The following is a 42,466-nucleotide window of genomic DNA, read 5'->3' as shown; positions in this document are numbered from 1 at the left end:
GGTAGGTAGGGGAACATCCCGGTCAGGTGAGCGCGGGCGTAGCGCAGCCAGCGCCGCTCGGAGGTGAAGCCGAGCAGCGCCGACATCACCGCCAGTGTCACCAGTTCGGCGTCGCTCAGGATGGGCTGGATACCGATCTGGGGGCGTTCGGGGGCGAGGTCCGGGAAAGCGATCAGTTGATCGTCGATCTTCACGTACAGTGCGGTGGCGAGGGTGTTCAGTTCTGTCGTCACACACGGATCTTGGACACCCTCGCTGCATGTTCGCAGCCAGACTCGGAATCCTCAGCCCTTGGAATCAATCATCTAGCCTCCAGCTCCCCGTGGGACCAGCGCTGCTCGGGTCGCCTGCCGTCGCAGGGGACGACCCGCAGCCGGGCGTGGCGGGCCAGCAGGTCGTCCTGGTGCAGGCAGCCCGCCGCCGTGCCGATCCGGCCGGTCGGCGAGAGGTTCCAGCGCTGGTCCCGTCCGCCGTCGCAGTCGTCCATGACCGGCACCCGGCCCGCCGACAGGCAGCGCCCGGTCAGGGCGCTGCGCAGGCTCGCGCCCAGCACGTACCACCCCTGGGCGGGGCTCCCCGCGCAGGCATGCGTCCGTACGGCACCGCGCCCCGGCCCCACCTCCAGGCAGCGAGCGGTGGCCGTGTCGTCGTTGGGGGTGCTGGTGGTGCCCATCCACGAGACGATCGCGCCCGGCGCGGGGACCGGGGCCTCCCGCCGGTACTGCCGGGCGACCCAGTCGCGGTCGCCGGCCGCCAGCGTGGCGGGCGGGGCGGGGCAGACGCCCGGCCTGCAGTACACGTGCCTGGCGTAGGCGGCGAAGACCGCGCTCTTGCGGGCCTGCTCGGCGGCGGTGAGGTTGGGGGGCAGCGCCGAGATGCCGTAGGCGCGGTAGAAGACGACGGCGGGCCGCAGGCCGGGCGTGGCGGCCATGGCCTGCCGGGCGGCCAGCAGCGTGTAGCGCGCGGTCACCGCGTGGTCGCTGTGGTCCACCGGCTCGGTGAGGCTGAACCCGAGCCGGGTGCTGTGGTGGTCGAGCGTGCGGATCGTGTCCGGCCGGAAGCGCTCGATCAGCCGGCGCAGGGTCGCGACCAGCGCCGCCGCGTCGTAGCGGGCGGTGCCGTCGACCGTGGAGATGCGGTCGATGTCGCCGCGGAACAGCTTGAGCAGGCTCTGCCGTCCCTGGCTCGCGCTTCCCCGCCCCCGGGGGTGGCCGTCGGGCAGGCCGAGGAACAGCAGCTGGATCTCACCGCGACCGGCAGGCGGGCGGTCCAGGGTGAAGGCACGGATGGAGCGCCCGCCCACGCGCAGGTCGGAGCGCCGCCAGGCGTCGGCCGCGCCCGCCATGACGGCGTAGGCCGCGCGCACGCCGTCCTCCCTGCTGCGCACGTAGTCGTCCACGCGCCCGTCGTCCCCCGCCGTCAGGTACACCACCCGCAGGCAGGCGCCCGCGTCGTGGTCGCCGGCGATGGCGGGATTGACGAACAGCAGGTCGTCGTCCTGGTGCGCGACCGAGACCAGCGTGGTACGGGAGCACGCCGTGGCGCCGCGCGCCACGGTGCCGCTCGTGACGGGGCCGCTCGTGACAGGGCCGCTCGTGGCGGTGGCCGGTCCGGCGACCGGGCCCGCCAGCAGGCTCCCGCAGCACACCAGCGCGGTCACGGCTCTCTTCACGGCGCGGCCCCTCCCTCGCGCGGCGGCCCCCGCCCGCCGCGCACACTCCCGGTGACCGCCCGATCGTCCCGCCCCTGAGGACGCCGCCCCGCCGACTTTCCGATGTGCGGGGACGTCCTTGCCGGAGGCCCCAGATCGGCATGCCGCGCGCATCAGGGTGTCAAGCCCTCGCCAAGGCCGCGTCATACCTTGCCCGGCCTGCGCGGCGGAACCGGCCGAGGCGGGCACGATGGGCGAGCCGTCGCACCGGGGACAGTCCTCCGGCGGCAGCTCAGCGGCGATGGGAGACCGATGAAGATCGTCTTTCTGATCCAGAACCTGTACGGAATCGGCGGGACCATCCGGTCCACCGTCAACCTCGCCGGAGCGCTGGCCGAACGACACCAGGTCGAGATCGTCAGCCTGCTGCGGACCGCCGGCGACCCGGCGTTCGCCCTCGACCGCCGCGTCGCCGTCCGCGACCTGGTGGACCTGCGCGCCGACTCGCCTGCCTTCGCGGGCGCGGACCCGCGCCACGCGCAGCCGTCGGCCGGCTACACCAAGGGTGAGGCCAAGGGCTACGCGCGCTGCTCGCTGCTGACCGACGAGCGCATGGCGGCCTACCTGGCCGCCTGCGACGCCGACGTGGTCGTCGCGACCCGTCCCGGCCTGATCGCCTACCTGGCCCGCTACGGCACCGACCGCTACCTGAAGGTCGGCCAGGAACACCTGATCCACGACGGGCAGAGCCCCGAAACGCTCGCCGAGCTGCGCGAGCACTGTGCGGCGCTCGACGTGCTGGTGACCATGTCGGAGGGCGACGCGGCCGTCTACCGGGCCAAGATGCCCCTGACGCGGACGAGCGTGGTGTCGATACCCAACGGGGTCCCCGATCCGGGGATCGAGCCGGCCACGCTCGACACCAAGGTGATCGTCGCGGCCGGGCGGCTGACCCCGGTCAAGCGGTACGAGCTGCTGATCGAGTCCTTCGCCAAGGTGGCCGCGCAGCGGCCCGAGTGGAGCCTGCGCCTGTACGGCAAGGGCACGGAGGCCGAGCCGCTCCAGGAGCTGATCGACGATCTCGGGCTCAACGGCCGTGCCCTCCTCATGGGCGCGCGCTCCCCCATCGAGACCGAGTGGGCGAAGGGCTCGATCGCGGCGGTGTCGTCGAAGCTGGAGTCGTTCGGCATGACCATCGTCGAGGCCATGCGGTGCGGGGTTCCGGTCGTCAGCGTCGACTGCCCGTTCGGTCCCGGCGAGATCATCGAGGACGGCGTCGACGGGCTGCTGGTGCGCGAGGCGGCGCCCTCGGCGATGGCCGACGCGCTGCTGCGGCTCATCGACGACGAGCCGTTGCGCCGCGCGATGGGGGCGGCGGCGCTGAGCAGCGCGCGCAGGTTCGATCCCGCCGAGGTGGCCCTGCGCTACGAGCGGCTGTTCGCCGAGCACGTGCGACCGCCACGCGGCGGGCCGCGGACCCAGCCGGGTGGGACGGGCATCCTCACGCGCGCCCGGTCGCTGCCGTCGCGGGGTAGGCGGTGGCTGGCGAGGCTCGGCGCGCCGGCGCTCTCGTCAGGCGGGGCGGGGCGGTCACGCGGGACGGACGAGCCCATCGTCGTCCACTGCCTGGCGCACGCGGACGGCGGCCTGACGATCCGCCTCGCCGACGGCTGCCTGCCGCCCAGGAACGCCGCGAACTGGTCGGTGCGGCTGCGCCGGCGCGGCTCGACGAGCGCGATCACACTGCCGCTGGACGCCGCGGGACAGACCTGTCTCGAGCGCGCCGGCAACCGCCTCGCCGAGGGCCGCTGGGATGCCTACCTCTCCCGGCCCGGCCAGCGGCTGCGGCGCCTCGTCGCGGGCCTGTGCGACACGCGCGTGCTGGTCAACGCCCTGCCCGACCGGCACCGGCCGCTGGAGACGTGGACGCCCTACGCCACCGAGAAGGGCGAGCTGTCGATCGCCGTCCACGTCCGGACGACGCACGCCGAGGTCACGGACCTGCTGTCCGCCCCCACCAGGCTCACCGTCCACGGGCTGCTGGTGAACCTGCCGCAGGGCCCGCTGACCCTGCTCGCCCTGCGCCGCGGTACGGCGCGGGGCCCGGGCGAGGCGGCCCAAGGAGAGCTGGTCCTGCCCGCCCAGAGTTACCTCGACGGCCGGTTCACCTGCTCGGTGCCGTACGAGCGGCTGGTGGCGGCGCGGCGGGAGGAGCAGGAGACGTGGGATCTGTACCTGTGCCCGGCGGAACGGGGCGGTCCCATCCGGCTGGGCCGTTTCTGCGACGACATCGCCGACCGGAGGGCGGTGGACCTCTACCCCCGGCACCTCGTCGGAGACGCGTTCGCCCGTGCCGCCTACACGGCCACCAACGAGCTGTCCGTCCAGATCACCACCGCCACGGCCGGCTGAGCGCGCCCGCGACAAGCAAGGGCGCCCCGGCTCCTGCCGTCGGGCGGATCTGCCATGTCCCTGGCGCGCTGCCGGCCTGCGGGAGGCCGCCTGACACGCGCGAGCCTGGTATCAACTCCTCCCCTCACAAGGGGTTGCATTGTGAGGTAGATCACTTCTACAGTCGGAATACTGTCCGATTCATTACGGTTTACTGATCTCGTGAGGTTTTCTGTCCTGTATGTGTGGCTCGTTGAGCGGCTGCACATCGATCTCTGTCGTCTGACCGGCTCCCTCTGTCGCTGATCGCGCTCTGACGAGCGCTCGATCGCCCGACCCCCTCACCCACCCCCCTTCCGCGTGCCGCCATTTCGGCATGCCGTCTTTCGGAGCCTTCCTCATCGTGAAGAGATTCTCGTTCTCCCTGCAGTTGCTGCTGGGTCTGGTCGTCGGCGTGGCCCTCGGCTTCGCCGCCCGCGTCTGGGACCTGGCCTGGCTGGCCAACACCCTCACCGAAGTCGGAAAGATCTTCGTCCAGCTGCTCAAGCTGGCCGTGCCGCCGCTGGTGTTCACCGCGGTGGTGGTCAGCGTCGCCAACCTGCGCAACGTCAACGGCGCGGCCAGGCTGGCGGGCAAGACGCTGTTCTGGTTCCTCACCACCGCGCTGATCGCCGTCATCGTCGGCATCGGCCTGGGCCTGATCCTCAACCCCGGCCAGGGCGTCACCCTGAGCACCGCCGGCGCCAAGGCCCCCGAGAGCGTCGGCACCTGGGTCGACTTCCTCACCGGCATCATCCCGACGAACATCGTCACGGCGTTCACCGAGCTCAACGTCCTCCAGATCGTCTTCCTGGGGATCGTCCTCGGCGCGGCGGCCATGGCGGTCGGGGAGAAGGCCGAGCCGTTCCTCGCCTTCAGCCGCTCGGTCCTGGAGCTGGTCCAGAAGGCGCTGTGGTGGGTCATCCGCCTGGCGCCCATCGGCACCGCGGGCCTGATCGGCAAGTCGGTCGCCACCTACGGGTGGGACCTGCTCGCGCCGCTGGCCAAGTTCAGCCTCGGCGTCTACGTCGGCTGCTTCATCGTCCTGCTGGCCGTCTACCCGACCCTGCTCGCCGTCGTCGGCAAGGTCAACCCGATCACCTTCTTCCGCAACGCGTGGCCCGCGATCGAGCTGGCCTTCGTCTCCCGTTCCTCGGTCGGCACGCTGCCGCTGACGCAGAAGGTCACGATCGAGCGCCTGGGCGTCGACCGCGACTACGCCTCCTTCGCGGTGCCGTTCGGCGCGACCACCAAGATGGACGGCTGCGCCTCGATCTACCCGGCGCTGGCCGCGATCTTCGTGGCGCAGGTCTTCAACGTCCCGCTGGGCATCGGTGAGTACCTGCTCATCGCGTTCGTCTCCGTGGTCGGCTCGGCCGCGACGGCCGGCCTGACCGGCGCGATCGTCATGCTGACGCTGACGCTGAGCACGCTGGGCCTGCCGCTGGAGGGCGTCGGCCTGCTGCTGGCCATCGACCCGATCCTCGACATGATCCGCACGGCGACCAACGTCGCGGGACAGATCGTGGTGCCGGTCCTGGTGGCGCGCGGCGAGGGCCGCCTCGACGAGGCGGTGCTCAACGCGCCCCCGCAGCCGCTCGAGTCGGCTCCGGCGAGCACGCCGCGCGCCTCCGGCGAGCCCGCCATCGCCTGACCCGCCCTCTCCACACACCCGTCCACAGCGGAAGACGGGGCGCCCCGCACCGGGGCCGCCCCGTCTTCTCATGTTCCAGAAATGTTCCAACAGGGGCCCCGGTCAGGCCAAACTCCCTGAATTCCGGTACATTCATCCGATCCCCACTGTGAAATCCGGAGTACGCGCATGGCCCACCTGCTGGACACCTTGGACGACGAGGTCCCCCTCACCTACGGGCAGTTCATGCTGCGCGGCGTGAGCGGGCTCCAGGGCGTCGACACCCGGGTTCACATGGCCGAACTCGACCGTCAGATCTACCTCTACGCGAGTGCCGAGCACAGCCGCGTCAGGGTGGAGGTCTGGGACGGCCCGCCGCCACCGTGGGAGGGGCACGGCAAGCTCGTGGCCGACGCCCGCTGCGTGGCGGAGACGGGGGTCGTGGCCGTCACGCCGTACATGTTCGCCGGCTCGGGGCGCAGCGTGCTGATCGGCCCGGCCTTCTTCGAGTACGGCCTGCACCTGTACGCCCACAACGCCGAGCGGCTGCTGCGCTTCTGGCCGATCAGGGACGTCTTCGACCCCGCGCTCCACCTGCGTCCCGACGGCCTGGACGGCGACGCCAAGCCGGTGGAGACGGTCGAGGCCAGGTCCTCGCTGCACGACTGGGTCTCGACCAGGGTGCTCGGCTCGGCCGAGGCGCCCCTGCCGCCCGCCCCGCCGAAGGCGGAGGAGGAGTGGCCGCTGGACCACGAGCACGAGGTGAGGCTGGCCGAACTGCTCGGCGACCTGCGGCAGCGGCTGATGACGCGCCCGCCGACCTGGCTGCTCGACACCGACGAGGGCAACCGCAGCCGGTACCTCAACGAGCTGCGCAGTTCGGTGGCGATGGCCAGGCGGCTGAACCCGGACGGCCTGCCGACCATCCAGCTGTCGTTCGGCGAGCTGGTCGAGCGGCCGCATCCCGGCCTGAGCTACCGGCTGTGGCAGTGGCGCCCGATCGCCTCCCCCGCCGCCGACCCGGTCCCGGCCGTTCCGCTCGCCGCCGACCTTCCGTCGCCGGAGCGCGAGGCGACGCCGTACGCCGCCGTCGCCGCGTCGCCCGAGCCACAGCCAGCCCCCTACGCCGCCGGTCCCGCGTCACCTGATCCGCAGATGACCCCTTTCGCCGCCGGTCCCGCGTCACCCGAGCGGCAGGCAACCTCCTACGCCGCCGGTCCCGCGGCGCACGAGCCGGTGGCTCTCGCCGAGCACGGGCAGGCCGCGCCGGGATCCGAGCCCGAGCGGCACCCGGCGCCCGAGACGCTGACCGCCGAGCGAGAGGTGCGGGCGCTGGACGCGCTGCGCAGGCGGCAGCTGGTGACCGGCATCGTGACCGTGCTGCGCGAGGAGAACGGCGTCGTCGAGGTCCGCGACGCGCTCCCCGCCGAGGTCGCCAGGGTCCTGGCCGCCGAGCGGGCCTGGGCCCTGGACTGACGCCTACCCCCGCGCGGTCCTGGCCGCCGAGCGGGCCTGGGCCCTGGACTGACGCCTACCCCGCGCGGTTCTGGCCGCCGAGCGGGCTATCCCTGGGCCGGCGCCTACCCCGCGCGGTCCTGACCGGCGAGCGGGCTGTCCCTGGGCCGGCGCTTACTCCCGCGCGACCCTGGCCGCCGAGCGGCGCCTACTCCCGGGCCTCGCCCTTGGCCCTGATGAGCGCGGCCAGTTCGGCGGTGGCGCGGCGGGCGCGGGCCTTCTCGCTGCCCTGGATGCCCATCGCGCCCACCGTCATGCCGTCCGAGAAGTCGATCTTCGGCCACGGGTCGCCCTCGAGCAGGGTGACGTCGAGCACCTCCGGCCAGGTGTAGCGGTGCGTGCGCAGCGCGTTGACCAGGGTGATGCCCTCCTCGTCCGCCTCGACCCTGACCCGGCCGAGCCGGTGCAGCACCCAGGCGACGGCGCAGCCGAAGGCCACGATCGCGATCTTGTCGGGGAGCTGGAACGGCTCCGCGATGAGGACGGCCATCACGACCGCGCCGACCACGACGAGAGCCGCGAAGCCGTACGCCACGAATCTCGCCCTGACCGGCCGCCAGGTGAGGGGCAGGGGCGGGGGACTGACAGGCTCAGGCATCTCGGCTCTCGCTGGGTGGCAGGGGTTGTGGTGACCAAGGAAAACTACCGCAGCCGGCGCAGCACCAGCGCCGTCTCCAGCGCCGCGACCGTGGACTCGTAGCCCTTGTCCTCGACGCTGTCGGGCAGCCCGCTCCTGGCCAGCGCCTGGTCGAGGGTGTCGCAGGTGAGGACGCCGTTGCCGACGGGCGTCTCCTCGTCGAGCGAGATCCTGGTCAGACCGGCGGTGACCGAGTCGCAGACGTAGTCGAAGTGGGCGGTCTCCCCGCGGATCACCGCGCCGAGCGCCACCACCGCGTCATGCCTCCTGGCCATGGCCTGGACCACGACCGGGATCTCGAGCGATCCGGCGACGCGCACCACCGTGGCGTTCGCGCCGCTGTCCTGGGCCGCCTGGACGGCCCGCGCCACCAGCTGGTCGGTGATCTTCCCGTGCCAGCTGGCCGCCACGATGCCGACGCTCAGCCCTTCCGCGTCGACCGGCGCCGCGGCCGGCCTGCCCTCTCCACTCACAGCTCGTGCCCCAATCGCTCTCGCTTGGCCGTCAGGTACGCCTCGTTGTACGGGTTCGCCGCCACCGGCATCGGCTCGCGGCCCAGCACCTTGATGCCGTAGCCGTCCATGCCGCGCAGCTTGGCCGGATTGTTGGTGAGCAGCCTGACCGACTTGACGCCGAGGTCGGCCAGCATCTGCCCGGCGTTGGAGAACTCTCTCGCGTCGACGGGCAGGCCCAGCTCCAGGTTGGCGTCGACGGTGTCGCTGCCGCTGTCCTGCAGGCTGTAGGCCTTGAGCTTGGCCAGCAGGCCGATGCCCCTGCCCTCGTGCCCGCGCAGGTAGACGACGACGCCGCGGCCCTCCTTGGCGATGGCCGCCATCGCGCGGTCGAGCTGCACGCCGCAGTCGCAGCGCAGCGAGCCGAACACGTCGCCGGTCAGGCACTCGGAGTGGGCGCGCACCAGGACGTTCTCGCCGTCGCCCAGCTCGCCGAGCACCAGGGCGACGTGCTCGCCGCCGTCGAGCGCGCTGGCGTAGCCGTAGGCGCGCCACTCGCCGTGGACGTTGGGCAGCCTGGTCTCGGCGACCCTGGTCACCATGCTCTCGGTGCGCCGGCGGTGGTCCACGAGCTGCTCGATGGAGATGAGCGCGAGGTCGTGCTCGTCGGCGAAGGCGCGCAGCTCGGGGAGCCTGGCCATGGTGCCGTCGTCGTTGACGATCTCGGCCAGCACACCGGCCGCGCTGAGCCCCGCCATGCGGGCCAGGTCGACGGCGGCCTCCGTGTGGCCCCTCCTGACCAGGACGCCGCCCTCGTGGTAGCGCAGCGGGAAGATGTGGCCGGGCCGTACCAGCTCCTGGGGCTCGGTGGCGGAGTCGGCCAGGGTGCGGATGGTCCTGGCCCGGTCGGCCGCCGAGATACCGGTGGTGATCCCGTCGCGGGCGTCGACGCTGATGGTGTAGGCGGTCCGCATCCGCTCCCTGTTCTGGACCACCATGAGCGGCAGGCCGAGCCGGTCGAGCTCCTTGCCCTCCATCGGCACGCAGATGACGCCGCTGGTATGGCGGATGGTGAAGGTCAGCAGCTCGGGCGTGGCCTTGGCGGCGGCGAAGATGATGTCGCCCTCGTTCTCGCGGTTCTCGTCGTCGACCACGACGACGGGCCTGCCCTCGCGGATGTCGTGGATGGCGCGTTCGACCGAGTCGAAGACGATGCTCATGCCGGCACCGCCGTCCGCGCCGTCCTGTACTGCTTCAGCCAGGTGCGGAAGCCGAGCAGGACCAGCACGAGGAAGACGCCGTAGACCACGCCGGAGACCACCAGGCCCGACGTGAACGCCAGCGGCACGCCGACCAGGTCGACCAGCACCCAGATCCACCAGAAGTCGATCAGCGCCCTGCCCTGCGCGAACGTGGCGACCGCCGAGCCGACGAAGATGTAGGCGTCGGGCCACGGCGCCCACGAGATCTCCAAGCCCATCGCGTTGAGCCAGGTGAACAGCAGCGCGACCGCGACCGTGCCGACCACCATCGTGCCGATGAGCGCCGAACGCTCCTTCAGCGTGGCGGGCCTGACGGCCAGACCGCCGTCGTCGCGCCTGACCTTGGTCCACTTGTACCAGCCGTAGACGGCCAGCGCGCCGAACAGCACCTGCTTGAGCGCGTTGCCGGTGATGTGGGCGTTGACCGAGGCGATGAACAGCAGCACCGCGCCGGTCAGCTGCACCGGCCACGTCCACACCGACCTGCGCATGGCCAGCACGACCGTCGCCAGCGCGGCGGCGTTGCCGATCAGGTCGGTCCAGTAGACGGGCGTGCCGAAGACGGTGAAGTCGCCGCTCACTTGGCCACCACCAGCTTCTCCACGTACTTGGCGATCACGTCCACCTCGAGGTTGACCACGTCGCCGACGCCCCTGCCGCCCAGGGTCGTCAGCTCCAGCGTGGTCGGGATGAGGCTGACGCCGAAGCTCTCCTCGTCGACGGTGGTGACGGTCAGGCTGATGCCGTCCACGGCGATCGAGCCCTTCTCGGCCACGTAGCGGTTCAGCTCCGCCGGCAGCGAGAAGCGCACGTCGTCCCACCGCTCGCCCGGCTCGCGCGACAGCAGGACGCCGGTGCCGTCGACGTGGCCCTGCACGATGTGCCCACCCAGCCGCTGATCGGCCCGTACGGCCCGCTCCAGGTTGACCCGCGCGCCGCTCTCGACGCTCTTGAGCGAGCTCCTGATGAGCGTCTCCCGCATCACGTCGACGGTGAACACCTCGTCCTCGACGTCGACGACCGTCAGGCACACGCCGTTGACGGCGATCGAGTCGCCGTGCTTGGCGTCGGAGGTGACGAGCTTGCCGCGCACCGCCAGCCTCGCCGCGTCGCCCAGGGGTTCGACGGCGACGATCTCGCCCAGTTCTTCCACGATTCCGGTGAACATCAGCTCTCCTCGGTCACGGGACGGGCGGTGATCCGCAGGTCCGTCCCGATGGGGGTTACTTCTTCGAAGACCAACCGGTGGGTGTCGGCGATCGTCCGCACCCCCGCCTGTCCGAGCGCGGCGCCGCCCGACCCGAGCAGCGCGGGCGCCAGATAGGCGACGACGCGATCGATCAGCCCTTCCCTCATGAAAGAACCGGCGAGGGTCGCGCCGCCTTCCAGGAACACGCTGACGACCCCCCTGCGGGCCAGCTCGGCCAGCAGGGCGTGCAGGTCCAGCCCGCCGGCCGGCGACCGCGGCAGGCGAACCACGGGGGCGGACAGGTCGGTCTCGGCGTCGTCGGCGACGACGACGAGCGTGGGGGCCTCGTCCGACAGGACCCTGGCGGTCACGGGGGTGCGCCCGCCGGTGTCGACGACCACCCGCAGCGGCTGCCGGTACGGCCCGCCGCCACCCGCCGGCCCCAGCCCCCGGACAGCCGGACGTGACGCCGGATCCACCGGCCCCGACACAACGGCCGGACCGCCCCCGGCCGCAGAACCAGACCCGGCCCCGGGATCAGACCCGGCCGCGAGACCGGGTGCGGCCGACGATGGCGCGGCGGCCGTCGGGGATGCCCCGACCGGGCCGGACGCGGGCGGGCGGGCCGTGAGCCTGGGGTCGTCGGCCAGAACGGTGCCGATCCCCGCGACGATCGCGTCGGACTCGGCGCGCAGCCGGTGGACGTCCGCCCGCGCCTCGGGCGAGGTGATCCACTGGCTGGTGCCGTCCTCGGCCGCCGATCTGCCGTCCAGCGTGGCGGCGAACTTCCACGTCACATGGGGCCGGCCGCGCCGGATGAAGGTCAGCCACTCGGCGTTGCCGCGCTCGGCCTCCTCTGCGAGCAGCCCGATCTCCACCTGCAGCCCGTGGGCGCGCAACTGGGCGGCGCCTCCCGCGGCCGTCGGGTTGGGGTCGGGCACGGCGATCACCACCCTGGCGACGCCCGCCTTCAGCAGCGCTTCGGAGCACGGTCCCGTGCGACCGGTGTGGGCGCAGGGCTCGAGCGTCACGTAGGCGGTGCCGCCCCTGGCGCGCTCGCCCGCCTCGCTCAGCGCCACCACCTCCGCGTGCGGTCCGCCCGCGTAGGCGTGGAAACCCTCTCCCGCGTGCGCTCCCGACGCGTCGACGATGACGCACCCGACCACGGGGTTGGGGCTCGTGGTGCCGCGACCGAGCGCGGCCAGCCGCACGGCCCTGGCCATGTGCAGGGCGTCGGTCTCGTCCACGCGCTTGGTGGGTACGGCAATGCCCGGCCTTGACTGGGCGGGTTCGTCCACCCCCGGACCTCCTACTCGCCAGTAGCTCTCAGCTACGGCGGGCCCCGGGGGATGTCAGGGTGCGACGCACGCACCACAGAGGCGCCCGGCGAACACCGGACACCCGCGCGCTTCCTCCCATCCGGACTTTCACCGTCGGTCCCGGAATTTCACCGAGTCAACCGGCCGATGGCATCGGCCGGGTCGCGGACTGTCACCGCCGGTTCGGACTTTCACCGACCCCGGAGCACGCTAGCTCTGTTCTCCCCCAGTGTGCCATGTCCGAAAAGCCCGGCGCGACCGCCCCCGCCAACAAACCCTAACAAACGCTTGGTCAATTACATCATCGCAGGTCATCCACCACTCCGGGAAAAACTCGTCGGAAGTCGGGGCGTGCCTGGTCGGGTCCAGGGCCAGGGACGAGGCCGGCGGGTGCGGGTGCCATGCGGGTGCGGGCCCAGGCGGGCACGAGTCCAGGCGAGTGCGGGTCCAGGCGAGCACGAGTCCAGGCGGATGCGGGCCCAGGCGGGTGCGGGTCCGGTGAGGGTCGGGTATGGGGGCGCCGTTGGGAGGTCGGCCATCGCCGCACGAGGAGCGTCCCTTCGGAGGACGGGTCCACGTGCCGGGCGGAGGCGCGTGACCCGGCGTGCCGTGCAGGGGGTGGGGAGGTCAGGCCGCCATGAGGCGGCGGGCGCGGCGGGCTGCCGGGGCGTAGCGGACCTGGGCCGGCACGAACCCGAGCCCCGTGTGCAGCGCCCGCAGCGACGCGGTCGCCCACAGGTCCCCCACCGGCGTCGCGGGCAGCCCGTACAGCCGGCGGGCCCACCGCGGCAGCGTCGCGAACGCCAGCAGCGTCAGCGCCGGCAGCATCGGCTTCAGCGGCGTCAGGCGCAACGGCAGCGGCGCGTTGAACGACAGCCGCAGCGGATGCGCCGCCTCGGGCACGAACCGCAGCCCCGGCCGGGCCGCGCGGATGTAGTCCTGCAGTTCGCCCACCGAGCCTGGCACGTCCGCCGGTGACAGGCCGACCACCTCGGCCGCCGCCCGCCATTCCGCCACGAACGCGTCGGCCTCGTCGTCGGTCAGCCGCACCCCCGCCCTGCGGGCCACCGTCAGGTAGGAGTCGACCTCGCCGACGTGCACCCAGCGCAGCGCCTCGGGATCGTCGAGGCGGAAGCGCTCCCCGGTGTCGTAGTCGAGGGCCGTCAGGGTGGCGTGGATCCTCCTGACCCTGGCGCCGGCCCGCTCGACCTCGGCGCGCGTGCCGTACGTCCGGACCCTCACGAACTCGGTCGTGCGCTGGAAACGCGACCACGACTCGGCCGGATCCATGAGCGCGGAGTTCTGCAGCACGCCGCGCATCGCCCTGGGGTGCAGGCCCTGCATGAGCAGGGCGCGGAAGCCGCCCACCAACAGGATGGGCTCCCCCATCACCCGCCATGTCACCGATTGCGGCCCGAACAGCCCGTGATCCTCCATAAGTGTTCAATTACCCGGGAGGCGATGAACCTATGTTCCGCGCGGCGCTAATCCACGGCCCTGATCGGTCACCACGCATCGCGGACGCCACCCGGGTCGTCCCGCCCCGCCGGGACCACCGCACCGATCCGCCGGGACACCGCGGATCATGCGGTCGGCCGGGCATCCACGCGGTGGCGCTGCGAACCCGGCCGCGCAGGGCAGGTCGGGGCGGTCCGCAAACCCGGCCACCCCACGGCAGACCGGGGGCTGCAGACCCGGCCACCCAGGGCAGACGGCGGCAAACCGGGCCGCCCAGGCATGCCGCGCGGCACAGTGGTCCCCACCCGCGGACGCCGCGCAAGCCCGCCGTTTCCGCCACCCGGCAGACCGGATGCCCGCTGCGGGGCAGACCAGGCTGCAAGCCGGGTGGGGTGGGGGCGAGGAGGCGCGTGGCAGCCTGGGTGTCAGTCCGCGTACGGGCTGGCCAGGTCTCTGAGCTTGTCGATCGCCGCGGCCGGGTCGGCGGCGCCGTACACCGCGCTGCCCGCCACGAACACGTCGGCCCCGGCCTCGGCGCACCGCTCGATCGTGTCGGCCGCCACCCCGCCGTCGACCTGGAGCCAGATCTGACCCCCGTGCCTGGCGATCAGCGACCGCGCCCGGCGGATCTTCGGCAGCACCACGTCGAGGAACTTCTGCCCGCCGAACCCGGGCTCCACCGTCATCAGCAGCAGCATGTCGATCTCGCCGAGCAGGTCCTCGTACGGCTCGACGGCCGTCGCCGGGTTGAGCGCGAAGCCCGCTCTGGCTCCCGCGGCGCGGATCTGGCGCAGCGTGCGCACGGGGGCCTTGGCCGCCTCGGCGTGGATGGTCACGCTGCCCGCGCCCGCCTCCGCGTAGCCGGGTGCCCACCGATCAGGGTCGGTGATCATCAGATGGCAGTCGATCGGCGTCGAGGTGGCCTTGAGGAGCGCCTCGACGACCGGCAGGCCGAGGGTGAGGTTCGGCACGAAGTGGTTGTCCATGACGTCGACGTGCAGCCAGTCGGCGTTCGGCACGCGGGCGGCCTCGTCGGCGAGACGGGCGAAGTCAGCGGACAGGATGCTGGGAGAGATCTGAACGGCCATGATGGCCCCGAGTGTAGTGAAGCCCTTCCCGCGGCTCCGCACCCGCCGTCCCCCGAACCGATCCCACCGGCCGCCGTGCCCCGAACCGATCCCACCGGCCGCCGTCCCCCGGACCGATCCCACCGGCCGCCGTCCCCCGGACCGATCCACCGGCCGCCATTCCCCGGACCGATCCCGCCGCCGGCAGGCCGTCAGGTGTCCCGCGCCGGGCCCTGCGGCGATCCGGCGGCCGGCGTGCCGTGCAGCGCGACCAGTTCGGCGCCGAGCCTGGCGAGTTCGGCCCGCACCTCCGGCCCGTCCACGACCTCGACGAGCGCCCCCCATCCCGCCAGCTGCTGGGCGATCATCAGCGGGGTCGGCGCCGCGACCCTGACCCGGGCCCGCCCGTCGTCCTGGGTGGCCTCCACCTCGCAGTGCCGTCCGAAGTGGTCGCGCAGGACGGGCACGAGGCGGGCGTGGATGAGCACGGTGGCCGACAGCGTGGAGCGGTGCCGCTCCACCTCGTCGACCACCCGCTCCCACGCCTGCGTGAGGTCGAAGCCGGCGGGCCGTTCGAACGGCTGGTCCGTCACGACCGCCTCGGCGATCCTGTCGACCCTGAAGGTGCGCTGCCCCTTGTCGGTGCCGGCCAGCAGGTACCACACCTCGTCCTTGTCGACCAGGCCCCACGGGTCGACGAGGCGTTCGGTGCGCTCCTTGGACCGGCCGGCGTAGGACAGGCGGACCTTCAGCCTCTGGACGGTGGCCCGCTGCAGGAGGTCGACCAGTTCGGGCCGCCGCCTGCCGTGCTCGCCCCACCTGGCGGGGTCGATGGCGACGGCGCTGGCGGCGGCTTCGGCCTCGGCCCTGAACGTCTGGGGCAGCGCCCGCACGAGCTTGCGCAGCGCCGACTTGACCTCGGGGGCGATGGCGGCGGCCGGGCCGACCAGCAGGAACAGCGCCTGGGCCTCGGCCGCGGTCAGCCCGCTGAGGTCGGTGCGGGCGCCGCCGAGCAGCGACCAGCCGCCGCCCCTGCCCTGCTGGGGATAGACGGGGATGCCCGCCGCCGACAGCGCCTCGAGGTCGCGTCTGGCGGTGGCCACCGAGACCTCGAGCTCCTCGGCCAGCTCGGCCGCGGTGATCCTGCCCCTCGACTGCATCAGCAGCAGGGCGGCGACCAGACGATCAGCTCGCATGGTTCTCAGTGTCGCAAAACAAAGTGCTCATTTGATGAGCACTTTGACGAGAAGAATGAGACCTGTCACTCACCGGGACCGAACCGAGAACGCGAAGGAGCCACCCATGCTGCGAGGCCTCACCACCACCTGCTTCTGGGCCGACGACCTGGAGGCCGCCAAGCGGTGGTACACCGAGGTGTTCGGCATCGAGCCGTACTTCGAGCGGCCCGGCCGCGACGGCGCCCTCGCCTACGTCGAGTACCGCATCGGCGACTACCAGCACGAGTTCGGCCTGTGCCAGAGCGGCTACGCCCCCGAGGGCGCCGCGACGGAGCCGGGCGGCGCGGTCGTCTACTGGCACGTCGACGACCTCGACGCGGCGGTGGAGCGGCTGGTCTCCATGGGCGCCAAGGAGTACCAGCCGGCGGTGAGCTGGGGGGACGCCGGGTTCCGCACGGCCTCGGTCGTGGACCCGTTCGGCAACGTCCTCGGCCTCATGGTCAACCCGCACTACCTGGAGGTGCTGGCCTCGCTGAAGCAATAGCGGTCAGGACCGCCTGCGCAGCAGGGCCAGGAACATGGCGTCCGTGCCGTGGCGGTGCGGCCAGAACTGCGCGTGCGGGCCCTGCCCGAGGCCGTCGATCCCGGGCAGGAAGGCGCGGGCGTCGAGCTGTTCGGCGTCGTCCCTGCGCTTGAGCGTGTCGGCCACCACCACCTGGGTCTCGGCCAGATGCGGCGAGCAGGTGACGTAGGCGACGACCCCGCCGGGCCGCAGGGAGTCGAGGGCGGTGTCGAGCAGCCGGCGTTGCAGCTCGCCCAGCTCGGCCACGCTCGCGGGGTCACGCCGCCACCTGGCCTCCGGGCGGCGGCGCAGGGCGCCCAGCCCCGTGCACGGCGCGTCGAGCATCACGCGGTCGAAGGAGCCGGGCCGCCAGGCGGGCTCGGCGCCGTCCGCGGTGATCACCGCGGCCTGCCGGGTGGTCTGCCAGACCAGGCGGGCCCGATGGTACTGCACGTCGGCGGCCAGCATCCGGGCCCCGCCCGGGAAGGCGAACGGCACCTGCCCGCTCTTGGCCGCGGCCAGGTCGCCGTGCGTGGCGATCGCGTCGAGCAGGCCGGCCTTGCCGCCGGGGCCGGCGCACATGTCCAGCCACCGCTCGTCGGGCCCGTCGAGCGGCACCCTGGTCAGCGTGAGCGCGACGAGCTGGCTCGCCTCGTCCTGGACGGCGGCGCGGGTCTCGGCCACCGCGAGGATCTGCCCGGGGTCGCCCTCCGGGAGGTAGGCCGCGTACGGCGAGTAGCGGCCGGGTTCGGCGCCGGACTCCTCGAGCTCCTCGACCGAACTGCGCCCCGGCCTGGCCACGAGCGTCACCACCGGCCTTGCGTTGTCGGCGGCCAGCAGGTCGGCCGTCTCGCCGGCGTCGTGGCCGAGCGCGTCGCGGAAGGCGCTGACGACCCAGCGGGGATGGCTGTGGGCGATCGCCAGGTGGCCGACCGGGTCGGTGTCGGCGGACGGCGCGACGATCGTGATCCACTCGTCGAGCGTCCTGGAGGCGATCTTGCGGAGGACGGCGTTGGCGAAGCGGGAGGCGCCGGTGCCGATGCGCAGCCGTACCAGGTCGACGGTGGTGCCGACGGCGGCGTGCGGCGGGACGCGCATCTTGAGCAGCTGGTGGGCGCCCAGGCGCAGGGCGTCGCGCACGGCGGGGTCGGGCTCGCGGTCGCCGCACATCGCGATGATCGCGTCGTAGCTGCCGAGGCCGCGCAGGGTGCCGTAGGCCAGTTCGGTGGCCAGGGCGGCGTCCCTGCCCTTCAGCCGGCGATCGCGCAGCAGGCGCGGCATGAGCAGGTTGGCGTAGGCGTCGCGCTCGTCGACGGCTCTCAGCAGGTCGTAGGCGGCGTTGCGGGCCTCGTCACGGGCCGGTGGCCGCCCGCCGCGCCGTCCCGCACCACCCGGACCGCCCGAAGGCCTCCGGCCGCCCGAAGAACCCCCGCGACGCGGACCACCGCCGCCGGAAGCCGCCCCTCGATCCGCCATCACGCCAGCCGATCCGCCGCCGTGGCGCGCACCCCGCGCGCCCACTCCCCCGCCGTCATGAGCCGCTTGCCCTGCGGCTGCACCTCGCCCAGCTCCACCGGGTGGGTGCCGGTGCCGACGAGCACGGTGTTCTTGCCCACCACGAGCTCGCCTGGGGCCAGCCGGTCGGCCGAGGCGGCGGGCCGTACGGGGCCGATCTTGACCCGCTGGTCACGGAACGTGGTCCACGCTCCGGGGTTGGGCGTGCAGGCGCGCACCAGCCGGTCGACGCGCATCGCGGACGCGTTCCAGTCGATCCGCGCGTCGTCCACGGAGATCTTCGGCGCGATCGACACCCCGTCGAGCGGCTGGGGTCTGGCTTCGAGCGTGCCGTCCTCGACCCCGTCGAGGGTCGCGGCCAGCAGACCCGCACCCGAGACGGCCAGCCTGGCCAGCAGCTCGCCGCTGGTGTCGGTGGCCTTGACCTCCTCGGTGACCACCCCGTAGACGGGGCCCGCGTCGAGCTCCTTCACGATCTGGAAGGTGGCCGCGCCGGTGATCTCGTCGCCGTGCAGGACGGCGTGCTGCACCGGAGCCGCGCCCCGCCATGCGGGAAGCAGCGAGAAGTGCAGGTTGATCCAGCCGTGACGAGGGATGTCGAGCGCGGCCTGCGGCAGCAGCGCGCCGTAGGCGACTACCGGGCAGCAGTCCGGCGCCAGCTCCCGCAGCTGGTCGAGGAACTCAGGATCGCCGGCCTTGGCCGGACGCAGCACCTCGATGCCCTCGGCGGCGGCCAGCTCGGCCACGGGACTGGGGTGCAGCGCGCGCCCGCGGCCCGCGGGGGCGTCCGGGCGGGTGATCACGGCCACCACCTCGTGGCGCGGCGAGTCGATCAGGGCGCGCAGCGAGGGCAGCGCGGTCTCGGGTGTGCCGGCGAAGACCAGGCGCATCGTCAGAGAGCCCTCCCGCCCGTGGCGTGGGGTGAGAACTTGACGGTGGGCGCCTGCAGCCCGCTCCACTCCGCCTCGCGGATCTCCTTCATCGCCAGCTTGCGCTGCTTGGGGTCCATCCGGTCGATGAACAGGATGCCGTCGAGGTGGTCGGTCTCGTGCTGGAAGCACCTGGCCATCAGGTCGGTGCCCTCCAGTACGACGGGCTCGCCGTGCATGTTGAAGCCCTTGGCGACCGCGCGGATGGCGCGCGGCGTCGGGAACGACAGCCCGGGGAAGGACAGGCAGCCCTCCTCACCCTCCTCGTCGAGCTCCGACGACAGATCGAGGTCGGGGTTGACCAGATGCCCGAGCTGGTCGTCGATGTAGTAGGTGAACACGCGCAGGCCGACGCCGATCTGCGGGGCGGCGAGACCCGCGCCTGGCGCGTCCATCATCGTGTCGGTGAGGTCCTTGACCAGCTTGCGCAGCTCCTTGTCGAAGTCGACGACCGGGGCCGCCGGGGTGCGCAGCACCGGGTCACCGAACAGCCGGATCGACTGAATGGACAAGGGGTACTCCGTTTCGCATAGATGGGATCACCCCAGTTTACCGGTGAGAAAGGCGCGGTCAGGGAATCGTCTTCCGGACGGCCACTGACCAGCGGCCACGCTGCCACCGGCCCGGCTAGCCGATCGGCATCGCCCTCGACGAGCGGGCCTTCAGCGCCGCCTTCCGCGCCGCCTTGGCCACCGCCTGGTCGCCGTGGTGGTCGGCCAGCAGTTCGAGGACGGCGACCGTGTCGGGGTGGTCGACCGCGGCCATCTCGCCGACCATGCGCACCAGCTCCTCGCCGGCTTCCAGCACGTCGAAGGAGCCCATGGCCCCTGGCGCGTCGGCGACGTAGAGGAGCGCGGCCAGCGAGTCGATCGCGATCCAGGTGTGGTCGTCGGGGGTGAGCGGCGGCGCGGGCAGGTCGCGGATGTGCAGCCAGGAGGCGGCGTAGCGCCACATGAGCGGCTCGTCGAGGGCCTTGCGGACGGGCAGCTCCGCCTCCGGGCCGAGCTCCTCCAGGACGGTGCCGACCGCGCCGCGCTGGCCCGCCGTGCCCGTGGCGGCGACCTGGACCAGCTCGTGCGCGGCCGACTCGGGCGAGCGGCGCTCCAGCCAGTGGGCGACCACGCTGGGCGTGACCGCGCCGGTGATCATCGCCTCGACCAGCTCGGCGGCGGCGTAGTCGGAGTAGACCTCGACCTCCGCCGCCGTCGGCGCGTCGTGGCCCTCGCGCAGCAGGTCACGGCGGACCGCCCACACCCCGAGCGGGGTGAGCCGGAAGTGGCCGGTGGTGGTCTGCTCGACCAGTCCGCAGTACTCGAGCAGGGCCAGCGCGTCGTAGAGCGCGGCGGGCAGGACGGCCGCCAGGTGGCGCAGCTCGGCCGCGCCGGGGTCGCAGGCGACCTCGTGGGAGTGGAGGATGCCCTTGGCCAGGGTGGCGGCGGCCACCCCGGTGCGGACGGAGTAGACGGTGGCCAGCGTCTCCGCCAGGTGCTCGTCGATCACCGCGGAGCCGGTCAGCCCCTCGTCGGCGCGGTCGAGGACGTCCATCACCACGCCGTCCCAGAACTCCAGCGTCGCCTCGACGGGTAGCTGGAGCGAGAGCGGGCCACGGCTGGCCGTACCCCTCATGATCTGCAGCAGGCCGGTGTTGACCGCGACCACCCACAGCAGGCGCAGCCGCGAGGCCTCCAGGCCGAGCTCGGCCACGGCCGCCTCCGCGTCGGCCGCGGACAGCAGGCCGTGCTCGGTGACGGGACGGGTGCCCGTCCACGCCGTCAGGCGCAGCGCGTCGGCGACCAGCGGCACCTTCGGCACGGCTCTGGCCAGGTCGGCGTCGGACGCCAGGGCGACCGGCGGGAAGACCAGGCCTTCGACGCGCTTGTCCTCGATCTGAGGAGGCTTGCGCAGCTCGGTGAGGTCGAAGACGTTGTTTGCCACTCAGAAAACTTACTGCACAGCCGTCACATGGAGGTACCGATCGCGCGGGAGCGGGCCTTGAAGGCGGCCTTCCTGGCGGCCTTGGCCAGGGTGCCGTCGGGGATGGACCGGCCGAGCAGTTCGAGCACCTCGACGACGTCGGGATGGTCGACCCGCCACATCTCCTCGATCAGGTGGGCGGGCGGCCCCGAGGCGGTGATGTTCTCGGCGAAGATCTCCGGGTCCTCCTCGGCGGCGGGCATCGCCAGGGCCAGCATGTCGACGCTCACCCACAGCAGCTCCTCCTGGGTGAGCGGCGGCGCGGGCAGGCCTCGGGCGGTCAGCCAGTGGATGGCGTGCGGTCGCAGCTCCTGGTCCTCCAGGCACGCCCTGACCGCGCTCTCGGCCGCCGAGTCGAGCTGGTCGACGATGGTGACCGCGATGCCGCGGGCCACCGCCGGCGCGCCACCGGCGGCCGACAGCAGCTCGCCCGCGGCCTCGGCCGGGCTCCTGCGCGCCAGCCAGCGCTGGATGTCGTCCTCGGCCAGCTCCGTCGGGACACCGGACAGCAGCCCCTCGATCAGGCCCATCGCGTCGGCCTCGGCGAGGTCCTCGGCCTCGGGCGCGTCGAGGCCGTGGCCCAGGTAGAGGCGGCGCATGCCGTAGCCGGCCAGAGGGGTGAGGACGACGACGTCACCCGCGCGGTCGAGCAGCCCGCAGTGGGCCAGCCGGTCGAGCGCGGTCTCGACGTCGGCCCCGCTGTAGTCGGTCAGCTCCTCCAGGAACTCCTCGACGACGCTCACCGGCGCCGGGGTCTGCAGGCGGTAGAGCATGTCGAACAGGTCGTAGAGCTCCTCGTCGAGCTCGGCCGAGCCGGTGACCTGGCCGCCGGTGTCCTTGTCCAGCAGGAACTCCACCGTGCGCGCCCACGTCTCCAGCGGGTCGTCGGAGCGCGGCAGCCGTCCGAGGTCCCACAACAGCCGCGGGTACGGCACGGGCGCCGCCGCGGCGTCCTTGACCCGCAGCCGCCCCTTCACGGTCGGCGTGGAGCCCCGCTCGGCCACCCAGGCGCGCAGCCGCCGGGCCTCGGCCAGGATCGGCACCTCCTCCAGCGCCGCCACCAGCTCGTGCCGTGGCGCCAGCCGTACGGCCGGCAGCGGCGCGCAGGCCGGGCAGTCGCACGGCGCCTCGCCCAGCTCGGGCGGCTCGGACAGCTCGCCGGCGGGGATGGCGATCGACTGCTCGAGCGACTCCGGCCCGATCGCGCTGAACAGGCTCTTGGCCATGCCGAAGTTGGCCGGGTCGGCCAGCGCGGTGACCATCTCCGGCTCGATCTCGGCCAGCTTGGCGCGCATCTCCGCCGCGATCCCGGCCGCGATCTCGCCGCGGTCGAGCAGGAAGTCGACGAGCGTGCCGGAGGCCGCGACGGTCTCCTGCGCGCTCTCCGGCGGCGCGATGACCTTGCGCGGATAGATGGACAGCAGCAGCTCTTCGAACGTGGCGGGCGTGAACCCGCCGAGCTGGGTCACGTTGAGATAGTCGCTGGCGTAGTCGCAGAGCAGGCGGATCTCGTCCGCGTCCACGTCGACTTCGTGCGCCCGGCCCCAGGCGCGCAGATCGTCGATGGCTCGGTTCACCCATTCGATCGACACAGGGTGACGCTAACGGGTTACCTACGCCCGCGCGAATCGGGGAAACGGGCTATATCAGGTCGAGAGGGTCAACACTTACCCTCACGACTTCCTGCGCCTTGCGTGCCGCACGCACCCCCATCGCCCCTTTCAACGCCGTTGCCAACTGCTGCCCCAGGGCTCTCGGCACCCGGATCATCGCGCGCTCCTGCTCGCCCTCGGCGCGCCGCGTCTCCACCGGGACGGGGCCGAGCACCTGCGCCTCCGGCGGCAGCCGTACCTCGCCGAGCATCTCCCTGACCGCCGCCGGCGTGCCCGTGAGCGTCGCCATGCGCACCGCGGGAGGGAAGCCGAGCTCGCGCCGCTCGGCCAGCTCCCGCTCGGCGTGGGTGACCGGGTCCCAGCGCAGCAGCGCCTGGACGGCCGGCATCGCCGCGTCGGCCAGCACCACCAGCTCGGCCCGCGGCCGCAGCAGCGCGGCGGCGTTCATCCAGCGCCGCACGGCCTCCTCCGCGGCCCGCAGGTCGGCCCTGCCCAGCATCGCCCACCCGTCCAGCAGCACCGCCGCCGCGTAGCCGCCCTCAGGCACGGGCTCGGCGCCCGGCGTGGCCACCACCAGCGCGCGCCCCGGACCCACCGTCGCCAGCACGCCGTCGCGTCCCGAGGTCTTCACCGGAACCGAGGGGAAGGCGCGCCCCAGCTCCTCGGCGGTGCGCCGGGCGCCCACCACCGAGGCGCGGATCCTGCTGTCACCGCACGTGGGACAGCGCCAGTCCCCCGCGATCCGCCCGCACCACCGGCAGTACGGCGCCGCGTGCCCGCCGCGCAGCGCCAGCGGCCCGTGACACAGCTGCTCCCCCGTGATCGTCGCGCGGGTCGGCGGGTGTACGCATCTGGCCGGCGCCCTGCACGTACGGCAGGCCAGCGAGGGAAGGTAGCCGCGCCGCGGCACCTGCACGAGCACGGGCCCGTCGGCCAACCCTTGCTGCAGGGCCCGCCAGGCGAGGCTGGGCAGCCTGGCGGCGCGCGCCGCCTGGTCCTTGGCGAGCTCGCCGTCCTCCCCCGCGGGCCGTACGCGCGGCGCGACCGACCTGATCGCCTGCCTGCCCGCCACGATGGGCCTGGCCCACCCGGCGGCGATGAGCTGGGTGGACTCCGCCGTACGGGAGTAACCGCCGATGAGCATGCCCGCACCCGTCCGGTGGGCGCGCAGCGCCAGCACCTCCCTGGCGTGCGGGTAGGGGGCCAGCCGCTCGGCGTGCAGGTCATCGCCGTCGTCCCAGATGACCAGCAGGCCAGGCTTCTCCACCGGGGCGAACATCGCCGCCCTGGTGCCGACGACCGCCCTCACCTGGCCGCGCAGCACGCGCAGCCACCTTCGGTAGCGCTCGGCGGGACCGAGGTCGGCGGTGAGGGCGACGTGCCTGCCGGGGCCGAGCACGTCGGACAGCGCCTGGTCGGCGAGCGTGACGTCCTTGCCGTCGGGGACGACGACGACCGCGCCCCTGCCGCCGTCCAGCGTCGCCCTGACGGCCTCGGCCACGGGACGGGTCCAGCCGACGCCGCCGGGCAGGGCGCTCCAGACGGCTCGCGGCGACCTGCCGTTGGCGAGGGCGTCGAGGAAGGAGGCGCCCATGGGGTACGGATCCCAGGCGCTCCCGTTTCCCGCCCCGGTGCCGGATGGGCGATCCGGGTGGTTCCCGCTGGTGGGATCGTCCCGCGTCGCGTCGCCTCCGGCGCCTTGGTCCGCTGGCGGCTCCTTCGCCGCAACGGCGGGACCGCCGGCCGCGCCCCTGACCGGCATGACGGGACCGCTCGCCTTGGCGGAGACGACGGAGTCGCTCGCCGTGGCGGGGTAGGCGGAGTCGCTCGCCGCCTCCCGCGCCGGCGTGACGGGGCCGTTCGCCATGGTCCCAACCGGGTCGACGGGGCCGCCGGGCGTGGCCGTGGCGGGGTCGAGGGGTTCGCTCGCCGTACCTCCGGCAGGGGCGGCGAGGCCGCCTCCTGGGGCCGCCGCCTTGGCGCCGAGGTCGTCGCCTGCCGGGGTCGCAGGGCCGGTCATCGTGGCCGCCGCCGGGCTGCCGAGGTCGCCGGCCGCCGGAGTGGCGGCACCGGCCGTCATGGCCCCCGCCGGGCCCCCGAGGTCGTCGGTTCCCGGGGTTGCGGAGCCGGTCGGCGTGGCCGCCGCTGGAGCGGCCAGATCGGCCTTCCGCCCCCGGACGGCAGGCGCCGCGGGCTCGGACTCCACGCGAGCGTGCCGGGGCGGGATCGCGAGGCGCAGCACGTCGGCCATCGTCCCCGCGTAGCGGTCGGCGACGCCGCGCGCCAGCCCGGCGATCTCGGGCGTGAGCACCGGCTCGGGCGACACGACGCGTTCGAGCGCCATCAGCCGCCCCTCGTGCTCGCTGCCCGCCAGGCGCTCCACCAGGAACCCGTCGACCAGCTTGCCGGCGAACCGCACCCGCACCCGCACCCCGGGCACGGCGTCACGATCCATCGTCTCGGGCACCAGATAGTCGAACGGCCTGTCGAGATGCGGCAGCGGGCTGTCGACCACCACCCTGGCCACGGGAAGCTCAGCGGCCGCCACAGGGGCGCCCAGGTCGCGCTTGGCCGACTCCGCGGGTCGTACAGCCTCGAGGGGCAGAAGGGCGTCGTCGGAGTCGGTCACAGACTACGTCTACCAGATGCGGCGCACCCGCCGGTCGGCTCGCGCCGGACGCGGAACCCGCCCTGCGACGACGCGACCGCACCCCTGCTGGAGTGCGGCATCATCAGGAGAACAACCCGAGCCGCACGTGGTCGTGCCGGATACCGGCCGTGGAAGACCCACGGTGCCCACCGCTACTCCCCGTCGGGGACCGACCGCCCCGGAGGCCGCACCAAGCGACCCGACGGCCGCTCCGACGAACCACCGCCTCAAGCGAACCCAACGAACCACCGGCCTCAAGCGAACCGACGGTCGCTCTGGCGAACCACCGGCCTCAACCAACCCGACAGCCGCTCTGACGAACCACCGGCCCCAAGCGAACCGACGACCGGCCTGACCACGAGTCGGCGACCTCAAGCGACCCGACAGCCGCTCACCGGGAGCCGGCGGCCCCAAGGTTGCCGATACCAGCCGCCCAGGCGCGATCCCTGTCCTCCGGGGCGCTGAGACGCGAACGGGCCGCCGGAGACTGACAGTCCCCGCGGCCCGATGACGAACACCGACCGGTCGGGAGTCGACGGTCCCCACGCTCCACCGGTGTAGACCGGCGGCCTCCCGTCGACGCTCAACGCCGACCGGCCGGAGATCGACGTCCCTCGCGCGTCACATCGGCGCAAGAGCACACTGGACGGCCGCGCCTCGCGTGATGCGAAGCACTCCGATCTCAGACCGGCACCACTGTCGCGAAACACCCGATCCGGGACCGACACCCATGACGCCACACGATCCGGCCCGAGACCGGCACCCCATGACGTCAGGCGATCCCATCCGGAACCGGAACCCATGACGCCAGACGATCCGATCCGGGACCGACACCCATGACGCCAGACGGTCCAAGACGGCGCGCCGTGACGCGAGACGGTCCGATCATCGGAGGACGCCCCGCGACGCACTGGACGGCGCCACCACGCGATGGCACGCCCGGCCAGAGGAGCCCACGCCCCGCACCGCGAAGGCGGGTCCGCGACCGGCGGACCCGCGGCGCGAGGAACGACCGCGTCCGGGGCCGGAAGACCGGCGGCCCGGAAGCGGGCGTCCGTCAGAGGCCGGCGGCCTGGCGGAGGGAGGCGGCGCGGTCGGTCGACTCCCACGAGAAGCCCTCACGGCCGAAGTGGCCGTAGGCGGCGGTCTCGGAGTAGATCGGGCGCAGCAGGTCGAGGTCGCGGATGATCGCGGCGGGACGCAGGTCGAACACCTGGGTCACGGCCTCCTGGATCTTCTCCACGGGGACCTTCTCGGTGCCGAACGTCTCGACGAAGACGCCCACCGGCTCCGCCTTGCCGATGGCGTAGGCGACCTGGACCTCGGCCCGGTCGGCCAGGCCGGCGGCGACGATGTTCTTGGCGACCCAGCGCATGGCGTAGGCGGCCGAGCGGTCGACCTTGGACGGGTCCTTGCCGGAGAAGGCGCCGCCGCCGTGGCGGGCCATGCCGCCGTACGTGTCGACGATGATCTTGCGGCCGGTCAGTCCGGCGTCGCCCATGGGGCCGCCGATCTCGAACCTGCCGGTCGGGTTGACCAGCAGCCGGTAGCCCTCGGTGTCGATGTCGATCCCGGCGAGCACGTAGTCGACCACGTGCTCCTTGATGTCGGGCGTCAGCATCTCCTTGAGGTCGATCTCCGCCGCGTGCTGCGTGGAGACCACGACCGTGTCGAGACGGACCGGCTTGTCGCCGTCGTACTCGATCGTGACCTGGGTCTTGCCGTCGGGACGCAGGTAGGGCACCAGGCCGGACTTGCGCACCTCGGACAGGCGGCGGGCGAGCCTGTGCGCGAGCGTGATCGGCAGCGGCATCAGCTCGGGCGTCTCGCGGCAGGCGTAGCCGAACATCAGACCCTGGTCGCCGGCACCCTGACGGTCGAGCTCGTCGACATCGCCCTCGACACGGTGCTCGTAGGCGTCGTCGACACCCTGGGCGATGTCGGGCGACTGGGCGCCGATGGAGGCCGACACACCGCAGGAGGCGCCGTCGAAGCCCTTGTGGGAGGCGTCGTACCCGATCTCGAGGATCTTCTCGCGGATGACGCCGGCGATGTCGACGTAGGTCTCGGTCGTCACCTCGCCTGCGACGTGGACCTGGCCGGTAGTGATCAGCGTCTCGACGGCGACCCGGGACCTGGGGTCGTCCTTGAGCATGGCGTCGAGAATCGCGTCACTGATCTGGTCGGCGATCTTGTCCGGGTGGCCTTCGGTGACCGACTCGGAGGTGAACAGGCGACGTGACAACTCAGTGGCTCCTCATGCAGCGGCTGCTGACGGTGGTGTGGCTCGGGCGGGCAGGGCACGCCGGGGCCATCGCCGAAGTGTAGCCCGACATGCCCGTGTGCCGCGAAACTGCTCCCATTCTGCCGCTTGTCATAGGTAGGGAAGCGGATCGTGGGGCAGGGTGTCGGGTTCGAACACCTCGGCGTCGGCCGCGGCGACGACCGCGGCGTACTCCTCCTCGAACTCGAAGAACATCTGGCCCACCTGGATGACCGGGCTGGGCGCCATCGTGATCGGCCCGAGCCTGGTGGCACGGGGGAAGGCGGCGTAGAGCGACACCGGCCGGTCGTTCCTCAGCGTCCTGGTGGCCAGGACGGACACCGACTGGTCGGTGACGACGATGAGGAAGTTGGCGACGCCGGGCGGGCCTATCGAGAGCGCGGGGAAGACATAGCGGATCTCCTCCCCCTGGCGCAGCAGAGCCCTGCAGCGATCCCTGACAGCCGACGTCACCGGCATCCCATCCCCCCTCGCCGACCCTCAGTATTGGCAGGCGGCGGGGGACGCCGCAACAGGTGATCAGGTAACCGCCCATGTCGCTTCCCGAAGGTCAGCGCCCCGGGGGCCAAGCGCGCCGAGGGAGCAGCGGCCCCGCGCCGGTCTCGCTGTACGGCCCGGCGGGGCCACGCGCGCCACCCGGGGCAGCGGCGAGCCCGGCCCTCCTTCGAAACGCGGCGGTCACGGGCCGCCGGAGCCGCTTCGGGCACGCGGGGACGCCAGGGGGTCAAGCAGACAGGGACGCCCGGGGCTGAAGCACGCAGGGACGCCCGGGAGCCCAAGCACGCAGGGACGCCCGGGACTCAAGCATGCAGGGACGCCGGGAACTCAAGCGCGCAGGGACGCCCGGCTTCGAGCGCGCAAGAACCACGGGATTCGAGCGCCCAGGAACCCCGGGATCCGGCGCGCCCGCCCCGGGGTCCCGGCGCGCTTGGCCATGGAGCTGGGCGGGGGTGGCGAGCCCGGCGGAGCGCCACCACACCCGCGTGTGAGCGTGAGGCTACCGCGGGCCGGATCCGGGCGCGGGGACGTGGCGAAGCGCCGCGGGTGCCGTCACCCTCACAGGGTCACACCCGAGCGCGCGTGCCGTCCCTATCAAGCGGGCGGCGGGTCAGGAGAGGCGGGCGGCGATCAGGTCCCATACGGCGTCGGCCAGGTCCTCCTTGGGCCCGCGCCCGACCTCGACCTGGGACCCGTCGGCGGCCAGGATGACCGCGGCGTTGTCGGGCGTGCCGAAGGCCAGCCCCTCGCCCACCTGGTTGACCACCAGCAGGTCGCATCCCTTGCGGGCGAGCTTGGCCTTGCCGTTGGCCAGCACGTCGTCGGTCTCGGCCGCGAACCCGGCGATCACCGCGGGCCCCGCGCCGGGCCCGGCCGCGCGCCGCCGCTCGCCCAGCTCGGCGAGGATGTCGGGGTTCTTGACCAGGTCGATCGGCTCGGGCTCGGCCGACGTTTTCTTGATCTTGGAGTCGTGGCGCACGGCGGGCCTGAAGTCGGCCACGGCCGCCGCCATGACGACCGCGTCGGCGTCGGCCACGGCCGACAGCACGGCGTCACGCAGCTCGATCGCCGACTCGACCCTGACGACCTTGGCGCCCGCCGGGTCGCCGAGCGAGACGTTGGCCGCGACGAGCGTCACCTCGGCGCCGCGCGCGACCGCCGTGCGGGCCAGCGCGTATCCCTGCCGCCCGGAGGAGCGGTTGCCGAGGTAGCGGACGGGGTCGAGGGCCTCGCGGGTGCCGCCGGCCGAGATGACGACCTTGCGTCCCGCCAGGTCGCGTGGACGGCCGGCCATGACGCGGCGACAGATCTCGAAGATCTCCGCGGGATCGGGCAGCCGGCCGGGACCGGTGTCGGCGCCGGTGAGGCGGCCGACGGCGGGGTCGATGACGATGGCCCCCCGCTCGCGCAGGACGGCGACGTTGGCCCGGGTCGCCGGGTGCTCCCACATCTCGGTGTGCATCGCGGGTGCGAACACCACGGGACACCGGGCGGTGAGCAGCGTGTTGGTGAGCAGGTCGCCCGCCAGGCCGTGGGCGGCCCTGGCCAGGACGTCGGCGGTCGCCGGCGCGACCACGACGAGGTCGGCCTGCTGGCCGAGCCGTACGTGGGGCACCTCGTGCACGCCGTCCCACACGTCGGTGGTCACCGGGTGCCCGGACAGCGCCGCCCACGTGGGCTCGCCCACGAACCGCAGCGCGTCGCGGGTCGGCACGACCCGCACCTCGTGGCCCGACTCGGTGAACAGGCGCAGCAGCTCGCAAGCCTTGTAGGCGGCGATGCCCGCGCTGACGCCAAGGACGACCCTCATGGAAGGGTCAGACCGCGCCTTCGATGGGCTCGGCGTTGAGGAGACCCTCGGAGACCTCGCGAAGCGCGATCGACAGGGGCTTCTCCTGCGCGTGGGTCTCGACCAGGGGGCCGACGTACTCCAGCAGGCCCTCGCCGAGCTGGGAGTAGTAGGCGTTGATCTGGCGGGCGCGCTTGGCACCCATGATGACCAGCGAGTACTTGCTGTCGACGATGTCGAGCAGCGAGTCGATCGAGGGGTTGGTGATGCCCTCGGCCGTCGGGGCAATGCCTGCCACGTTGTCAGACCTCTCGTCGGAATGCTATGCGGTCATCAAGGCTATCAGCCTGTGGCATACGTCCTGGACGTTCGTGTTCACCAGCGTGGTATCGAACTCCTTCTCGGCCGCCATCTCGATCCGTCCGGCCTCCAGGCGGCGGGCGATGACGTCCTCGGGTTCGGTGCCGCGTCCCCGCAGCCGCTTCTCCAGCTCCTCCCACGTCGGGGGGGCCAGGAAGACCAGCAGCGCCTCCGGCATGCTCTCACGCACCTGCCGGGCGCCCTGGAGGTCGATCTCCAGCAGGGTGGGCACACCCACCGCGATCTTGTCGAGGACGGCCTTTCTCGGCGTGCCGTACCTGTTGCCCGCGAACTCGGCCCACTCCAGCAGCTCGCCGGCCGCGATGAGCCGGTCGAACTCGTCGTTGTCGGCGAAGAAGTACTCCACCCCGTGGGTCTCGCCGGGGCGGGGCTTCCTGGTAGTCACCGAGACCGACAGCCACACCTCGGGGTGTGCCCGCCGGAGCTCGGCGACGACCGTGGACTTGCCGACGCCTGACGGCCCGGAAAGGACCGTCAGCCGCCTGGTGGCGCCGCGCTGGCGCGCGCCGCCACCTGGGGGAACGAAACCTCCACGATCCGTGCCTTCACCTTCGGACCAGGACCTGTCGGTCACCTCGTACCCCCGTCGAACCCGCGATTTCGTGTGGTACCGAGGTTAGCCCTCGTTGCCACCGAACTCGCGCTCGAGGGCAGCCCTCTGGTTCGCGCCGAGACCCCGCACGCGGCGGGACTCGGCGATAGCGTGCCGCTCCATCAACTGCTTGGCGCGGACCTTGCCCACGCCGGGGAGCGACTCCAACAGAGCCGACACCTTCATCTTGCCGATGACGTCGTCGGTCTGCCCATCCTTGAGCACCTCAGCCAGAGAAACCGCGCCGTGCTTGAGACGGTTCTTGACCTCGGCACGCTCTTTACGGGCCTTGGCAGCCTTCTCAAGGGCTGCGGCGCGCTGCTCAGGGGTCAGGGGAGGAAGAGCCACGCCGGGTCACCTCGAATTTCTTTGCGATGTACTCGGACGGCAAGGGAAACTAGCTGGTCAAGACGTCGTTAGCAACGTCAAGCGCCGTTTCTCTCACCATAAAGTCCACTTCTTCACTCTGTGAAGTCACACCGCTACACTGTGCTGATCAAAATGCCCCTACTTCGCGCTTTTCAGCGTTCGTCAACCGGGTCGCCGCGAATGCGATCATGATCACAGAAACCGGTCCCGACACCCCTTCCTGACCCGTCCTTTACGGACAGCCGAAGACCCGATTCGGCGGCCCTGCCGGGGTTTCGGACACCTCGCGCCCCTCGCGTCGATCGCCCGGTGAAGGGTCGCGTCAGGACGCGGCCGGCCAGACTGTCGGGACGGAGGCGACGGCAGGGCCGGAAGAGCCTTCTGCGAGCGATGTGACGGACGGGGCGGACGTGGACTTGACCCAGGCGGCCGTTCCAGAGATGATCATGACCGTCGGAGCGACGCGGCGATCGAGGCCGCCGTGGCGCCGGGGTCGGCCGAGCCGGTGATCGGGCGGCCGATGACGAGCAGGTCGGCACCGTCGGCCAGCGCCTGCTCGGGCGTGGCCACCCGCGCCTGGTCCTGGCTGTCGGCGCCGGCGGGCCGTACACCCGGGGTGATCAGCGTGATGTCCGGCCCCACGGCCGCGCGCACGCCGGCGACCTCGTGCGGCGAGCACACCAGCGCCTTGGCGCCCGCCTCCACCGCCATCACCGACAGGCGGCGCACCGCGTCCTCGGGCGAGCCGGCGATCCCGATCGCGGCGAGGTCCGCGGCCGACAGCGAGGTGAGCACGGTGACCGCCGCGATCTCGGTGTGCGGAGCGGCCTCCACGGCCGCCTGGATCATCGCGGGACCGCCGGCGGCGTGCACGGTCAGGATGGCGGGCTTGAGCCGCGCCACGGCCCTTGTGGCCCCGGCCACGGTGTTGGGGATGTCGTGGAGCTTGAGGTCGAGGAAGACCCGTACGCCACTGGCCCCCTGCACCGAGGCGATCACGTCGGGTCCGTAGCGCAGGTAGAGCTCGAGGCCCACCTTGACGGTGCTGACATGGGGGGTCACCAGCGAAGCCCAGCGGGCCGCGGTCTCCAGGTCTGGTGCGTCCAGGGCGACGGCGATGGGTGCGGGCGTCACAGCGAACTCTCCTCGGAGTCGACGAGCAGGTGCCGGGCGGCGCTGCCCGGTGGCCGGTGTGCCAGGCCGACGGCGTCGGCCAGGCGGTGGAATCCCCTGGCCGCCAGCAGCTCCTCGAGCTCGCGCTCGATGCGCAGGCAGGCGTAGGGGTCGTGGAACAGCGCCGTGCCCACCCCGACCACGCAGGCGCCTGCGAGGACGAGCTGGAGGGCGTCGTGGCCGCTGGCCACGCCGCCGACGCCGATGATGGGCACGCCGGGGATGGCGGCGTGGACCTGCCACACGCACCGTACGGCGAGCGGCAGGATCGCCGGCCCGGACAGCCCTCCGGTGCCGGCGGCGAGGGACGGCTTGAGCGCGTCGATGTCGATGGCCATGCCGAGCGGGTTGTTGATCATGGAGAGCGCGTCGGCCCCCGCGTCGACGCAGGCGCGGGCGACCGCAACGACGTCGGCCACGTCCGGCGAGAGCTTGGCCACCACCGGCACGTCGTAGCGCATGACCGAGCGCACCGAGGCGATCACCTCGGCGGCGGCGCCGCCGTCGCGGGCGAAGACCCGGCCGCGGTCCTCGATGTTGGGACAGGCGAGGTTGACCTCGATCGCGGTCACGCCGGGCGCGTCGGTGAGCCGGCGGGCCAGCGCCGCGTACTCGGCCACGGTGCCGCCGCCGATCGAGACGACGGTCTTGATGCCGCGCTGGGCCAGCCACGGCAGCTCGCGTTCGAGGAAGGCGTCGATGCCCGGCCCCTGCAGGCCCACGGCGTTGAGCATGCCCGAGGGCGTCTCGGCCATCCGCGGGGTGGGCCTGCCCGCCCGCGGGGCCATCGTGATCGACCGGGTGACCAGCGCGCCGAGACGGTGCAGGTCGAAGAACTGGGCCAGCTCCCTGCCCGAGCCCGCGCAGCCCGCCGCGGTCGTGACCGGGTTGGCGAGCTCGACGTGGGCCAGGAAGGTCCGCATGTCAACCGACATGACGCGCTCCACCGCCGGGGGCGCCGAGCGCGTCGAACGGGATCGTTCCCACGTCCTCGAACCGCACGCGTTCGCCTCTGAACACAGGACCCTCCGCGCAGGCGCGCACCATCCTGGTGGCGCCGTCGTCACCGATGACGGGCAGGACGCAGGTCATGCAGATCCCGATGCCGCAGGCCATGGCCTCCTCGACCGCCACCTGGACGGGGATGTCGAACTCGATGGCGACCGCGGTGACCTGGCGCAGCGTCGCCATCGGCCCGCAGGCGTAGATGGCGTCGGCGCGCGTGTCGGCGATCACGGACGGCAGCACGTCGGTCACCTTGCCGCGCAGGCCCAGCGAGCCGTCCTCGGTGGTGAGGGTGGTGGTCTCGGCCATCCTGCGGGCCCGCATCGCGCCGAACACCCGGTCGGCCGAGGCCGCGCCGAGCACGAAGTCGATGCGGCAGCCGCGTTCCATCAGCGCGTCGGCCAGCGGGAACAGCGGCGCCGCGCCGTACTCGTCGCCGACCAGCACGCAGACGGCGGGGTCGCGGGGCAGCGGAAAGGGCCGCCCCAGCGGCCCCACCAGGTCGAGCGTGTCACGGGCGCGCCGCTCGGCCAGCCACGACGTGCCGGGGCCGGTGGCGGTGAAGACGAGCTCCACCGTGCCGCCGTAGTCGGGGCTGACGTCGTGGATGGACAGCGCGCGTCTGGTCACCATCGAGGTGCGCGGCCCCCCGACGGCGACCGAGACGAAGTGGCCGGGACGGAACCGCTCGGCGACGCCGGGCGCCACCACGGTCAGCGCATGGTAGGCGTCGACCCGGCGCGTGGTCAGCACCGTGCCAGTCACCTGCACCGGAGTCCCGGCCAGACCTGATCACCCCCGCAGGGCTCGTGCGTGTTCCTGAAGGGACCGTACGCCCACATCGCCCCGCACGTTGGCCTGGATGCCCGCGGCGGCCGCGGCGAGCCCCTGGACCGTCGTGATGCACGGGATGCCGCGCAGCACGGCGGCGGTGCGGATGTCGTAGCCGTCGAGGCGCGGCCCCGACTGCCCGGGGCTGCCGAACGGCGTGTTGACGATCAGGTCCACCTCACCGTCCAGGATGCGCTGCACGATCGTCGGCTCACCGTCGGGTCCCGTCCCCTCGCTCTGCTTTCGCACGATCTTGGCATGGACTCCGTTACGGCGCAGCACCTCGGCGGTGCCCTCCGTGGCCAGAATCTCGAAGCCGAGGTCGGCGAGGGCACGCACCGGGAAGATCATCGAGCGCTTGTCCCTGTTGGCGACGGAGACGAACGCGCGGCCCTTGGTGGGCAGCTCGCCGTAGGCTCCGGCCTGCGACTTGGCGTAGGCGATGCCGAAGAACTCGTCGATGCCCATGACCTCGCCCGTCGAGCGCATCTCGGGGCCGAGCACGGTGTCGACGCCGCGGAAGCGGTTGAACGGGAGCACGGCCTCCTTGACCGCGATGGAGGCGTCGAGCGGCAGCGTGCCGCCGTCGCCGTGCTCGGGCAGCATGCCCTCGGCCCGCAGCTCGGCGACGGTCGCGCCCATCATGACGCGGGCCGCCGCCTTCGCCAGCGGCACCGCCGTCGCCTTGGAGACGAACGGCACGGTACGGCTGGCGCGCGGGTTGGCCTCCAGGACGTACAGGACGCCCGCCGACATGGCGTACTGCACGTTGAGCAGGCCGCGGACGCCGACGCCCCTGGCGATGCCCTCGGTGGCGGCGCGGATGCGCTTGATGTCGTTGCCGCCGAGCGTGATGGGCGGCAGCGCGCACGCCGAGTCGCCCGAGTGGATCCCGGCCTCCTCGATGTGCTCCATGACGCCGCCGAGGTAGAGCTCCTCGCCGTCGAACAGCGCGTCGACGTCGATCTCGATGGCCTCGTCGAGGAACTTGTCGATCAGCACGGGGTGGCCGCCCTCCTGGGCCGCCATGTAGGTGCTGAGCGTCTCGTCGTCGTAGACGATGGCCATGCCGGCGCCGCCCAGCACGTAGGACGGCCGCACGAGCACCGGGTAGCCGATCTCCTCGGCGATCTCCAGCGCCTCGGCGACGGTCAGCGCGGTGCCGTGCTTGGGGGCGGGCAGCCCCGCCTCGGCCAGCACGCGACCGAAGGCGCCGCGCTCCTCGGCCAGGTGGATCGACTCCGGCGAGGTGCCGACGACGGGCACGCCCGCGTCCTTCAGCGCCTGCGCCAGGCCCAGCGGCGTCTGGCCGCCGAGCTGGACGATCACGCCGGCCACCGGGCCGGTCTGCTGCTCGGCGTGGACGACCTCGAGGACGTCCTCCAGCGTGAGCGGCTCGAAGTAGAGCCGGTCGGAGGTGTCGTAGTCGGTCGAGACGGTCTCGGGGTTGCAGTTGACCATGACGGTCTCGAACCCGGCCCTGGACAGCTCGAAGGAGGCGTGCACGCACGCGTAGTCGAACTCGATGCCCTGGCCGATGCGGTTGGGCCCGCTGCCCAGGATGAGGACCTTGGGCCGCTCGCCGTAGGGGACCTCGTTCTCCTCGTCGTAGGTCGAGTAGAGGTAGGGCGTCCTGGCGGCGAACTCGGCGGCGCAGGTGTCGACGGTGTTGTAGACCGGGCGCAGGCCGAGGGCGTGGCGCAGGTCGCGCACGCGCGACTCGTCCATGCCGCGGATCTCGCCGATCTGGGCGTCGGAGAAGCCGTGGTGCTTGGCCTGCTCCAGCACCTGCCTGGACAGCTCGGGGGCCTCGGCGAGGGCGCGGGCCTCCTCGTCCAGCAGCATGAGCTGGTCGATGAACCACGGGTCGACGTTGGTGGCCTCGAACAGCTCCTCGGCCGTCGCGCCCGCCCTGATGGCCTGCTGCATGGTGCGCAGCCTGCCGTCGTGGGGCGTGCGGCAGTCGTCGAGCAGCTCCTGCTTCGAGGCGAGGTGGCCGGCCCAGGAGAACGACGAGCCCTTCTTCTCCAGCGAGCGCAGCGCCTTCTGCAGCGCCTCGGGGAAGGAGCGGCCGATCGCCATGGCCTCGCCCACCGACTTCATGTGCGTGGTGAGTGTCTGGTCGGCGCCGCGGAACTTCTCGAAGGCGAACCTCGGCACCTTGACCACGATGTAGTCGAGGGTCGGCTCGAAGGAGGCCGGGGTCTCCTTGGTGATGTCGTTGGGGATCTCGTCGAGCGTGTAGCCGATCGCCAGCTTGGCGGCGATCTTGGCGATCGGGAAGCCCGTCGCCTTGGAGGCCAGCGCCGACGACCGCGACACGCGCGGGTTCATCTCGATGACGATCATGCGGCCGGTGCGCGGGTTGACCGCGAACTGGATGTTGCAGCCACCGGTGTCGACGCCCACCTCGCGGATGACCGCGATCGCGACGTCACGCATGTTCTGGTACTCGCGGTCGGTCAGGGTCAGCGCCGGGGCCACGGTGACGCTGTCGCCGGTGTGGACGCCCATCGGGTCGATGTTCTCGATGGAGCACACGATGACGACGTTGTCGGCCTTGTCGCGCATGACCTCGAGCTCGTACTCCTTCCACCCGAGGATCGACTCCTCGAGGAGCACCTCGGTGGTCGGGCTGGCGTCGAGGCCCGCGCCGGCGATGCGGCGCAGGTCGGCCTCGCCGTAGGCGAAGCCCGAGCCGACGCCGCCCATGGTGAAGGAGGGGCGCACGACCAGCGGGTAGCCGAGCTCCCCGGCGGCGGCCAGGCACTCGTCCATGCTGTGGCAGATGACCGACTTGGCGGACTCGGCGTTGAGGCCGTGCTCGCGGGCGACCTTGGCGACGATCTCCTTGAACCGCTCGCGGTTCTCGCCCGCCTGGATGGCGTCGAAGTCGGCGCCGATCAGCTCGACCTCGTAGCGCTCGAGGACGCCGGCCTCGTGCAGGGCGACCGCGGTGTTGAGCGCCGTCTGCCCGCCCAGGGTGGGCAGCAGCGCGTCGGGCCGCTCCTTGGCGATGATCTTCTCGACGAACTCGGGGGTGATCGGCTCGACGTAGGTGGCGTCGGCGAACTCGGGGTCCGTCATGATCGTGGCGGGGTTGCTGTTGACCAGGATCACCCTGAAGCCCTCGGCGCGCAGCACGCGGCAGGCCTGGGTACCCGAATAGTCGAACTCGCACGCCTGCCCGATGACGATCGGTCCCGAGCCGATGACCAGGATGGACCGGATGTCCTCACGCTTGGGCACGGCTCATGACCTCACAGAACTCGTCGAACATGGGTTGAGTGCGCGCTGCGCGGCGTCGTGCTTTCACGACGCCGCCATCAACGAACAGAACTCGTCGAACAGGTAGGCGGCGTCGTGGGGGCCGGCGGCGGCCTCCGGGTGGTACTGCACGCTGAAGGCGCGCCCGTCGAGCAGGCGCAGGCCCTCCACGCAGCGGTCGTTGAGGTTGACGTGGCTGACCTCGGCGGGCCCGTACGGCGTGTCGAAGGGCCCGTCGAGCGGCGCCTGGACGGCGAAGCCGTGGTTGTGCGCCGAGATCTCCACCTTGCCGGTGCGCACGTCCTGGACCGGCTGGTTGACGCCGCGGTGGCCGTAGCGGAGCTTGTAGGTCGAAAGGCCCAGCGCCCTGCCGAACAGCTGGTTGCCGAAGCAGATGCCGAAGAACGGGATGCCCGCCTCCAGCACCCTGCGCAGGGTGGTGACGTCGGCCGTGGCCGGGTCGCCGGGGCCGTTGGAGAAGAAGACGCCGTCGGGACCGATCGCCTGGATGTCCTCGAAGGTCGCCGTGGCGGGCAGGACGTGCACCTCGCAGCCGCGCTCGGCCATGCGGTGCGGCGTCATGCCCTTGATGCCGAGGTCGACGGCCGCGACGGTGAAGCGCTTGCCGCCGATGGCCTCGACCACGTACGGCTCGGCCGTGGCCACCTCGGCGGCCAGGTCGGCGCCCTCCATGAGGGGCTGCTGCCGTACGCGCTCGACCAGGGCCTCCACCGGCTGCGACGGCGCGCTGAAGATGCCCGCGCGCATCGCGCCGCGCTCGCGCAGGTGGCGGGTCAGCGCCCGGGTGCCGGAGATCGCGATGCCGACGACCCCCTGCTCCTTGAGGTAGTCGTCGAGGGAGCGGGTGGCCCGCCAGTTGGAGACCACGCGGGACGGCTCGCGCACGACGTAGCCCGCGACCCAGACGCGCGAGGACTCGGGGTCCTCGTCGTTGACGCCCGTGTTGCCGATGTGCGGGGCGGTCATCGCGACGATCTGGCGGTGGTAGGACGGGTCGGTGAGGGTCTCCTGGTAGCCGGTCATGCCGGTGTTGAAGACCATCTCCCCGAACGTCTCGCCCTGCGCGCCGTAGGTGCGCCCGTGGAAGACACGGCCGTCTTCCAGCACGAGAACGGCGTTACTGCTGTGCATATGGTGTCCCTCGCGACGCTCGGTCACGTGACCTTCCCTTCGAGAACGGTTGGCTTGCCGCGCAGGAACGTCGCCAGCACCCGTCCGGGAAGGGTCATGCCCTCGTAGGGGGTGTTGCGGCTCTTGGAGGCGAAGGAGGAGGGGTCCACCTCGGTGCGCGAGGACGGGTCGTAGAGCACGATGTTGGCCGGTGCGCCGACCTCGAGCGGTCGCCCGTGGCCCGAGAGGCGGCCGATGCGCGCCGGGGCGACGGACATGCGCTCGGCCACGCCCGCCCAGTCGAGCAGCCCGGTGTCGACCATGGCCTCCTGGACGACGCTGAGCGCGGTCTCCAGGCCGACCATGCCCATGGCCGCCGCGGCCCACTCGGTCTCCTTGTCCTCGACGGGGTGCGGCGCGTGGTCGGTGGCCACGACGTCGATCGTGCCGTCGGCCAGGGCGGCGCGCAGCGCCTGGACGTCGTGCGCGGTGCGCAGCGGCGGGTTGACCTTGTAGATGGGGTTGTAGGCGCCGTTGGGCGACTCCTCGACGAGGTCGTCGGTGAGCAGCAGGTGGTGGGGGGTCACCTCGGCGGTGACGTTCCAGCCCTTGGACTTGGCCCACCGGATGATCTCCACAGAACCGGCCGTGGAGACGTGGCAGACGTGCAGGCGGGAGCCGACGTGGGCGGCCAGCAGGCAGTCGCGGGCGATGATCGCCTCCTCGGCGACCGCGGGCCAGCCCGCCAGGCCGAGCCTGCCGGAGATGACGCCCTCGTTCATCTGGGCGTCCTTGGTGAGCTTGGGCTCCTGGGCGTGCTGGGCGACGACGCCGTCGAAGGCCTTCACGTACTCCAGCGCCCTGCGCATCAGCACGGCGTCGTCGACGCACTTGCCGTCGTCGGAGAAGACGCGCACGCGGGCGGCGGAGTCGGCCATCGCGCCGAGCTCGGCCAGCTGCCTGCCCTCCAGGCCGACGGTGACGGCGCCGACGGGCTGCACGTCGCAGTGGCCGAACTCCTGGCCGAGGCGCCAGACCTGCTCGACGACGCCCGCCGTGTCGGCGACGGGCATGGTGTTGGCCATGGCGTGGACGGCGGTGTAGCCGCCGCGCGCGGCCGACTGGGTGCCCGTCTGGACGGTCTCGGCGTCCTCGCGGCCCGGCTCGCGCAGGTGGGTGTGGAGGTCGACCAGGCCGGGCAGCGCGATCGCGCCGCGCCCGTCGACGACCCCGTCGACCCCCTCTGCGGGGGCAGACCCCGCGGGGCGGATCTCCGCGATGAGTCCGTCGACGACGGCGATGTCGACCGGCTCGCCGCCGAGGATGCGAACGTTCTTGATCAGCATCAGATCTCTCCCCCGAGCAGCAGGTACAGGACGGCCATGCGGATGGTCACGCCGTTGGCGACCTGCTCGACGATCGTCGAGCGCGGCGAGTCGGCCACCTCGGCCGCGATCTCCATGCCCCGGTTCATCGGCCCGGGGTGCATGACGATCGCCTCGTCGGGCATCTTCGCGAACCTGTCGCGGTCGAGCCCGTAGCGGCGGGAGTACTCGCGCTCGCTGGGGAAGTAGGCGGCGTTCATCCGCTCCTTCTGCACGCGGAGCATCATGACGACGTCGGACTTGGGCAGCACGGCGTCGAGGTCGTAGGAGACCTCGCACGGCCAGGTGCCGACGGAGACCGGCAGCAGCGTCGGCGGCGCGACCAGGGTCACGTCGGCGCCCAGCGTGGCCAGCAGCAGCACGTTGGAGCGGGCGACCCTGCTGTGCAGGACGTCGCCGACGATGGTGACCTTGCGCCCTTCGAGCGAGCCGAGGCGGCGGCGCATCGAGAAGGCGTCGAGCAGCGCCTGGGTGGGGTGCTCGTGGGTGCCGTCGCCTGCGTTGACGACGCTGCCGCGCACCCAGTTGGCCAGGCGGTGCGGCGCGCCGGAGGCGCCGTGGCGGATGACGACGGCGTCGGCGCCCATCGCCTCCAGGGTCAGCGCGGTGTCCTTGAGCGACTCGCCCTTGGAGACGCTGGAGCCCTTGGCGGAGAAGTTGATGACGTCGGCCGACAGCCGCTTGGCGGCGGCCTCGAAGGAGATGCGGGTGCGGGTGGAGTCCTCGAAGAAGAGGTTGACCACCGTGCGCCCGCGCAGGGTCGGGAGCTTCTTGATGGATCGTTCCGAGACGCGGGCCAGTTCCTCGGCGGTGTCGAGGATCAGCAGCGCGTCGTCCTTGGTCAGGTCGGCCGCCGAGATGAGATGCCTGTTCACTTGATCAACTCCACTGCGTCGCGCCCGTCGGTCTCCTCCAGGTAGACCTTGACCTTCTCGCTCTTGGCGGTCGGGAGGTTCTTGCCCACGTAGTCGGCCCTGATGGGCAGCTCGCGGTGGCCCCTGTCGACCAGGATGGCCAGCTGGACGGCCGTGGGCCTGCCGAGGTCGTTGAGCGCGTCGAGCGCGGCGCGGACCGAGCGGCCGGAGTAGAGCACGTCGTCGACCAGCACGACGAGCCTGCCGTCGATGCCGTCGGCGGGCAGGTCGGTACGGCCGAGCGGGCGCGCGGGCCGGAGCCTGAGGTCGTCGCGGTACATCGTGATGTCGATCGAGCCGACGGGGACCTTCACGCCCTCGAACTGCTCGATGCGCTCGGCGAGCCGGCCGGCCAGAGTGGCGCCACGGGTGGGGATGCCGAGGAGGACGACGCCGTCGGCGCCCTTGGTGCGCTCGAGGATCTCGTGCGCGATGCGGGTCAGCGCCCGGTGGATGTCCGGGCCTTCGAGAACGGCCCTGGGTTCGGACATGGTGAAGCTCACCGCCTTTCCCGCCTCACGGGACGGGGTTAAAAGGGTGTTGGGTCGCAGCCACATTACCAGCAGCTACCAGCCACGACGGGCAGGGGGTGATACGACGGTTACGCTGGTGTCTCACGTGACGTAGTCGGGTGGCGTCGGGGGGTTATGTTGGGTGCGCAACTACGCCGGATCCGTCAGCGGATCAGGTCGGTCAGATCGACGGCGAAGATCACCCGCGCGCAGGAGCTGATCGCCTCCTCACGCGTGGGCAAGGCGCGTGACCGCGCCATGGACGCCGAGCCGTACAGCAGGGAGATCTCGCGGGCGGTGTCGGCGCTGGTCAGCCATCGCATGCGGATGAACCACGCACTGCTGAACACGCGGCCCGACACCTCGCGGGTGGCGGTGCTGCTGATGACGAGCGACAGGGGTTTCGCGGGCGCCTACAACCAGAACGTGCTCCGTCACGCGCGGGCGCTGGCCACCCTGCTGGAGGGCCAGGGCAAGGAGATCATCCCCTTCGTCACGGGGCGCAAGGGCGTCGACTGGTTCGGCTTCCGCAACAGGGAGGTGCGCGGGAAGTGGATCGGGGTGTCGGGACACCCCGATTACGCGACGGCCGCGGAGATCGGGCGGACGCTGATCGAGGCCTTCGACATGCCCACGCGGGACGGCGGGGTCGGCGAGGTGCACGTGGTGTACACGCATTTCGCCTCGATGCTGACCCAGCAGACGACCGTGCACCGGATCCTGCCGATGGTCCTGGAGGAGGTGGAGGAGCAGGACGAGGACCGGGCCGCGGACGTGCTGCCCAAGGCGCCCTACGAGTTCGATCCCACGCCCGAGGCGGTGCTCGACGAGATGCTGCAGAAGTACGTCCGCTCCAGGATCTGGTACATGATGCTCGACTCGGCGGCCGCGGAGTGGGCGGCCAGGCGCACGGCGATGACGGCGGCGACCGAGAACGCCCTGGAGCTGGTCGAGCGGCTGACCAGGGAGGCCAACGAGGCCAGGCAGGCCGAGATCACCACGGAGCTCAACGAGATCGTCGGCGGGGTCGAGGCGCTCAAGCACCATTGAACAATTTGGAAAATCCGGACAAAAGAGATAAAACCTCCTCCAAGTCTTTCTCGGGGAGGTCGCGGAATGTCCCTGTCCGCACGCGAGCGCAAGATTCTCGACGCCATCGCCCGCCAGCTCGCCACTGAGGAGCCCGCGCTGGTCCGCGGCTTCGCCGAACACGGCCGCGGGCCGGTGACCGCCGAGCGGATCAACGGGCGCTGGGAGGCGTGGCCCGTGGCTCTGATCGCGGTCTGCATGGCGGTCTTCGC

At 72.2% G+C, this 42,466-nt stretch carries 37 protein-coding genes, 1 pseudogene and 1 riboswitch (1 of these 39 running past the window's edge); of the genes and pseudogenes, 7 read left to right on the top strand and 31 right to left on the bottom strand.

What is annotated here, in order from left to right; all coding sequences use genetic code 11:
* Positions 1-233 (bottom strand): annotated as a pseudogene (locus ACWENQ_RS05725) (IS982 family transposase); the annotation flags it as partial.
* A gap of 68 nt (positions 234-301) precedes the next feature.
* A complete protein-coding gene (locus tag ACWENQ_RS05720) occupies positions 302-1,672 on the bottom strand; it encodes a PIG-L family deacetylase (protein ID WP_452412972.1) in 1,371 nt (456 codons plus the stop codon).
* A gap of 291 nt (positions 1,673-1,963) precedes the next feature.
* Between ACWENQ_RS05720 and ACWENQ_RS05715 the strand changes: the two genes are divergently transcribed.
* The 4 genes from ACWENQ_RS05715 to ACWENQ_RS05700 all read left to right on the top strand — a co-directional run bounded on the left by ACWENQ_RS05715 (position 1,964) and on the right by ACWENQ_RS05700 (position 7,190).
* Positions 1,964-4,063 carry a glycosyltransferase family 4 protein gene (locus ACWENQ_RS05715; protein WP_452412971.1) on the top strand — a complete coding sequence of 700 codons (2,100 nt, stop codon included), beginning with the start codon at positions 1,964-1,966 and terminating at the stop codon, positions 4,061-4,063.
* A gap of 201 nt (positions 4,064-4,264) precedes the next feature.
* Positions 4,265-4,348 (top strand): putative leader peptide, encoded by an 84-nt coding sequence (locus ACWENQ_RS05710; RefSeq protein ID WP_452412990.1) that lies wholly within the window; start codon positions 4,265-4,267, stop codon positions 4,346-4,348.
* Between the two features lie 97 nt (positions 4,349-4,445).
* Positions 4,446-5,735, top strand: coding sequence for a dicarboxylate/amino acid:cation symporter (locus tag ACWENQ_RS05705; protein WP_449921062.1), 1,290 nt, complete (start codon positions 4,446-4,448; stop codon positions 5,733-5,735).
* Between the two features lie 168 nt (positions 5,736-5,903).
* The gene (locus tag ACWENQ_RS05700; RefSeq protein ID WP_452412970.1) at positions 5,904-7,190 is read left to right on the top strand and encodes a hypothetical protein; all 1,287 of its coding nucleotides are present in this window, start codon (positions 5,904-5,906) and stop codon (positions 7,188-7,190) included.
* Between the two features lie 187 nt (positions 7,191-7,377).
* Here ACWENQ_RS05700 and ACWENQ_RS05695 read toward each other — a convergent pair whose 3' ends face one another.
* The 9 genes from ACWENQ_RS05695 to ACWENQ_RS05655 form a co-directional block, all read right to left on the bottom strand.
* A complete protein-coding gene (locus tag ACWENQ_RS05695) occupies positions 7,378-7,827 on the bottom strand; it encodes a PH domain-containing protein (protein WP_354910262.1) in 450 nt (149 codons plus the stop codon).
* Positions 7,828-7,871: 44 nt separating this feature from the next.
* Positions 7,872-8,339, bottom strand: coding sequence for a 6,7-dimethyl-8-ribityllumazine synthase (ribH, locus tag ACWENQ_RS05690; protein ID WP_449921068.1), 468 nt, complete (start codon positions 8,337-8,339; stop codon positions 7,872-7,874).
* Entirely contained in the window at positions 8,336-9,538 is a 1,203-nt protein-coding gene (locus ACWENQ_RS05685; RefSeq protein ID WP_449921071.1) for a bifunctional 3,4-dihydroxy-2-butanone-4-phosphate synthase/GTP cyclohydrolase II, read from the bottom strand. The genes ribH and ACWENQ_RS05685 overlap by 4 nt, the downstream gene beginning before the upstream one ends.
* Positions 9,535-10,161 (bottom strand): nicotinamide riboside transporter PnuC, encoded by a 627-nt coding sequence (gene pnuC, locus ACWENQ_RS05680; protein WP_452412969.1) that lies wholly within the window; start codon positions 10,159-10,161, stop codon positions 9,535-9,537. The genes ACWENQ_RS05685 and pnuC overlap by 4 nt, the downstream gene beginning before the upstream one ends.
* Positions 10,158-10,748: a riboflavin synthase gene (locus ACWENQ_RS05675; protein WP_449921076.1), complete on the bottom strand. Its 591-nt coding sequence runs from the start codon at positions 10,746-10,748 to the stop codon at positions 10,158-10,160. The genes pnuC and ACWENQ_RS05675 overlap by 4 nt, the downstream gene beginning before the upstream one ends.
* A complete protein-coding gene (gene ribD, locus ACWENQ_RS05670) occupies positions 10,748-12,016 on the bottom strand; it encodes a bifunctional diaminohydroxyphosphoribosylaminopyrimidine deaminase/5-amino-6-(5-phosphoribosylamino)uracil reductase RibD (protein ID WP_452412968.1) in 1,269 nt (422 codons plus the stop codon). The genes ACWENQ_RS05675 and ribD overlap by 1 nt, the downstream gene beginning before the upstream one ends.
* Positions 12,017-12,170: 154 nt before the next feature.
* Positions 12,171-12,301: riboswitch (FMN riboswitch) on the bottom strand.
* Between the two features lie 414 nt (positions 12,302-12,715).
* Positions 12,716-13,477 carry an oxygenase MpaB family protein gene (locus tag ACWENQ_RS05665; protein WP_452412967.1) on the bottom strand — a complete coding sequence of 254 codons (762 nt, stop codon included), beginning with the start codon at positions 13,475-13,477 and terminating at the stop codon, positions 12,716-12,718.
* A gap of 494 nt (positions 13,478-13,971) precedes the next feature.
* Complete coding sequence (gene rpe, locus ACWENQ_RS05660; RefSeq protein ID WP_354910246.1) at positions 13,972-14,634, bottom strand: ribulose-phosphate 3-epimerase; 663 nt, start codon at positions 14,632-14,634, stop codon at positions 13,972-13,974.
* Between the two features lie 191 nt (positions 14,635-14,825).
* Entirely contained in the window at positions 14,826-15,809 is a 984-nt protein-coding gene (locus ACWENQ_RS05655; protein ID WP_452412966.1) for a helix-turn-helix transcriptional regulator, read from the bottom strand.
* Positions 15,810-15,915: 106 nt separating this feature from the next.
* Here ACWENQ_RS05655 and ACWENQ_RS05650 point away from each other — a divergent pair, with 106 nt between their 5' ends.
* Positions 15,916-16,335: a VOC family protein gene (locus ACWENQ_RS05650; RefSeq protein WP_449921086.1), complete on the top strand. Its 420-nt coding sequence runs from the start codon at positions 15,916-15,918 to the stop codon at positions 16,333-16,335.
* A gap of 3 nt (positions 16,336-16,338) precedes the next feature.
* Here the strand turns inward: ACWENQ_RS05650 and ACWENQ_RS05645 are convergent, their stop codons facing one another.
* From ACWENQ_RS05645 to pyrR, 20 genes are all read right to left on the bottom strand, one after another.
* Entirely contained in the window at positions 16,339-17,829 is a 1,491-nt protein-coding gene (locus ACWENQ_RS05645) for an RsmB/NOP family class I SAM-dependent RNA methyltransferase (protein WP_452412965.1), read from the bottom strand.
* On the bottom strand, positions 17,829-18,758 hold the full coding sequence (fmt, locus tag ACWENQ_RS05640; protein WP_452412964.1) for a methionyl-tRNA formyltransferase: 930 nt from the start codon (positions 18,756-18,758) through the stop codon (positions 17,829-17,831). The genes ACWENQ_RS05645 and fmt overlap by 1 nt, the downstream gene beginning before the upstream one ends.
* A 2-nt stretch (positions 18,759-18,760) precedes the next feature.
* Positions 18,761-19,309 (bottom strand): peptide deformylase, encoded by a 549-nt coding sequence (gene def, locus ACWENQ_RS05635; RefSeq protein ID WP_354910234.1) that lies wholly within the window; start codon positions 19,307-19,309, stop codon positions 18,761-18,763.
* 115 nt (positions 19,310-19,424) lie between these two features.
* A complete protein-coding gene (locus ACWENQ_RS05630) occupies positions 19,425-20,732 on the bottom strand; it encodes a hypothetical protein (RefSeq protein ID WP_354910232.1) in 1,308 nt (435 codons plus the stop codon).
* 23 nt (positions 20,733-20,755) lie between these two features.
* Positions 20,756-22,363, bottom strand: a complete 1,608-nt coding sequence (locus ACWENQ_RS05625; protein ID WP_452412963.1) for a hypothetical protein — start codon at positions 22,361-22,363, stop codon at positions 20,756-20,758.
* Positions 22,364-22,412: 49 nt separating this feature from the next.
* On the bottom strand, positions 22,413-25,013 hold the full coding sequence (locus ACWENQ_RS05620) for a primosomal protein N' (RefSeq protein ID WP_452412962.1): 2,601 nt from the start codon (positions 25,011-25,013) through the stop codon (positions 22,413-22,415).
* 1,078 nt (positions 25,014-26,091) lie between these two features.
* Positions 26,092-27,279: a methionine adenosyltransferase gene (gene metK, locus ACWENQ_RS05615; protein WP_354910224.1), complete on the bottom strand. Its 1,188-nt coding sequence runs from the start codon at positions 27,277-27,279 to the stop codon at positions 26,092-26,094.
* Between the two features lie 129 nt (positions 27,280-27,408).
* The gene (locus ACWENQ_RS05610) at positions 27,409-27,777 is read right to left on the bottom strand and encodes a hypothetical protein (RefSeq protein ID WP_354910222.1); all 369 of its coding nucleotides are present in this window, start codon (positions 27,775-27,777) and stop codon (positions 27,409-27,411) included.
* 649 nt (positions 27,778-28,426) lie between these two features.
* The gene (coaBC, locus tag ACWENQ_RS05605; RefSeq protein WP_449921105.1) at positions 28,427-29,626 is read right to left on the bottom strand and encodes a bifunctional phosphopantothenoylcysteine decarboxylase/phosphopantothenate--cysteine ligase CoaBC; all 1,200 of its coding nucleotides are present in this window, start codon (positions 29,624-29,626) and stop codon (positions 28,427-28,429) included.
* Positions 29,627-29,633: 7 nt separating this feature from the next.
* Positions 29,634-29,903, bottom strand: coding sequence for a DNA-directed RNA polymerase subunit omega (gene rpoZ, locus ACWENQ_RS05600; protein ID WP_449921108.1), 270 nt, complete (start codon positions 29,901-29,903; stop codon positions 29,634-29,636).
* A gap of 24 nt (positions 29,904-29,927) precedes the next feature.
* Entirely contained in the window at positions 29,928-30,464 is a 537-nt protein-coding gene (gene gmk, locus ACWENQ_RS05595; protein WP_452412989.1) for a guanylate kinase, read from the bottom strand.
* Between the two features lie 138 nt (positions 30,465-30,602).
* The gene (mihF, locus tag ACWENQ_RS05590; protein WP_183658973.1) at positions 30,603-30,926 is read right to left on the bottom strand and encodes an integration host factor, actinobacterial type; all 324 of its coding nucleotides are present in this window, start codon (positions 30,924-30,926) and stop codon (positions 30,603-30,605) included.
* Between the two features lie 465 nt (positions 30,927-31,391).
* Entirely contained in the window at positions 31,392-32,081 is a 690-nt protein-coding gene (pyrF, locus tag ACWENQ_RS05585) for an orotidine-5'-phosphate decarboxylase (RefSeq protein WP_354910218.1), read from the bottom strand.
* Positions 32,078-33,055 (bottom strand): dihydroorotate dehydrogenase, encoded by a 978-nt coding sequence (locus ACWENQ_RS05580; protein ID WP_354910215.1) that lies wholly within the window; start codon positions 33,053-33,055, stop codon positions 32,078-32,080. The genes pyrF and ACWENQ_RS05580 overlap by 4 nt, the downstream gene beginning before the upstream one ends.
* Positions 33,045-33,911 (bottom strand): dihydroorotate dehydrogenase electron transfer subunit, encoded by an 867-nt coding sequence (locus ACWENQ_RS05575; RefSeq protein WP_449921443.1) that lies wholly within the window; start codon positions 33,909-33,911, stop codon positions 33,045-33,047. Before ACWENQ_RS05575 ends, ACWENQ_RS05580 begins: the two co-directional genes overlap by 11 nt.
* 6 nt (positions 33,912-33,917) lie before the next feature.
* On the bottom strand, positions 33,918-37,205 hold the full coding sequence (carB, locus tag ACWENQ_RS05570; RefSeq protein ID WP_452412961.1) for a carbamoyl-phosphate synthase large subunit: 3,288 nt from the start codon (positions 37,203-37,205) through the stop codon (positions 33,918-33,920).
* A 63-nt stretch (positions 37,206-37,268) separates the two neighbouring features.
* A complete protein-coding gene (gene carA, locus ACWENQ_RS05565) occupies positions 37,269-38,375 on the bottom strand; it encodes a glutamine-hydrolyzing carbamoyl-phosphate synthase small subunit (RefSeq protein WP_449921114.1) in 1,107 nt (368 codons plus the stop codon).
* 23 nt (positions 38,376-38,398) lie between these two features.
* Positions 38,399-39,700 (bottom strand): dihydroorotase, encoded by a 1,302-nt coding sequence (locus ACWENQ_RS05560; RefSeq protein WP_449921116.1) that lies wholly within the window; start codon positions 39,698-39,700, stop codon positions 38,399-38,401.
* Positions 39,700-40,614, bottom strand: a complete 915-nt coding sequence (locus ACWENQ_RS05555; protein WP_354910204.1) for an aspartate carbamoyltransferase catalytic subunit — start codon at positions 40,612-40,614, stop codon at positions 39,700-39,702. Before ACWENQ_RS05555 ends, ACWENQ_RS05560 begins: the two co-directional genes overlap by 1 nt.
* Positions 40,611-41,144 (bottom strand): bifunctional pyr operon transcriptional regulator/uracil phosphoribosyltransferase PyrR, encoded by a 534-nt coding sequence (gene pyrR / locus ACWENQ_RS05550; protein ID WP_354910526.1) that lies wholly within the window; start codon positions 41,142-41,144, stop codon positions 40,611-40,613. The genes ACWENQ_RS05555 and pyrR overlap by 4 nt, the downstream gene beginning before the upstream one ends.
* 156 nt (positions 41,145-41,300) lie before the next feature.
* On the opposite strand from pyrR, the gene ACWENQ_RS05545 reads away from it, so the two are divergent.
* Complete coding sequence (locus ACWENQ_RS05545; RefSeq protein ID WP_452412960.1) at positions 41,301-42,215, top strand: F0F1 ATP synthase subunit gamma; 915 nt, start codon at positions 41,301-41,303, stop codon at positions 42,213-42,215.
* Positions 42,216-42,281: 66 nt separating this feature from the next.
* Positions 42,282-42,466, top strand: the 5' portion of a protein-coding gene (locus ACWENQ_RS05540; RefSeq protein ID WP_354910199.1) for a DUF3040 domain-containing protein. Its footprint extends 37 nt past the window's final position; only the first 185 of its 222 coding nucleotides appear in the window; it begins with the start codon at positions 42,282-42,284; the stop codon falls past the right edge of the window.

Source organism: Nonomuraea sp. NPDC004354 (assembly GCF_053602555.1).
The sequence above is the reverse complement of the archived record's forward strand: the minus strand, read 5'-3'. Positions and strand labels throughout refer to the sequence as shown.

Bases quoted from the DNA above. Each gene is read 5' to 3' on its own strand.
- ACWENQ_RS05715 (WP_452412971.1), top strand. From the start codon at position 1,964: ATGAAGATCGTCTTTCTGATCCAGAACCTGTACGGAATCGGCGGGACC.
- ACWENQ_RS05700 (WP_452412970.1), top strand. From the start codon at position 5,904: ATGGCCCACCTGCTGGACACCTTGGACGACGAGGTCCCCCTCACCTAC.
- ACWENQ_RS05695 (WP_354910262.1), bottom strand. From the start codon at position 7,827: ATGCCTGAGCCTGTCAGTCCCCCGCCCCTGCCCCTCACCTGGCGGCCG.
- ACWENQ_RS05685 (WP_449921071.1), bottom strand. From the start codon at position 9,538: ATGAGCATCGTCTTCGACTCGGTCGAACGCGCCATCCACGACATCCGC.
- ACWENQ_RS05675 (WP_449921076.1), bottom strand. From the start codon at position 10,748: ATGTTCACCGGAATCGTGGAAGAACTGGGCGAGATCGTCGCCGTCGAA.
- ACWENQ_RS05665 (WP_452412967.1), bottom strand. From the start codon at position 13,477: ATGGGGGAGCCCATCCTGTTGGTGGGCGGCTTCCGCGCCCTGCTCATG.
- rpe (WP_354910246.1), bottom strand. From the start codon at position 14,634: ATGGCCGTTCAGATCTCTCCCAGCATCCTGTCCGCTGACTTCGCCCGT.
- ACWENQ_RS05655 (WP_452412966.1), bottom strand. From the start codon at position 15,809: ATGCGAGCTGATCGTCTGGTCGCCGCCCTGCTGCTGATGCAGTCGAGG.
- ACWENQ_RS05650 (WP_449921086.1), top strand. From the start codon at position 15,916: ATGCTGCGAGGCCTCACCACCACCTGCTTCTGGGCCGACGACCTGGAG.
- ACWENQ_RS05645 (WP_452412965.1), bottom strand. From the start codon at position 17,829: ATGGCGGATCGAGGGGCGGCTTCCGGCGGCGGTGGTCCGCGTCGCGGG.
- fmt (WP_452412964.1), bottom strand. From the start codon at position 18,758: ATGCGCCTGGTCTTCGCCGGCACACCCGAGACCGCGCTGCCCTCGCTG.
- ACWENQ_RS05610 (WP_354910222.1), bottom strand. From the start codon at position 27,777: ATGCCGGTGACGTCGGCTGTCAGGGATCGCTGCAGGGCTCTGCTGCGC.
- coaBC (WP_449921105.1), bottom strand. From the start codon at position 29,626: ATGAGGGTCGTCCTTGGCGTCAGCGCGGGCATCGCCGCCTACAAGGCT.
- ACWENQ_RS05580 (WP_354910215.1), bottom strand. From the start codon at position 33,055: ATGTCGGTTGACATGCGGACCTTCCTGGCCCACGTCGAGCTCGCCAAC.
- carA (WP_449921114.1), bottom strand. From the start codon at position 38,375: ATGCACAGCAGTAACGCCGTTCTCGTGCTGGAAGACGGCCGTGTCTTC.
- ACWENQ_RS05560 (WP_449921116.1), bottom strand. From the start codon at position 39,700: ATGCTGATCAAGAACGTTCGCATCCTCGGCGGCGAGCCGGTCGACATC.
- pyrR (WP_354910526.1), bottom strand. From the start codon at position 41,144: ATGTCCGAACCCAGGGCCGTTCTCGAAGGCCCGGACATCCACCGGGCG.
- ACWENQ_RS05545 (WP_452412960.1), top strand. From the start codon at position 41,301: ATGTTGGGTGCGCAACTACGCCGGATCCGTCAGCGGATCAGGTCGGTC.